Source organism: Streptomyces sp. NPDC088747 (assembly GCF_044751025.1).
GTDB lineage: Bacteria > Actinomycetota > Actinomycetes > Streptomycetales > Streptomycetaceae > Streptomyces.
Genome location: NZ_JBIVKZ010000013.1, coordinates 1 through 57,540 on the forward strand (window position 1 = coordinate 1; position 57,540 = coordinate 57,540).

Here is a 57,540-nt window from a genome sequence, read left to right on the forward strand (position 1 = left end):
ACACGTACGCGGCCGACAACCCACTCACCGGCAGCGACCCGAACGGGCTCATGCGGGTGTACGAGACGGGCGGCGGAGACGGCACCGCGTCGGCCAAGGCCCTGGACGGTACGGACTCGGACAACGGCAGCGGTACCCACCACAGTGGTGGAGGTGGCAACGGTGGAGGTGGCAACTCCCACCACGACTGTGGCTGGTCCTTCTCCTGCTACGGCTCCAAGGTCACGCACAAGGCGTACCACGTAGTTCAACAACACCCTGTCATCGCGGCCGTGGTGGCAACGGCCGTCGTTGTCGGCGTCGTCGCCTGCATCGCCGCGACCGCGGGCGGCTGCGGAGCGGTACTGGTGGCTGCCGCAGAGGGCTTCGCCGCAGGCGCAGAAATGGGGAGTCTCAGCGGGGCTGTAGTGGGTGCCTCGGTGGGTGCGATCGGCGAGGGCGGCGCCGTCGTCGCCGGAGCGGCGGGCATAGCCGGAGCAGGTGCGGGAGCTGTCGCGAAGGGAACAGAAACGGCCGCCGCGTCCAAGGCGGCCACCCGATCCGGGGCCAAAGCGGCAGACACCACAGCAGAGGGAACTGCCGCCGCCGGCGCGGCCAGAAGCGGCCAGCGCGCGGAGACAGCCGCACCCCGCAGCGGGGCGGCCAACTGCAACCACAGCTTCCTGCCCACGACCAAGGTCCTCATGGCCGACGGCCACGAGAAGCAGATCAAGGACGTCAAACAGGGTGACAAGGTCCTGGCAACCGACCCTGAGACGGGCAAGAGCCAATCCCGACCTGTCGACAAGCTGATCACTACCAAGGACGACAAGGACTTCGCCACTGTCACGATCCGCGACCGCGGAAAGACGTCGAAGATCATGGCGACGGTGACCCACCCGTTCTGGGTCGATTCCGCGCACGCATGGATCGACGCCGGTCACCTCGAAGCCGGCATGGCCCTGCACAAAGCCTCGGGTGCGACGGCCCTGATATCCGCCGTCCAGATCTGGCACCGCCCGCATCTGACCCACGATCTGACGGTCTCTGTCACACATACGTACTATGTGGTGGCAGGACAGACTCCGGTCCTGGTTCACAACTGCGGCCGCGGAGCTGCCGACCTAGGTCATCTGACCGATAGGGCCGACGACTTGCATTCTCTGATTCCGTCAGGCGGCCAGCGGTACAGGACTACCGGGGTGTTGCACGCCGATGGCGTTGGTGGAGGCATTGATCTGTCCGCTGTTGGCGCGAGGAGTAACCTCACCCTGGTTCAAAGAGCTGATTCTCTTGACGCTGGAGAATTGGCTATATCGATGAGTAGTGGTGTGCACGCTGAAGTGAAGCTAGTAACTGCAGCTCAGCACCTAGGCCTTAATCCTGGCGGGATTGCAACCAGTAGACCTTTCTGTCCTGCTTGTTCTCAGTTCCTGGCAAACCAGGGTGCGACACTTGTGAGCCCTAGGACCGCTCTCTGGCTTCCGTCCGGCGTAAGGTAACTCTCGATCGTGGCGGCATCGGAAGGGGTGCAAATGCTCACAAAGGAAGAGATTGGCCGGATTGAGGCAGCGTGTGGCGAGCTGGCCCTGGAGAGAGTCTTCGTGCTCTCTTTGGCTGCAGCCCACCGGACTCTCCCCGTCTATCAGGCGTACAGCGAGGCCCATGCCGGGCTGAAAGGATACGGATTGGTTCATGATGGCCTGGTAGGGGCGTGGCGAGTTCTGCGCGCCAGGCCGGGGGCTTCTGCCGTCGAACTTGCGCCCAGGCTTGAGGCTGCGATCAGGAGTGCAGAGTCAGACCTTGAGTCGATCAACATGATTGCCGAATTTGGCCTCGCGGAAGCTTTGGCTGTGGAGTCAATTTCTGCCGCGAATCTCGCGTTGCGCGCTTTCCTTGAAGAATCGCGAAGTAGCGCATTCAATGCCGTTGTTGGCGCTCTTGAGGTTGATTCGGTTTGGGCGGAAGGTGAGGCCGAACGTTCAGGCTCCGAAGGTGACGTTTCGTGGGACAGAGTGATGACCCACTATGGGCAGCAAGTGCGGGATATCGACCTCTTGTCTGGTGTTGACAATTCTGACCAGAATCGCCTGTTCGGTGATATTGCAATGTGTGCCGAACGGGAAGGTATGCCTTTCCTTGTCCAGATGAGGAAGCTCGTGTCAACCACGCTCCCTTAATCTCATAGAGGATCGTGAAAGGACTGTCAGCGGACGACGGCTGTGACGTCGGTAGTGTCGAAAATGGTCAGCAAGTGGGGCATATTTTCGAGATATTTCGAAAAAAGGAAACGCAAGTGAGCGGGCAGGCGTTGGTAAATCATGAGGGTGTGGAGGGGGTTCCCTCCATAGTTTCCAGGTCAATGGGGAGGGAGTGGTACCGGGACTATCTGGCCGGTATGGATCCGGTGAAAGGCGCCCGGCCCGAGGGGGCGTCGGTGGAGTACGTCGTGGAGGGGGATGTCGACGCGGCGCGTGCCGTCGCTGGTATCCCCGTGCTCGTGCTGGCCTCCAACGGGCGCAGGGTGGCGGCACGGCTGCTGGACACGTTGATCGCGTCGGTGTTTGCCTGCCTGGGGTTCGGTGCTGCGGTTGCCTCGAGTGATGGTGCCGCCTTGCTGGTCCTCGCGCCGGTGGGGTTGGCGGCCGGTGGGCTGTTGTACTTCCTTCCCCTTGTGCACTGGTGGGGCACGACCGTCGGGAAGCGTGTCTTCGGGCTGCGGGTGGTCCGGCTGTGGTCCGACGGGACCCTCCCTCCGTCATGGAAGGACACCTTCCTCAGGGAGTTCGACCGGGCGGCGTTCATGACGGTCCCCGGGCTGAACCTCCTGGTTGGCGGGATCCTGCTCGCTCAGATGGGTAAGGACCGGGGGACTTATCACCAGAGCAAGTACGACCGCGTGGCCCGGACAGTCGTGGTGCGGTGGTCGACTGGGCGGTAGACGCGGTGCCTATCGCCGTCGAAGACGGTGGAGCCCAGAGCCGAGCTCAGCGGGGCCCGTGGAAGCGGTGGGTGCCTCTGCTGGGGTGATCTGCGCAGTAGAGGTCACGCTCATTATGGGCTCGATAGGTATCGCGGGGTGCGGCAGGCGCCGCAGAAGGAACAATGAGCAAGCCCGAACGTTGTTCGCCCCGTTCGTTCTCTGCCTGCCGAGGCTGAGGTACCGTCATTCTGGTGCTGATTCAGGCACGGCTCGCTGTGGCGTGGGGGAGAACAAGGACGCGCCCGATGGCACCGCCGTCGTACCGCTATCTCACCACCGACGCGCTCACCGACAAGGTCCTGGCCTGGGATCTACCCCTGACCGGAGTCGAGTTCGGGCCCGCGCTGTCCGCGACCGGCAGCCTCACCGGCGCGGTTGAACCCCGTCTGGCTCACCTCGCCCGATTTCAACTCGACCCCGGCAACACCAAGATCTACGCTGAGCGCGAAGGGCGACTGCTGTGGGGCGGCGGCCTGATCTGGCGAGCCGACCCCGAGGGTCAGCAGCTGAACATAGAGGCATCCGGCTGGGGCTCTTACCCCTACCGGCGCTATGACCTCCACGGCCAGCTCAACGCACGCGGCCCCTACACCTACGCGGACCCGTGCAAGGTCATCCGCGACGTGTGGGCGTACTGCCAGGAGACGCCGGACGGCCAGCTCGGTATCCAGGTCGACGACACCACCACGCAGGTCACCGTCGGGATGCCGGAGGACCCTTACCGGATCGACTGGGGGGACACCCCCTCGCTCGGTGACGTCATCTCGGACATGGTCGCCGTCGAAGGCGGCCCCGAGTGGACCGAAGAAGCCACCTGGCACAGCGGCACGCCGCAGGGCCGCGTCCGCATCGGCTGGCCCCGCCTGGGACGGCGCCGCACGGACATCCACTTCGAGTCCGGCGTGAACGTCGTCAAGGCGGTCCCGGTCGAGTACGACGCCGACACCCCCGCCTGCGCGGGGACCAACCCGCATCGTTCGCCTCACTACCAACGACGTCATCGACGACGGGACCACGGTCGCCGTCCGGCTGGGAGACCCACCCTCCCCACTTCCAGGGCCCGTCGCTGACCTCATGCGGGCATACGTCCAGTCCTGCCAGCATCTGCCCTACGCCAGCAGCAGGAGCTCACAGTGGCTCTTCCCTGGACGCCAGCCCGGCCAGCCGATGAACCCGGTCAGCCTTCAAGTGCACTTGCGCGAGATCGGCGTCCCGCCACAGCGCGGCAGGACCTCCGCAATCCGACAGCTCGTCCTCCAAGCCGTGGCTCCCGTCATCGCGAAGGCCCTCGGTTACCACGACAAGACAGCCACCCGCCTGGTCACCGAAGCTGGAGGAACCTGGAGCCGATACGCTCCCGGCGACCACACACGGTGAGTTTCGCCTGAGCTCGGTTCGCCGCTCCAACGCTCGCGAGATCAGTCGTCTGGCGGAAACTCCTGGTCCAGAAGCTGTAGTACCTCCTGCTGCCGCCGATGAAATCCGGGCAGCAGGGGCTGCACGAGGGCGAGATGCTCCGTAATCGACAAGCCCCGGTGAGCGGGCGGCTGCGCCGGGTGATTCCGATCAAGGGCCTTGTTCATCGAAGCGCAGAACAGGTACGCCGTTCCCATAGCCTCCGAGTCGAAAACGATCTGTCCGGCCGCCACTGAATCGACCGGACCACATACGCCTTCGACCAAGGCGCCCAGCACATGAACGGCGACCGCCGGATCACCGTCCGGGTCCCACCGAGCATGCATGAGCGCAGTGCGCATGCCCTCAGCCAACTCCGAAGCTGACGGCTCCGCCAGATCGCTCGCCATCCCCGCATCGTCCCAGCCTGGCTCGCGGAAAACCATCCTGAACCAGCTACTTGCCGTGACCGAAGTCGTGGATACCCAGCGAATACACGACACCTCAACATGCGAGCCCACCAGTCAAGCGCCCCCCGGTCATGTCCCAGTCCGACTAGGTCCACAGGTCACGTCCCCAGGAAGACGAGGGAGCGGCGGCGGCCGGCTGAGCCCGCCTCCACCCTTGCACCGCGATGAAGCCAGTGCCGCAACAGGGCGCTGAGCGATACGGCAGCGTTGGGTGACTCCTGGGAGAGCTGCGCCTGGCCCGTGACTACGAAACACATCCCCACCGTTCCGAAGCCATAATCCACGTCGCGTGGATCGACCTCGTGAGCCGAAGACTCACCCGCGAATCCACCCACAACTGGCGCGACACCTGAACCTCGAACCAAATAACCTCGCCTGGATAAAACGCTCTTATAGTGCGGCGCGATCAGACGGGGGCAGGCGGCTGGGGCTATACGACCGGGGGGTGCGAATTCACGGCGCCGTCGTCGAGCGGCATTCGTTGAAAGTCACCCTTGGTTACTGTCTGGAATTGATCGTTGACGGAGTGATCATGACGTGATTGTCTGACGTCGAGACGGACGCGAAGTGTCCGTACGATCTGGGGGGAAATTTGCGAACTAAATCTAGAAGATCGCTGGCAGTGGTAACGGCAGCAATCCTTGCACTGCTCGCGCCCGTCACGGCCACTGCCGATGCAATACCTGCGGCTCGATCGCTAGTAGCAACGGCAGCCGAAGACCGAATGGCGAATACAGGATTAGTCCAGGAGATAGGCGACAAGCCGTCGAAATTCCACGCCCTCCCCGAGGAGAGCCAAGTATCACCGCAGTCCGACTGTACTGAGACAAAGCGCAATCTGAAAGTTCTCAGAGAGTCGGGACAGAAGCAGGTGGTTTGCTTCGAATGGCAGACTCGGGAAGAATTCGCCGAGACGCGGGGTTTGTCGTCCTCGTCGACCGTTGTATGGTGCGGAACTCAATCAGCTAATCAGGTCTGGGTGACTCGCGACTCCATTTGCTCAGTGCGCGGCGTTGTCATCGTGATAATGGACACGACCACGGGTGTCGTTTACGGGAAAGCCTACGGCGCCGTGGAACAGGAGATCGATACTCAGAACGCGATCCCCGAGTTCTTCGAGTACATGAAGTTCGATCTGTATACCGCTGACGTGGCGACTGAAGGGATGACGGTCGAGGTAAAGGCGACATGCTCGCTCGATACCAGCTGTCAGCAGAGTTCAGGTCCTTGGGACGCTCCTCGGCCAATCGTGGCTGGTGGGTCTATCGACGGCACCTTCACCCGCCTTTGGCCCTCGACTCCAGCGGGGAACAAGTCCTTCCTCATCAGCTATGTGATGACCGTCAACGTCAACGGGCTTTGGGGTAACACCAAGTGGGGAGGCAACGGGGACCCGGGCGATGGACAGTACCTGGTCCGCTGTGACTTCCAGGTCAGCGCTTACGCGGGCTGTGTCGTACCGGCGTTCACCCCCACTTTCGAGGTGAGCACGAAGTACCCGCAAGCCCGTGCCTTCGTTGGCATGGTCCAGGCGAGCATGTCAACTCATCCGGGCTGGGAGGGGCACGGCCAGCCTCTGCACCGCGAGTCGAGCGAGATTGCCGCCACTTTGAACCGCGCGGTCGTATGTGACAGCACCTTCACTCCCAACGCGAGCACGCCCCCGCCGGTTCAGTGCGACGAATGGCCGTTCGCTAAGTCGAAGGAGAGCGGAAGACAGTTTGGGGTCACCTCTGGTACGCAGTGCCAGCAGTACTCCGTCGTCTCCCAGACCATCGACGGCAAGGTGTACGTGTCTCTCACCTGGCCCGGAGCCAACCAGGGGAAGATGCCTCCCGCGAGCGCAAAGTGTGCCCGCGCCAGCATGCCCAAGGTGCAGAATGAGGGCGTGGGCGGCGACCTCGGGCGGAAGACAACGGAGTGGCGCCTCCTGGAAAACGACGCCTATTGGGTAGACGCTGGTCAACCCTAATACCTGCACAGACTGCGCGGTCCGGCCCACCGTTGTGCGGGCCGGACCGCGCAGTGGTGAGTCAACAAATTGAGGCAGCACTGTGAGTAACAGAACCTTCCCGAACATGAAACTGTACGGAACCGGGTATTGCGTCCTTTTTGTGCGCGGAATCGAGCCTGCTGAGCTTCTGGCTAAATTGGCAGGAACCCAGATCCAGTCGATTCATTTGACTCGAATGGAGGCAGAGGCCATCAGGGCATTCGGGGAAGAAATTGACGAAGAAGACATTCCTGATCTGGACTTGGAGGTACTGCGCAGTTACGGCATGCTCGACAATAGCGGCCCTCTGTTGCGTGCTGGCACCCAAGGCGGCTGGTCCTTCGTGATCGAATCTGAAGGACCATACCTTGCAAAAGAAGAGATCCTTAAAGCGACGTCGCACGGCACCGTAGCTCTCTCCGCCAGCCTGAGTGAGGCAATGTCCGCATGGATCTCATATGCGGAGAACGGTGAGATCCTTTCTTCCTTTGACCCGCTCTTCCCAGAGCACGATTATGGAAAGAACCCCTCAATCCTTGACGAACTCACCGGATACCGGCAAGCCATTGATAGCGGGGACCGCTCAGAAGCCTACGAAAACGCTCTTCGAAAGATTCAGCAAAAAATGGAGTGCGCCCCTCCTCAAGAGGCTGACGCTGCTCGCCTGCTTTCCGTGCGGATCGCTGGAGGTTACTGAGCGTTCTCACAGCGATCGCCGGTGGGATGACGATGGCGAGGACGAAACGCCCGAGGCACCCGTGCCGACGGAGGCGTTCGGAGTCTCAACTCATCAGCGCGGGTGCCTCGTTGGTCAGTTCGACCAGGCCGTGGACGCGTCGGGGGAGGGGCAGGCAGGCGGGCCGGAAGCGAGAAACGAGCCGGAAGCGCTGGGCTATGGGGCCGTGCGGGTCCATGAGGTCTCCCCAGGGGTGAACGGTGAGGAGCACCGTGTGGGGTGCCCGCCCGTCGGCGAGGAGCACCCCACGCTTATGCAACAAGCGAACCGCGCAAACGGTGGTAGAGGAACTGCTGGATCGAAACGTGATTATTCCGCGACCGTCATCAGGTGAGATCCGCAGAGTCATCAGCAGCGTCGCCACGGGCGGGCTGTCCAGTGTGGAAGAGATAGCGAGGGCTCTCCATGGATTCTGACCCCCATACCGAGATGCGCCTTCTCGGCGTGCTCGCTTCCCTGGGGCGCCGCGGGCTCGTCGCCATGGTGAAGGTAGACGGTGAGCGATGCGAGCCTGATGCCCGGAAATGGACATTCGTGGTAACTGGTAGCACCCTGACCGCTGCTCCGATTCGCGTTGACGCCGCGTCTCCAGAAGCCTGCATGGAGGAAGCTCTGAGGATACTGCGGGAACGAGGCATAGAACTCAGCTGATCTGTCCCGCTCCTGCGGAATGATGCAGGGCTCGCCCGGCGCTAGAGGGCGTCTGAAAAGCTGGTCAGCGGGCTGGTCTTGCGAGGCGTGGCGTAAGGAGCATGGCCAAGGTGAGGTAGATGGCGTTCTCCGAACTCAAGCAGGTACTCGTAGTCCTTCGACGGGCGGCGGCACCCTCCCAGCCAGGCGATCGCCCGTTCTACGCCCGACGTCGCGGGACCACCGTGAAGATGGACCCTGCCGAAGGCGGTGTTCCTGACCTCGGCCAAGTTGAGCGGAATCCGCTGTCGCGGCGCTGCATGCCCTGCACGCTTCGGAGGGTACTGAGCTGGGGCTGGGAGCTGATCATCCTTCCGGGAAGACTGTAGGGCCCCTCCAGTGTTGAAGCACGCGCGAAGGCTTGGGTGAGTGGCGGTGGCGTTCAGAATCTCGGGTGTCAACCAGGAACGACAGCACTTCGTAGAAGTCGACGAATACGTTCCCCTGACCGTCCAGTGGTCAGGCTACTCACGCCTGCGAACGGCGCCGCGATCCGTCGTCCTCGACCTTGGGGTTTCCTTGGTCGGAGTCAAAACTGATCGAGACAGCGGTGAAGTAGTAGAAGTTGTTCTTGTCGAAATCTCTCGGCCATTAACCTTCGATGTGCCGCGCGGCGCACCTGTAGAGGCCGAACCGGGCATTCCCCTGGTGTACTACGAAGAGAACCCCCTGGGGCCGCCGACTGGGGAAATCCGCCTTTACTCGGATGGGCTGCGGATCAGGCTTGCCGAAGGGTGTTCTGTGAGGCAAGTCGGTGACTCAGAAGCGGCCTTCGGGTTCTCGGAGGCCGGCTACTGGGTCGACATCAATGTACGGCTCGATCCCGAAAAGATGACCGGGCTGCGAGCGCTGTGTGGACCTCGATCGCTGTGATGGCTTCGCTTTCCCCTCTGTGGGTGATCCGCCTGCAGGGGGAAGACCACGAGGCGCCGAGCAGGCCTCTCCTCCTCCCGAGACGGCGAACCTCGTCAGCGAAGGCGCGCGGTCTACCGAGAACAACGGTCCTCCACACCGGTTCACGAGCTTCGCGGGACCCCCGGTCCAGGAACTAGGGAGTGTCTCTTCTGGAGGAGCTGACACGGTCGTACCGGATGGCGCGGACGGTTTGCGGTTGTTCTAGTCGTGGTGAGGGCAGCCGCAACGGCGGACGAGCCAGATGCCGGTGGAGTGGGCCTTGCACCGCCGCAGTCGGCCGTGACGTGCTCTGGGTGCCGGCGAGATTGACAGCCACCCAGGCCGGTGCCAGTGACCAGGAATTCCAGGAGATCGCGGCCGACGCACTCAAGGACGTGTACTTCCAGTACAACGGCCGCCGCGCCGGCTCCCTCGAGGAGGCCCGCTTTACGGACATCGAGCACCTGGAGTTCGAACTGTAGATCCCCGGCTGCATCGCCGAGGCCGAGCGCGAGGGCTGGCTCGGGGAGGTCGAAGGGCTCAGGGTCAGCCTGGCTGGCGCCGAAGACAAGCTTGCTCAGATGGACCGACGAGCTTCCGGCGGTACGGCGATCGACCTCGGCATGCCGCGCATAGCCGCAGCTCAATCCACCCAGGCGGGGGGAACGGCTTCGCTCACACAATCACTGGATGACCAGTAATGACATCCGGTTCGACTGCCAGCACCGTGGCGACGGCGGCCCGCTCGTGATCGTCCCCCGCATCGACGGAGCACCACTTACCGAGCTGATCGACGGGTTCGAGATCGCCGCCGGGATGCAGCCCGCAGGCGACGCCTACGGCGGTCTGATTCCGGAGTTCTTCCGGTTCGGCCCGATGCAGGATCACTTCCTCGGACGGTCCACCAACGCGATGGGGCCGAAGACACCCGTTCTCGGTTGTGAATGCGGCGAGTGGGGATGCTGGCCCCTCATGGCCCGCATCACCGCGACGACCGACTTCGTGACCTGGGACGCCTTTGAGCAACCGCACCGCAAGGCCCGCGACTATGTGGCATTCGGTCCGTTCAAGTTCGACCGTCACCAATACGATGGCGCCTTGCGGGCCCTAAGCGTGGTGATCGGCTCCGACGTCGACGACACGCGTGCATGAGCGCCACCAGGCGCGGCCTGTTGGGCTAAGGGATGGGGAAGCGGTTCATGGAAAGATTCGAGACGGAGAGTCTGGCGCTCATGCCTGGCCAGAAGGTGCAGGTCAGGGTCCTCGGCCATCACCCATGGGGTGTTCTCGTTGAGATCGTTGGTCACGAGAACGCTGGCCTGTCGGCCTCTATCGACATGATCCAGCAGTTCTCTCAGACCACGCGCAGCCACGACGAACTACTCTCGCTCTTTCCACCCGTCGGTTCACAGATCGATGCAGTGATCGAGCAAATCCACCGCTGGCATCCGCCGGTATCAGTGCGGCTCACCATCCGACCTGCCGACCTGGATTCGCTGGTCTGGAGCTGCGACTTCTGTGGTGAACCGATCACGTTGGGCCCAGGTGGAGACGCCCTCGTCCTGGACTCGCGCAGCAGCGACGGTCCAGGAAGCCACACCATCATCTCGCACCGGCACTGCCTGGCCGAGCGCATCCGCCCAGAGAACAGGGGAGAGCGGGCGCGAGCATTGAAGATCGGGAAGATGCGCTGAAGTCGTGAGGTTCGCGCCTACCGGTATGGATGAGCTCGACAGCTCATTTGGCGGGAACCAAGCGATAGTTCAGAGAAGCCTGCCTGCGATGCTCTATGCATTGGCCCGACCCGGCCCAACGAGCCCGGATCGTCGACATCCGCGACAACATCATCGCCCGCATCGCCGAGGCCGAGCGAGAGGGCTGGCTCGGCGAGGTTGAAGGGCTGCAGACCACCCTCGCGGGAGCGAACGACAAGCTCTCCCAGATCGACCGGCGGGCTCCGCGCACCGTTGACCTCCCCATGCCGACTCCCCACAACCAACCCCCGAAGTCGGATGTCAGGGGCAGGTGAGAGGGTGCGGCCATGAACATCGACGACTTCTGGACCGTCATCGAAACAGCACGCACCGACGCCGCTTCGGCCTCCGGGGACCCCGGCCAAGCGTTCGCATCGGCCCTGGTCGAGCGGCTTGCGGCGACCTCGAAGCAGACGATCCTCGAATACCAGCAGTGCTTCGATCAGTTGCACGGGGCGATCTACCGCTGGGACATATGGGCTGCTGGCTATCTGATCGGTGGAGGATGCTCCGACGACGCCTTCATGGACTTCCGCGCCGGACTGATCGCGCAGGGCCGACAGTGGTACGAGCGGGCCGCCACCGCACCCGATGTTCTCGCCCAGCATCCAGACGTCATCGCTGCGGCGGCCGAAGGCAGCGACGAGGCGCTGTTCAACGAAGTCGTCAACTACGCGGCCACCTACGCCTACGAGCGCATCAACGGCGACGAAGACGACTGCACCTTCTACGACGACTACGACCAGTTCTGCGGACCCCGCACCGACCAGGCGCCGGCCGATATGGGCGAGAGCTTCGATTTCGACGACGCCTCGGAAATGCAGGCACGTTTCCCCGGACTGGCCCGCCTCTTCCTTGAGCACAGCGAGGCCTGAGCTCACAGGACCCCTTCGCCGCCAAGTTCAGAGAACAGATCCCGGTTCGCACCAACCGCTACTCGGTCCCGATCCGGCTGATCGGCAAACGGGTGCGGGTCGTGCTGCACGCTTCTCATCTGGTGGTTTATGACCAGAATGTAGAAGTGGCCCGGCACGAGCGGCTGATCGCGAAGGGTGCCGTCCGTCTGGATCTGGATCACTACCTGGAAGTTCTGGTCCGCAAGCCTGGTGCCTTCCCCGGCTCCACAGCCCTCGAACAGGCCTGTTCGGCGGGCAGGTTCACCCCGGTCCACGACGTCTGGTGGGACCAGGCCCGTAAAATCCATGGTGAGCGGGACGGCACACGGGCCCTGATCGAGGTGCTCCTGCTGGGGCGGCACCTGCCTCACGAGCATGTCGTCGCCGGCTTGGCCGCGGCTCTGCGGGCCGGGGCCATGACCGCGGACGCGGTCGCTCTGGAGGCCCGCAAGGCCGCCCAGGCCGAGACCGAACCCATCCCTACGGTCGGCCAGCTGGGTTCCGGGAATCCGCCGGCGACGGTGACGTCCCTGCACGAATGGCGGCTCGCGCACCTTCCTGCGGACACCAGGCCGCTGCCCTCGGTGGCCCCCTATGACCAACTGCTCCGCCGCCGCCGCACCAGCGGCAGCGACCACCGTGAGGGAGAAGCCCAGTGACCCTGCCCCGCCAGCGAGGCTTGACCGAGCAGGCGGCCGACGCCGCCATCGACACCGCCTGCAGAATGCTGCGACTGCCCTCGATCCGCAACGAGTTCTCCGACATCGCCGACCGGGCGATGAAGGACCAGATGACCTACCGGGGCTTTCTTGCCGAACTGCTGATGACCGAGTGCGATGACCGGTCCCGCCGCCGCTCGGAACGACGTATCAAGGCGGCCGGCTTCCCACGGGAGAGATCCCTGAGAGCCTTCGACTTCGACGCGAACCCCAACATCGACGCGGCCACCATCCACACCCTTGCCAGCTGTGAATGGATCAAGAAGAGTCAGCCGCTCTGCCTGATCGGCGACTCCGGCACCGGCAAGTCCCACATGCTCATCGCCTTGGGCACCGAGGCCGCGATGAAGGGCTACCGCGTCCGCTACACGCTGGCCACGAAGCTGGTCAACGAGCTGGTGGAGGCCGCCGACGAGAAGCAGCTCAACAAGACCATCGCCCGCTACGGCCGCGTCGATCTCCTCTGCATCGACGAGCTCGGCTACATGGAACTCGACCGCCGCGGCGCCGAACTCCTCTTCCAGGTATTGACCGAACGCGAGGAGAAGAACAGCGTCGCCATCGCCTCGAACGAGTCCTTCGGCGGTTGGACCAAGACCTTCACCGACCCCCGCCTCTGCGCGGCCATCTTCGACCGCCTCACCTTCAACGGCACCATCATCGAGACCGGCACCGACTCCTACCGCCTCGCCAGCACACGAGCCCGAGCTGAAGAGCCCGCAAAGTCCGGCTGACCTCGTGGTCCCGCATCCGGGCCGCCACCCAGCGGGCGGCCCGGATGGGACACCGAGGCAGCAGTGATGAGACGGCTCATCACCGGTCGAGACCGCCGCTTTGCTCCAGATCATCCATGAACTGCTCGTGCACTCGAAGTTCGCGGCCCCTGCCAGGACTCGTCAAGACGATGGTCTTCGCCTCCCCGAGTGCCGTGGAGCCAGCCCCCAGTAGCTCGCGCGTGATCACCACCGCGTCGAGCACCTCGACCCGACGCTCACTCAGCAGCTCCTGCACGACAGCCATCCCACCAGCACTCGTCAGCAGCGGTCGGCACTCATCCACGAGCGCCTCAAGCCTGGCCGTCCTCTCCGGATGCAGCCCTCTGATCACCATCGCAGTGCCCCCTCGCCTCACAGATCCGCGGTCGTCCCCCGATCATGCCCCGAACGTCCTGAGCGCCGTCATTTCTCGTCCACATCTAGCCAGGCACCGCGTATCGTCTTGCCGTCCACGGCCAGCGAGCGGCGCTGGTCTGGTGTCCAGCGGTCCGAGTCCCGGGTGGCCAGCCAGGCGCCGATCGCGGTGTCAAGGGCGTCACCGTCGACGCGCTGGAGGACCCGGAGGATGGTGGCCTCGGCCGGATCGGTAGGCTCAGTCGGCTCGCGGACCCGGCCGCCGAGCGCGGTGAGGACCGCGGGCGGCGCATCGGCGGCCCACTCGGTGATCGCGGACAGCGACATCGCCCCGGCCAGCACCGCGCACGCGGCGAGCGCGAGGACGAAGGCGAGGGGATAACGGCGTCCCCTTGGCCCGGCGCGGATCGGGAACCGCCGCGAGACAGTCCAGCAGACCCAGGTGCTCCCCGGACTCAGCAGGCCGGACGGTGGCGAGCTGGCCCAGGCCAGCGGGGACAGGCGATGATGAACGGGCAGGCACGGTCTTCCGTCGCGGTGATCAGGGACTCGACACCTCATGATCACCTGGAAGTCGTGCCTGCCTTCGTCTCACCGGATTTCCAAACTGCGCAGCCACGCTGACGACCTGTGACCAGTTGGATGTCCCCACCTGCGCCCATCTGGCGAAGAGGCATGCGGCCATGAAAGCGGTCACTGTCAGTAACTGAGTTCAGACTGCTGATTCCCGATGCGGGCATCACGCAGGTGACTCGCCGTTTCCGGCGGCGGCCGGGCCGAGGCGGGGTGAGAGGTGGGCCACCGCCAAGGCGACAGCCTCGTCGGCTGTGGCAGCTTCGCCGAGGACACCCTCGTGAAGAAACCGCTGAACGCGGTAAGGGCGTCCGGCGCGGGACGGGACAATGGCCACCACCACAGGGGATCTGTGCCCGGTGTAGGCGCGTGAACCCGAGCGTCCAGTGGCTGGACATCGGGGACTCCGAGCATTGATGCACCCAGCACATCACAGGAACGCCGAAGTGCAGCCTGACCGGCGGACGTTCGGGAGTCCGCTGAAGACGAGTTGTACCACGACCGGCACAACCGACCCCTGCACCAGAACATAGCCTCATGAAGGCGCTGCTTGCATCCATCGATGGTGTATACAGCGCATCAACAGACGGGGCTCGGTGGAGCGCTTCGGGTACAGAGAGTGATGCATGGAAGGAGGGTTGGGACGATGCCACCGTCACTCCGAGGAAGTTGCGTCTGCGCCGCCGGGAGTCCCGATTCTCATGCCAGAGGTCCTCGCCTTCGTGAGCGCGTTACAGGGCTTTCCCAAGCGGCGGCCGGGATTCTTCCAAGACGCCATCAGCGCACGAATGTGGCTCGTGCGTCCGGCGTAGGCGATGGTCCCCAATACTCTCCGTGATAATGAGGGGCCTCTTGAATGCGCCCCGCAATCGGCAGCAGAGGGCGTACCCTGCTGGCGGTCATCGGCCCCGCAGACGAAGTTGGTGCAGGGTCGCCCACAGGCGTTCCATGTCGTCACGGGACGGTCGTCTCAGGCCCGTTGCCGGACCTGGTGCGGTGACGGTCAGCGCGGCGCCGAGGGCGGCGATCGCTTCGTCGAGGTCCGCGATGGCGGCTGCGCGGGCGTTGAGCGCGTCGGCCAGCCGGTACTGCATCTCCGGCACGGTCGGTGGGTTGGCTCCGGTCTGCATGAGCATTGCGTCCGGTCGGATCGTCTGGACGCAAGCGCGCAGGGCGTTGATCGCCTCGTCGAGGTCGGCGCGGTTGCCGAGGCTGGTGTGCCGCAGTCGCAGGCTGACGGCCAGCTCGGCGAGGTGACGCGGCCGGCGGGGATGCTCGATGGGCGCCTCGATCACCGACTGGCGTAATGCGTCCACGGACTCGTCGATGAGTGTGGCGGTGCCGACGTCTTCGAAGCGAATCCGGAGTGCTCGCCCGGCCGCTGCCAGCCGGAGCGGCCGATCCGGGTCGCCGACACGGCTCATCTGTGCGGCTTTTCGAAGCAGCTCGAGGTCGTCGTCGACGACGGTAACTGGCTGATCCGCCCGATCGAGCCAACGGGTGAACACCTCGGCGATGACAAACAGTCGCCGAGTGAGGTTGTCACCATCGTCATCGGGCGCCAGGAGGTCGAGACGTTGGCGGATGGTGTCGATGAGGTAGTCGGCGTCGTCGGCGACGCTCGTCCGGTCGTACCGGTCTTTCAGCACGATAGCCAGGGTGTCAAGGGCGGCGGCGTGGTTCGGAAGGTTGGGAAATGCCGCGGCATGCCGGGCGGCGTCGACCATCGGGTCGAGGAGATCCAGCGACCAGGTCTGGCGGAACTGGACACGATAGGCCATCGCCACCATGGCCCAGAGGTCTCGGTGCCGGGCGCGGGTGGCCGGTGTCTCCCGCAGGACCTCGATCGCCAAGGTGATCAGCGGCTGCAGGGTGTCGGGGTTCTTGGTGAGGGCTGCCTCGCGCAGGGCGGAGAGTACGGACTCGATCTTGGCGACACTGCCGTCGTCCTGGATGCCGAACTCTTTGAGCAGCGCCGTGGGCACCACTGAGGGGTCGTGGTCGGCCACGGTCCGGAAGAGTCGTTGCGCGGTTGTCAAGTCGTCGGCGCGGCGATCGTAGGGAAGGCTCAGATATCGGATCCAGTGCAGGGCGGCGACCGCGTGCAGCCCTTTCATTGACTGCTCGCCGTGTTCTCCGCTGGCCTGCAGGAGGGCTGTGGCCTCGGTGAGCGCGTCGGGTTCGTGGGCAGGGCCGGGGTCCCCGTCGTCGCGGTAGGCCCGGACGCGCCGCATGACGTTCTCTGTGAGCGCGTCAGTCTGCATGGTGCACCGTGGTGCGGCGCGAACGCGGCGTGGGCATGCCCTTCTGCAGGATATTGGTTATGACGGGGCCCTCGATTCTGGTGACGGTTCCGCTCGGTACGGCGACGCCGAGTGCCTCGGCCAGCCGGAGCGTGTGGGTGTCGACGGTCGCCTCGATGACGGTGGCGAGGACGGCGGAGTCCGTACGGGCGCGCATGTAGCTGTAGGTCATTGCGGCGGCGGCTACGGGGGCGATGGCCCAGCACCGGATCGTCCAGGGCAGCATCAGCAGACCCCATGCGCTGACGATCGCATCGGACTCGTAGCGGCGGGCGGCCGCTGATACGACAATGCGGACGTCGGTGCTGGCGAGGAGCCAGATTCGCGGCCATGCATCACTGAGGGAGAGCTCGTATTGTTTGGAGACGCGAGACCCGGTATTCCGGAATGTCTCCCCGATTGCCGTGGCCCGCCGTGCCGTTCCCGGCTCGGTGGCGTCTCGCCCCATCCGTCGGCGCGGAACCGATGCCGTCCACAGGGGCTGTACCACGTGGGACGCCGTGGCCCCCAGTGTGGAACCCGCGATGCTTGCTGCGGCGAGCAGAACGGCGACGACGGCGATGGTTGTGCCGGGGTGAGCGGTGTGTGCGGTCCACCTCTCGTTGAGACGGTTACCCAGGTCAGTGAGACCGAACGGGTTGTCGTGCCCGGCCAGCAGCGCCCAACCGGCCACCGCGACATAGGCGAGGCCGGGTGCGAGGACGGATTCCAGCCAGCGTTGGGCGACCTTCTGGCCGAGGGAGGCGAGAAGCTCGGTCACCGAGACTGCCCGGGAGTGAACCGCATGACGGTGCGGTGCAGTTCGCACACCGGCTCGTATCCGTTGTCGTCACGGCCCTCGCGCCGGCCGCAGGAGGACCGGGCTGGGCACCGGTAGTCGCCGGTGACGATCACCGGATCGACGCCGAGGGCATCGAGCGTGACCGGGTCACCGCGACCTTGAACTCCGGAAAACAGGGCGTCGATAGGCAGGTGCTGGCCGCGCAGGGCCTGCTCGGTGGATATGCCTGAGCGGACGTCCTCGACGGCCGCCGACAGGTCCTGACCCAGGTTCCACTCCTCGGCGAAGCGCTCGAGCTTTGGCAGCTCAGCGCACAGCCATGCGGTGAGATCGGAGTCACGGAGCGGTGGGTCGCTCATCCGCTTCCTTCCTGCCCGGATGCATCTACCCAGACTGATCTGCCCGCACGATCGGATCGACTTCGCACGACGGCGTTCATCGTATCGAAGATCCGGCTTAGAGTAGTCGCGCAGTCACAGAGTGGAGCAAGTTCGTTTCAGCGGAGGGTGGTTGCCGGTGGAGGTACCCGACCTCGTCGCGTCGCTGGAACATCGCGTGCAGGCCTACATCGCAAACGACGCCGGCCCGATCCTCGCCGCGGCCGCCCGCCAGGAGGCTGCGGCCTTACTCGACCAGTCGACTCGACCCAACGGCGGGATCGACGTCGAGATCGTGGAACTGCTGGCCAGGACGCATCTTGTCCGCTCCGGGGCGCTGCCGGAGGATCAGCGCGCCGTCGACCTCAATCGAGCGATGCGGCTGTACGGGATGCTGCTCACTGACCACCCCCATCTGGTGCCGGAGTCGCTGCGGCGAGCCCTTGCCGGGACTGCCGAACCGCCTGCCGAGGACGCCGACGATCTTGCCGGACGAGTCCTGGCCAATTCTCGCGGGGACGCCGGAGAGGCCGAAAAGGCGGTGGTGGCGCTCAACGCCCGACTCCTCGCGATGACCGACGACGACCCGGAACGGCCACGGGTGTCGATGAACCTCGGCGCCCTCCATCTGCACCGGTATCTCACCGCGGGGTCTCTTGCCGACCTGGAGCGGGCGGAGGATCTGAACACCTCCACCACGGCGTTGCTGGCACCCGGACACCCCCGATCCGCCGATGCGCAATCGAATCTGGGAATCGTGCTAGTCTACCGCTATTTACGCACCCACCGCCTTGAGCGTCTCGAGGCGGCCATCGCAGCCGGCCATGCCGCGGTCAACAGTTCTGGAGATGCCACGCACCTGCAGAACTTGGCCTGGACGCTGCTGGTCAGGGCGGACACCACCGGCGCGTTCGGCGACCTCGCCGAGTCGATCGACCTGAGCCGCCGCGCGCTCGCCGCGCTCGAAGTCGAGGGCCGGCCGGCCCCGCCCGGCGTACTCGCCAACCTCGGACAAGGCCTGGCGGGCCGCGCGGCCCGCCTCACCGCCGGGCCCGAGGTCACCAACGCCGCCCAGCGCACGCGGGCCGACGCCGATACCCGCGAGGCCATCGCCGCCTACCGTGCCGCGATCGACGCGAGCACACCTGACGACCCCGACCGCCCCGATTACGTCGCCGGGCTGGATCGTCTGTTACAGCCTCCCGCGCCGCAGCAGGCCCGCTCGGAGGCGATGCCGCCCGGCAACCCGCCGCTGGCTGCCCCGCCGGGTCGGGTAGCGGATCCGTGGGCGTTGCTGCTACACGCCACTCTCGTCGACGACCGAGCCGCTCTCGAGCAGGCGATCACACTGCTGCAGGCCGGTGTTGAACGCCCGCTGGCACCGTTCGACCGAGATACCTTCGCGAACGATCTCGGCCGGGCGCTGCGCATGCGGTCCGAGCGCACCGGATCGGTCGCCGACCTCGATGCCGCGGCGCAGATCGGAAACCAGTGCGTGCACGTCACCGCGGAACGGAACCCGCACGATCCGGCTCTCGCCGCGCGTTTGGGTGAGCTGGCCGCGACCCTGCTTTTGCGCTACCGGCATCTCGGCCAATCCGCTGACCTCGGCGCTGCCATCGACCACAGCGGTCGCGCCGTTGCGCTCAGCGGTACGCAGGCCACGCCACATTTACGACGGTTGGAATTTTTGTCAATCCATGCGGCGGCCCTCGGCCAGCGATACTTGCGGACCGGCGCGCACGATGACCTCACGGCGGCGTTGGACGCCCACCGGCAGTCGCTGGCTTCAACCCCGCCCCGGCACCCGCTGCGGCCGCTGCATCTCCACCGCTACGCGAGCGACCTGCTGAGCAGCGATGCCGCCGACGGCGATCGCGCCGTGGCCGCAGCCCGGGAAGCTGTCGCGCTCACCGCGCCCGGCCACCCGCACCGGGGCCCGTTTCTGTCCGGACTCAGCGAGGCTCTTCAGGCACGCGCGATAAACACCACGACGTCCGGCGACCGCCACGAGGCCGAGGCGGTCGCCCGGCAGGCCGTCGCCGTCACTCCGCCCGGTCACGCAGAACGCGCCACCGTGGCGATGTGCCATGCCTTGGCGCTCGTGCTCCGCCACGAGCAGACCGGCATCCTGGCCGACCTCAATGAGGCGGTCGCGGCTGCCCGCTTCGCGACCGGCAGTGCCGCCACCCCCATGTCTGCTGCCACCTGTCTGCGCCGGCTCGGCACCATCCTGCACCAGCACCACGAAAGCTTCCGGGACCGCGGCAGCCTCGACGAAGCGCTCCGTGCGGTCCGCCGCGCCATCGAGTTCATGCCGGATGACCACCCTGCCCAGATCTCGGCCCGGGGCGACCTCGGCGTCATCCTGCTCAGCAGCATCCGCAGCTACCGCCGCCCCGAGGACATCGACGAGGCGCTCGCCGCACTGCGTGAGGCGGCCGCCGCTCCGACGACCAGCGCGATGACCAGGCTCTCCTTCCTCGAGGCGCAGACGATCGCACTCATGTTGCGTTTCGACATCACCGGCGAGGTCACCTCGATCGACGAGGCGCTTGGCCTGATCGATGTCGTGCTGTCACACACCCCGCCTGACCATCCGGCCCGACCGTCCCGGCTGACCCGCCGGGCAGACCTGATGCGCCGACGTAGCGTCCGCTTCGGCGACCCCACCGACCTCGACACCGCCATCCGCGACAATCGTGCGGCTATGACGGCCGCGCCGGCCGGCAGTGCCGAACAACGGCGGCTGAGCCGACGTCTCGCCGTCACCCTCGTCGGCCGCTTCGACAGCTCCGGCGACCGCGCCGACCTCGATGAGGCCGTCGCGCTGGCCCGAGCGGCCGCCGACGCCCCCAACGAGGATCCCGAGCTGCGGTCCGCTGCTCGGATCACCCTGGCCGACGTCCTGCGCACCCTCGCCGGCAACGCCGATGAGCAGACCGCGGCGACCGCGCTGCGCAACGCGGAGGCAGCCGCCCGTCAGGCAACGGCCGGCACCGCCACGCCAACCGGCGGCGCATGGACGGCGTTGAGTCTGGTACTGCTCGACAAGGCGCGACGTTACGACGACCGAGCGGCCCTGCACGAGGCCGTGGACGCCGCCCGCCGCGCCGCCTCCGCCTCACCGACTCCCGACATGCACATGCGACTGGGTATCGCGCTACACCATCGGTATGACGTACTCAACGACAGCAACGACCTGCGTCAAGCCATCGACGCACTACGACAGGCCCGCCAGGGCGTTCCCGACGACTTCGGCGAACTGCACATCTACGAGTGCGCTCTGGCCCAAGCCCTGCTGGCAGCCGGCATCGCCACGACCGACCGGAGCATGCTCGACGAGGCGATCGACCTCTACCGGCGGACGGCCGCCGCCAGCGTCGGAAACCCCGAGCACGCCGAAGACCTCGCCAGTCTCGGCGACGCCCTGCATACGCGCTACGAGACCGGCAGCGCCCCGCAGAACGCGGACCTCGACGAGGCGATCAACACATGGCGGACGGCCGTGGCCATGGCCGACGCCGCCAGTCGAACGGCACTCAACTACCGCGTAGGGCTCGCCAACGCCTTGCTGACCCGAGATGACCACGTCGACGAACAACACGGCGACAGGCCGGATGACCTGGCCGAAGCGGTCACCCTCCTCGATGACGGAATCCGCGCCGCACCCAACACCGACGAGCATCTGCCCGGCGCCCGCCACACTCTGGGCAACGCTCTGCATCGGCGCTACCGGGCACGGGGACGGCATACCGACCTCGATGCTGCGGCGAGGGCCTGGCACGAGGCGTCCGCACCCGATGCGCCGCCACCGGTCCGTCGCATCGCCCGCATCCAACTGGCCAGAGCAACCGCCGAGTTGCATGGCCTCGCGGCCGCGGCCGACCTCTACACCGAGGCCGTCGAGGACCTGACCGGACAGGTCAGGCGTGGGACCCAGCTCGAGGACCACCAGCGGGCCACCCCCGTCGGCCTCACTACCGTCGGGCGGGAGGCTGCTTCGTGCGCGATCAGCGCTGGCCGTCCGGAACAGGCGGTCGACCTGCTCGAACGCAGCCGCAGCATGTTTTGGCAACACGTCCTCGACACCCGTACCGACCTGAGCGCATTGACCAAAGCCGCACCAAGTATGGCCGCCGACCTGGTGCGGCTACGGTCCGCCCTCGACAGCAGCGACGCGGACGCACGCATGCACGCTGCCCGACGCTTCGATGAGCTCATAACCGAGGTCCGCGCTCTACCGCCAACCGACAACTTCCCGGACCCGGGCTCCTTTCTGCAACGAGAGAGCTTCAAGCGGCTACACGGGGCGCTGGGCGACCGCACAGTCGTCATCATCAACATGAGTCGGTGGCGCTGCGACGCCCTGATCGTCACCACTGGCGGTGTACGCGTCGTAGAGCTGACCGATCTCAGCCAAGACGAGGTCCATGCCTTGTGCCTCAGGTACCTGGCAGTTCTCCTACACGACGACAAATTCAAGGCCGAACTCGCGATCATTGGAACCCTGCGCTGGCTATGGGACCACATCACCGAGCCGATCCTCACCGCGCTCGCGCCCGCCCCTGATCGACCCCGAGTGTGGTGGTCACCGACCGGAATGCTCGGACTGCTTCCCCTGCACGCCGCAGGCCACCACCATGAGCCAGGCCGGTCCGTTCTGGATCGCGTGCGCTCCTCATACACACCCACCCTGCGGATCCTCGCCGAAGGGGCCCTAGCGCCCACACCAACCGTGGACGACCTGCTCATGGTGGAAATGGCCGAAACACCCGACTGGTCTCCCCTGCCGCAGGCTCGCATCGAGCGGCAATACATCGAGACACTGGAACTCGACGGTCAACGGACCGTTCTCGCAGGGCCAGCCGCGGGCCGCGTCGCCATCCTGACCAATCTGGCCAGCGCCCGATGGCTGCACGCCGCCTGCCACGGCACCCAGAATTTGGCTGAGCCCGCCTCCGGCGGGCTCGTGCCCTACGACTGGCAGAACGAGGGGCTCGTCACTGTCTCCGATGTGAGCCGCGCGTGGCTCCCCAGCGCCGCCCACGCTGGGGAGTTCGCCTTCCTCGGCGCGTGCAAGACCGCAGTGGGAGGGATCGCGTCCGCCGACGAGGCCATCACCGTCGCTGCCGCACTCCAGGCCTCTGGCTGGCGCCATGTCATAGCCACGCTGTGGACCGCCTACGACGAGTCTGCCGCAGAGATTACGAAGGACGTGTACGGCAGACTCGTTCACGACGGGAAGCTACATCCCGACCGCGCGGGCGAGGTCCTCGACGAGGCGGTCATCGCCTTACGCCGGAAGAACCTGGATGTGCCCAGCAAGTGGGCGCCCTTCATCCACTCCGGCCCCTGACATCCGAGCGCAAACCGTCAGCGGGTATGAGGTAGGGAAGTTCCTGCCTCACGGAAATGGAGGCACCGGGGCGAGCGTGTCTCCGCGCCGCGCCGATGAGGCGTGACCCAGGTTTCGCAGCGTTGTGGTCCGGGTGCAGCAATTCCGCAGCTTCCCCGCTTCTGCAGTGACTTCATCTACGTCGCGGTGATCTTCCCGGTGCCAGAAACTGCGGTCTCCCTGAACTGCCGGTCGTACCTTGCGCCTTGCGCTCTTCGGTGTTGTTCGTACATCTTTGATGCACAGGCAGCATCGTCGAGTGTCTTTGGAGGTGTCGATGTCACGGACGACGGATGGGTCTGGCGGGCGGGTCGGCTCGCGTGTGCCGGGCGTGGCCTCGTTGTCCGTGGTGCCCGAGGTGAGGCTGCTGCGGCCGTGCGAGACGGTGCTCGAGAAGATGATCGAGGGGTTCGTCGAGTGCCAGCAGGCCCGTGCGCTGCAGCCGGACACGATTGCCGGCCGGGTGCGGACGGTGCGTCAGCTGCAGGCGTTTGCCGATGCGTTCCCGTGGGAGTGGAATGCCTCGGTGTTCGACCGGTGGTCGGCGGCCGTGGCCGCCGCGGTGGCGCACTCGACGCTCGGACAGAAACAGCTGCAACTGAGTGCATTCCTGTCCTACCTGGTCAATCCGGCTTACGGGTGGGCGTTGGTGTGCCGGGAGATGTTCGGCGCGTTTCCCGCCATGGTGCTGGCCGAGCTCAACAGCGTGCGGCATTCCCAGGGGTATGTCGGGCGGCCCAGCCGCAACCGGCCGCTGACTCGCCCGGAGGTGCGGGCGTTCTTCGGGCAGATGGATCCGGAGATCACCAGGCTGTGTGCCGCTGGACACAAGGGTGCGCTGACGGCGGCTCGTGACCTCGCGATGTTCACCACGATGTACGGCTGGGGGCTGCGGCGCCGCGAGGCCGCACGGCTGGAGATCCATGACTGGCCGGCGGCAGGCCAGGCTGGCGGAGTTCGGGGACTTTGCGGGGCTGGCGGTGCGGTGGGGCAAAGCCCTGCCGGGGCAGCCGCCGCGCCGGCGGATGGTGATCTCCGTGTGGCCCTGGGCGGTAGCGACCGTGCGGTACTACGTCGAGCGCATCCGGCCGCTGTTCTACCGTGACGGGCTCGATGACGGGGTGATGTTTCCCACCGAGCGCGGCGGGGAGATCTCCGTCCGCTCGGTGAATGACCGCTTCGCTCATTGGCGTGTCTTGACGGGGCTGCCGGACTACCTGTGCCCGCACTGCCTTCGCCACACGTACGTCACCCGGCTTATCGAGGCCGGTTACGACGCCTCGTTCGTCACCGAGCAGGTCGGTCACTCCCATGCCGCGACCACGGCGATCTATACCGCCCTCTCCAGTGACTACAAGAACTCCAAGGTGCGTGAGTTCCTTGACGCCGCGGAGGAGGAAGCCCTGCGCAGCGCCTTCGCCCGGGCGGAGGCCGAGGCCGACATGGACGACGAGTTCGACACCTTCGACACCGCGAACGGCGAGGGCGCCCCGGTGACCGGCGGCCACAGGGGACCACGATGAAGGCCGTGCCCGGAGGCCAGGCAGAGGACCGCAGGCCGTCCGGACCGGAGGCGCCGCAGCCCCGGTGCGTGTGGCGGCTGCGCGAGTTGATGGCGGTGCGCCGCAGCTGGTTCAACACCACCAAACTGGTTCCCGAACTGCGCCGCTACGGCTTCGACTTCGACCGCAGCACCGTCTACCGCCTGGTGTCCGCGGAGCAGCCCCCGAAGATTCCCCTGGAACTCGTGGTGGCACTGTGCAAGATCCTCGACTGCCGGTTCGAGGACCTGGTGACCGAGGTCGAGCCCGAGGACGGTGAGCGTCCACCCCCACACGGAGCGGGTCCGGTCATGCCGGACGGGCCGGTGCTCTCCGGCGATTTCTTCGACGCCGAGAGCTGATGGGCCCGCTGCGATGGCTACGATGCGCGGGCGGTGCGATGGCTGCGGCCGCGAGCGCTCCCTCAGTTTGAGGAGCAAGAGTCGCCGGTTGTGCAAGACGTGCTATGACGCGTCGCGGCCGAAGGAAGTCTGCTGCCGGTGCGGCGAATTATGCGCGCCGTGTGCGCGTACCGGGGCCGGGCCGGTGTGTGCCCGCTGTCACCGCGCTGCCAGCGCCGAGCCCTGTACGGACTGCGGCCGGCTGCGCCCGGTGACCGCGCGGCCCGGCGGTCAGCCGGTGTGCGGCTCGTGCTGGCGGCGCCACAGCGCCGCCGCCTGTATCTCCTGCGGCCGGACCCGGCCAGCCCGCTCCAGGACCTCCGACGGCCCGGTGTGTGCCGCCTGCTTCGCCCGCGCCGCCCCGCCAGGCCGCTGCTCCGGATGCGGACGGCACGGGCCGATCAAGCTGAAGAAACGCAACCTGTGCAGCACCTGCGCGGGATCGACCTCTACGGCCCCCCTGTAGATGAAGCATCACGGAGGGCCTATGAAAGCGCCGCCTACGGCATCGAGGAACAATTCGTAAACTACTTCAACGGAAAGCTGAAGTGATGGGTGATCGACAGGCTTGGCTCAATTCGCTAGTCGCTGCTCGCGAGTCCGGTGAGGCCAGCCACGTCCCATGTCCGAACTGTGGTCGATCCGAGCTGAAAATTCGTTACATCGTCAACAGTGAGAGTCGAATCGGTTACGTCCTGTTCTGGTGCGAGGCGTGTCTGCACGGTGTCTCAGTGTCGCGCGTCCGCGCTCCAGAAGGAATTCTTACGTACGCCCTCGACGATCCGACGTCGACCGAAGGTGTACCAGAATTCATCCATCTGGAGTGAGGGCCTTACGGATTTCAGTGAAATCGCCCGCACAGCGTGATCCTGCTGCACCGTGAGACGCACACTGCATTGCTCGCAACGCCCCCGGCGCCCACCGTTTCGGGCTTCGGGGGCGTTTGTGTTAGGGACGCCTCGGGGCCACTGAAGTACGAACGCGCGGGCGTTGATGTCGCCTTCGCCCCAGCCGAGGGTTGAAGCCGTAGCCGACGTGCTTGGTGTTTCGATGCCCTATTGGGCGAGGTTCCCACAATGCGGGGCGCGGCTTCCCTTGAACGTCTTGCCTTCGTTCTCGGCTTCCTCGGCCTTCCGCTCTTGTTCCCTTTGCTTCTTGCTGCCTTTGCTGTGAGCGGCCACGTCAACGCTGCCGGCCAGGGTGCTCTTGGAGTTGCTACCGTAACCGGCTGTAACAGCCGCTTCAGTACCTCGGCTGCACTCGGCGTGGTTTCCCTGGGGCCCCCTCCGCTGACACGGCTTCCACACATCAGGGTTGGGGGGAACCCGGGGTCGCCATATGGCAACCGAACATTGGCCAGCATTATCCGACCGCAATACCTTTTACGGAGCTGAGGGCGATGCCGTTCGGAGGCTCCACCTCCGCACCGCTGGTCGAGGGCGAAGCTGAACGCGGCTGTCGGGACGCTCTCGGGCGCGCCAAAAATGAGCGTGGATTTTTCTTGTGCAGGGTGAGGCGTGGAAGCTGTCAGCGGCTTACCGGCTCTACGGTGAGGCGGTTGGCTGCGGTCCTATGGACGACCCAAACACCGACACCCACGCTGAGGGGCCGGGCGTGCATGAGGGTGCGCAGATCTGATGGCCACAGGGTGGCTGCTGTCCAGCGGGCTCCGGAAACGTACAGGAGGTCATGGCTGCTGGCTTCCCATGGACCGGAGTCGATGTCCGTGAACACGGCGCCACTGAGATCAGCCTCCTCGAACCTTGCTTTCCAAAGGAGTGCGCCGGCGAAGTTAGCGTCCCGGAGATCTGCCCCGGCAAGGTTGGCACATCGGAGATCGGCCCCTCTCAGGTCGCAGCCCCGCATCTTGCCTTGAGTGAGGCGGTGGCGACGAAGGTCTGTGCCTCTGAGGTCGGCCCCGTCGAGGTTCACCGCGTGAAGGGCCGTCCGCAGGCATGCATTTCTTAGGTCGGCGCCCTGGAGGTCGGCGTTCCGCAGATTGGCGCCCTGCAAGTCGGCTGAGTGCAGGGTCGTGTCCGAGAGCACCGCTTCGCGCAGGTCGGCACCGCCAAGGTTGGCGTGGGCAAGAGATGCTCCCGGAAGGCGCGCGTTGCGCAGATCGGCGCCTGTCAGATCCGCCTGCCGCAGGTCACATCCATTCAAGTGGGCGTCCCGTAGATCGGCCGTGCGCAGGTCAGCGCCTTCCAGGCTGGCCGAGGTGAGATTGGCTACCTGAAGATTCGTGCCGCGGAGATCGGCGTCGCGGAGGTCCGCGTCGCGCAGGTCCGCGCCGCGCAGGTTCGCCTCTGCCAGTACGGCTCCGCGCAGACTGGCATTGGGCAGGCCTACGTTGGCCAGCTGGGCTCGTGGTGCACCAGCCCCGCTGCCCGGGCGTTTCAGGTGCTTCATCGGCTGGCGGGCGGGGAGACGGTTTGGTGTACCGGGGCTGGGTGCCGATCGAAACGCCGGCGCACGGTGCGACAGCACGGAGACGATGCGGCCAGCAAGGCTGTCTGCACGCACAGCAGTCACTCTCCCTCGGAGATGGCAGGTGTCTGCCCTACAGATGCCTCGGACGAAGCGCGCAGGCTTCCGGGCCGCTCCTCATGCCGCATCGCTCTGCCGCCCACCTGCTGCAGCGGGGCGCTCTTGTCGCCGTGGATGAGCAGCGGGACAAGCACCGTCACCTTCTCAAGGATCAACGGCGCGGTAGCACCGGTCAGTACAGCAATCCACGCTGAGGCAGCCTGGGCGACGTACTCACCACGGTCGCCGACATGCCCCCTCCGACCGCGATGCGCAGAGTGCCGGCGATGCTGTAGGCCAGCAAGCCCGGTGCGGCCAGTTCAACGGGGGGCTGAAAACCATGGCGACTTGGAGCCACCGTGCGATCGGGTGTGAGCGTGCTTGCGCCCACACGCCACGGCAGTCTGTGCCACCGGCGAACCGCGATGATGTAGTCGAGCGCTTCCATGGCGAATCTGCCAAAGGCGCCCCACACCATGCCTTCCCAGAGATCCATGCGGGCGAGGATAGGAGTCCGTCCAGAGGGCGGTGATCGATGGCGGAAAGCAAGAAGCATGTGAGTCAATCTGTCTCACCCTCGGCGTGATTGAGGCCGAGAGGTGGCGCATCGTGACCGATCGCGTTTCGCGCAGCGTCCGACGGTCCCCGCTTCCAGCGTCGGGCGTCCTCAGCTACCCCTCCCGGCGACGGAGGTATCGAAGGACTCGTCACCGAACTCCTCGGCACCTCACCACGATTCGCCGAAATGTGGGCGACCCACGACGTCGAGGTACGGCGCCGGGTCATCAGGAAGATCGACTCCGCCACCTTCGGGCCGCTGGACTACGAGTGCCCGGTACGTTACTCAAGTGAGTGCACCCCGGGCTCACCAGGAGTCGGGATCGTCCGCACCCCTCCCGTTCGTCCTCCGTTCCTTCCGGCCACGGTGTCCCGTCTACTCTTCTTCAGTCCGCTTCCAGCCGCATAACGACATCTCGGATGACGATCGGTGCGGATGCCCGCTCGGACAGGATGTCCAGCAGGTCGGGGCGAATCACGACGGCGCAGCCGGTCGTCCGCGGCCACGGCAGGCGGTAGGCGCCCCGCTCGTACTCGGTGCGCCAGCAGATGAGCCGCAGGGCCGGACCGCGGCCATCCTCCAGTGTCAGCAGGGCTCCGGGTGTCAGGCGCAGCGCGGCAGGCAGCCACGTGGCGGGTGTCAGTGCGAAGCCGGGCAGACCCAGGCCCTGGTCGGCGTCTGCGGCAGCGGTCATGGAGCGGTCGAGGCCGAGGAGCGAGATCCCCGGCGGGACGTCAACGGCAGGGTGCTGCGCCGGCAGTCGGGTCCACTCCTTGATGTCGCCGTCCGAGAAGGGGGGAGCGTCGCTGTCCTGATTCCCGTAATCCGTCACTCCCGGGCCTGAGAAGCTCACGACGGTCAGGCCGGTCTTCCGGGTGTGCGGTGACAGGAACTTGCGTTCCTCCACGGAAGCGAGGATGCGCCAGCCCGGGAGGGTCTGTCCGGTGAGGGCGACAGCTTGCGTCAGTGACCGTGTGGAGATGATCTCGGTGGTTGTTCCGGTACGCGGAGTGTCCTGGCTGGCCGGGTCGTCCGGACCGGGTGGCAGAGGAAGGCCGGGGCGCGGCCAGCGTGCCTTTTCGAAGGCGAGCGGAATGCGGGGGTCGTCTGTCAGCACGGTGGCCAGCTGGTCCTCCCAAGCTGCCGGATCGCTCACGCCCAGGCCTTGCGAGAGCCTGTACGCGCGGCTACCCGCTGCCACCGTTTGGATCGCCTCTTCGATGGTCTCCTCGATGGCGAGGCAGGCATCCGGCAGCTCGCCCTCGTCGGCGCTGAGGTTGGCGCGGGACTGGGCCTTGTTCCTCTCGATGGTGCGCTCCGTGTCAACCTCGCGGCGAACTCTGGCGAGGACCGCTTGGATCAGCCCGGGCTGCAGTTGCTCGGCTGCGGGCGTCGCCCCGGTGCCTCGCGATTCCGGGAAGATCAGCGGCAATCCTCGGCGCCCTCAGCGATACAACCGGCGTCTCCAACGGGTCTTCTACACCTCGGCGTTGTTCAGCATCCGCCACTGCGACGAGTCGCGCCGGTTCTACGAACGCAAACGAGCCGAGGGCAAGCGTCACACCCAGGCCGTGCTCGCCCTCGCACGTCGCCGCGTGAACGTCCTGTGGGCCCTCCTTCGCGACAGGCGATGCTACGAGCTCTCACCGCCCAACGCGCTCGCGGCTTGACAGACGGCATTAGGAAATCAAGACGCGAGGACTCTAGACGGATGCACTGACATCGCCGCTGCCTGGGCTTCCGCATCCCACAGGAGCTTGGAGGAGGGGGCGAAGGCGTGTTGTTCGTCGAAGAACTGCCGGGCCTTGAGGCAGTGGTGGAGCTGGCCGAGGGCTTCCTGGTCCGGTACAACGCACCCGGGGCGGATGCCGAAGTGGACTTCGGGGGGAGGTATGGGTCGATCTGGCCGAGCAGCCGGTGAGGTGCTTCCTGTTCGCCTTCCATCTGGCCTATTCGGGCCGGGCGGTGTACCGCCCCGTTGACGGACGAGGCGACCTACCGCGCGAACCTGGAGACCCTGGTGGCGGGCGTTCGCGCGCACGGCGGCCGGCCGGTCCTCGTCACTCCGATCGTCCGCCGCTGGTTCAACGCGGACGGCACCCTCGACAACGACACCGCGCTGCTGGTGAACGGCCTCGGCGTCGACCATCCCGCCGTCACCCGCTCCGTCGCCGCCGCCGGGAACGTCCCGCTCATCGACCTCACCGCCAAGACCAAGGCCCTCGTCGAATCCCTCGGAGTCGAGGGCTCCAAGGCGCTCTACCTCTACAACGAGAAGCGCGACAACACGCACACCTCCGCGTACGGCGCGACGCTCTACGCGGGCCTGGTCCGTGACGAACTCGTCGCCCAACATCTGGTGCCGGAAGGGCTGGTGAGGGTGGGATGAGTGCCGGGGGCGCCCCGCCCGCAACGTCCATGCCCCCGGCCTTGTCGACAGGGAGATCCGTCCGATGCCTCCTGAGGAACCTGAGGACCGTGACCTCAGCCCGTACACCGGCTACACACGCGCCCATTGGGAGGCGGCCGCCGATGCGCTCCTCGCGGCGGTCGAGCCGTACGCCATCGAGGGCGGCGCCCTCTACCAGCTCCCCGGAGGCCGCGCGAGCTCGTCGGGCGGACTCTCCGACGGCCTGGAGGGCTACGCCCGCACGCTGCTCCTCGCCGCCTTCCGCCGGGACGAGGGAACCCTGGAGCGGTACGCCGAGGGCCTCGCCGCCGGAACAGCCGGAATCTGGCCCCGAGTCGAGGACCACGGGCAGCCCCTCGTCGAGGCCGCGTCCATCGCCCTCGCGCTGCGCCTGACCCGCCCCCTCCTCTGGGACCGCCTCGACGACGGGGTCCGACAGCGGGCCGCCGACTGGCTGGGCGACGCCCTGACGGCCGAACCCTGGCCCTGCAACTGGGAGTTGTTCCCGGTCACGGTCGGCGGCTTCCTCCAGGAGATCGGCCACGAACCGGAGGCGTCCCGGGCCGCGATCGACCGGGGCCTTGAGCGCATCGAGGAGTGGTACGTCGGCGACGGCTGGTACACCGACGGCGAGATCCGCGCCTTCGACTACTACAACGGCTGGGCGATGCACCTGTATCCGGTGCTCCACGCGTGGCTGGCCGGGGACACCCGGCTGCTCGACCTGTACGCGGGCCGGCTGTCCCGCCATCTGGAGGACTACGCGCGGCTGTTCGGGTCCGACGGCGCCCCGATGCACCAGGGCCGCTCGCTCACCTACCGCTTCGCCACCGCCGCGCCGCTGTGGCTGGGCGCGCTCACCGGCCGTACGCCCCTGTCGCCGGGCGAGACGCGACGCCTGGCCTCCGGCGCCCTGCGGTACTTCCTCGACCGGGGCGCCGTGGACGAACGCGGCCTGCTCACCCTCGGCTGGCACGGACCCGACGAGGCTCTCCTGCAGGTCTATTCGGGCCCCGCCTCCCCGTACTGGGCGAGCAAGGGCTTCCTCGGCCTCCTCCTCCCACCCGATCACGAGGTCTGGACGGCCCCGGAACAACCCGGCCCCACTGACCGCACCGACGCGGTCACCCCCGTCGCCCCACCCAACTGGCTCCTCCAGTCGACCACTTCCGACGGCCTGGTCCGCCTCCACAACCACGGCAGCGAGGACGCCCGTTACGACCCGTACTACACCCGGCTCGCCTACTCCACCGCGACGGAGCCCTCGGCGACGTACGACAACAGCGTGATCGTGGGCGGCGATCCGAGCCGTACGGGCATCGAACCGCTGGGGGTGGGGGAGGGCTGGGCGGCTTCCCGGCACACGGCGGGCGCCGGCGCGAAGGTGACCAGCGTGGTGCTCGCACGCGGAGCCGTGGAGGTACGGGCCCACCTCGTGACCGGAGCGCCGCCGGGCACGTCCGTCCGCCTCACCGGCTGGTCACCGAAGCCCGACACCCGAGCCGAACTCCTCCCGGTCCTGGCCCTGACCGACGACCTCACCGGCACCACGGCCGAAACCCCCACCCTCTTCGTCGCCCTGGCCCGCCTCACGCGTGAACCGGACCCGCTGCCTCTGTGGGAAACGGTGACCGTAGAGGCCTACCCCGAAGGCGAGTTGAGGCTCCGCTGGAGTGCGGGAGGACCCGAGGTACGGGTACGACTCGACGCCTCCGGCGTGGAGGTCGACGTACACCGAGGGGCGGGCGCTGGGCGGGACGGGTGAGTCGGGTACCCGACCGGAGCGGGCACAGGTTGTCGGGTCCGGCAGGGTGGGTCCTTCCTAACGTGGGTGATGAAAGGGAAGGAGTCCGGGGTGCTGGAGCGGCTGAACCAGGCCATGGAGCACATCGAGCGTCACCTCGACCAGCCGATCGAGGTGGGTGAGCTGGCGCGGATCGCGGTGACTTCGGAGTACCACTTCCGGCGGATGTTCTCCGCGCTGGCGGGGGTCGGCCTGGCGGAGTACATCCGGCGCAGGCGGCTCACCGTCGCGGGCGCCGAGGTGCTGGCGGGGGAGCGGACGCTGCTGGAGATCGCGGTGCGCTACGGCTACACGTCCGGCGAGGCGTTCGCCCGCGCGTTCCGTGGCATGCACGGTGTCGGCCCCGGCGAGGCCAGGCGGGCCGGCGCGAGTCTGCGGTCCCAGCCCCGGATGTCCTTCCGCCTCATCGTCGAAGGGAGTAGCAGCATGCGGTACAGGGTCGTGGACAAGGACGAGTTCCGGATCGTCGGCAGGAAGGCACGGGTCCCGCTCGTGCACGAGGGGATGAACCCGGGAATCGTCGCCTTCATCCGAGGGCTCGGCCAGGAGACGCTGCGGCGCATCGAGAGCCTGTCCGACCAGGAGCCGAAGGGAATCATCTCGGTGAGTGACGACCTCGACGAGAGCCGGGCCGAGGGGACCGAACTCGACTACTACCACGGGGTGGTGACCGGGGCCGCGGTACCCGACGACATGGACGCGCTCGCCGTCCCCGCCGGGACCTGGGCCGTCTTCGAGAGCTCCGGACCGTTTCCGCTGACGCTCCAGCACCTGTGGCGGGACGTGTTCACCCAGTGGTTCCCGTCGAACCCCTACCGGAGCAGGCCGGGGCCCGAGATCCTCCGGACCCGGCTGTCCCAGGACGGCACCGAGGCGGACGCCGAACTGTGGATCCCCGTGGAGCGCACGGCGGTCTGACCGACGGCGCGGGGCCACCTCACAGAAGCCCCGCGCCGTCGGCGTCGGTTCGTCAAGGGCCGCTCAGGTGCTGATCAGAGGCAGTGCCGGGAACACGTGGTCCTGCCAGAGCAGGCGGGACTCGTCCTCCGGGTAGGGGGCGGTCGTCGGTTGGGCGTCCAGGAGTCGTACGAGGCGACGGCCGGGGTCGTACGCGGGCCAGCCGGGGTCGCCGTGGGCGGCGAAGGCGGTCCACGCGGCGCGGATGTACGCGGAGAGCGCCTCGGCCTCCGGGCCGGGGTTCTCGCCGATCAGCGCCGAGGCCTCGGTACCGCTCAGGTTGCCGAAGACGAGCGGCACGTCGAGGCCGTGGCAGGCACCCAGGGCGCCGCCCATGCCCGGGGCGGGCCAGGTCAGCTCGAAGACGTGCGCACGCCCGCCGCCCGCGACCTGCGCCTCGGCGAGATGGAGGCTCGGCATGCGGAACAGCCAGTCGGAGTGGACCAGTTCGTAGAGCGACTCGGGACCGGCGGAAGGGAAGGCGGCCCGGTAGCGGTCGACGCCGTCGGGACCCGGGGCGAAAAGCCGCAGGGCCTCCGCCGCCTGATCCTCCGTCACCTGTCCGAGCAGGCCCCCGATGGCGGTGAACAGCCGCTGTTCCTCCCGGGTGTGCCCGACGATCAGGTCGATGCCCCGGCCCGCGCCTTCCGCCAGCGCCTGCCACGGGGTGACCGGCAGGACCTCGCCGTCGACGACGGGTGCGAACGGGATCGACCTGTGGGCGATCCGGCCCCAGCGGTCCGTCCACTGGCCGAGCTTCGCGCTCACCGCGTCACCCGCGGCGGCCAGTTGGGCCGGTGTCACCGTCGACAGGTCGGCCACCGTGGGCCGCAGGCCCAGCTCGGTGGCGCAGGCGGCGGCGATGTCGGCGGCAAGTTCCGGGGAGAAGAAGGTGCCCGGGACGCTCTGGGCGATGGCCCGGCGGAAGAGCCCGACAGCGCTCGGCATCGCCAGCACGGCCGCGACCGAGCCCGCTCCGGCCGACTCACCGAAGAGGGTGACCCGGTCCGGATCTCCCCCGAACGCCCGGATGTTGTCGCGCACCCACCGCAGCGCGGCGACCTGGTCGAGCAGGCCCCGGTTGTCCGGCGCCCCCTCGATCCGGGCGAACCCCTCTGTCCCCAGGCGGTAGTTGAACGTCACGACCACCACACCGCCCTCGCGGGCGAGCCGGGCGCCGTGGTACTCCGGGATACCGGACGTCCCGATGACGTAGGCGCCGCCGTGGAACCACACCATCACCGGAAGCGCGGTGTCCGGGGCCGGTTCGGGCGACCAGACGTTGACCGTGAGCCAGTCGTCGTCCGCGCCCTGCGGCGACAGGGCGTCCATGCCGAACACCCCGGCCTGCGGGGGCGGCGGCCCGTACGCGACCGCAGGCCGCACGCCGTCCCAGCTCCGTACGGGCTGCGGCGCGGCGAAGCGGTGCGCGCCCACCGGGGGTGCGGCGAACGGGATGCCGCGGAACACCGCGACTCCCGCCTCACGGGTGCCGCGCACGGCGCCGGCTGTCGTGCGTACCTCTGGGGACTCTGGCGGCGGGGACGCGGACGACGAGGACTCGTACGGCTGGGACTCGGGCGACGGGGACACGGCCGCGGGCACCTCGGTTTCCTGTGGGACGGGCCAGTGGCGGAAGAACGCCTGCGGCGGATCCTCCCCCTGCGCGCGGCCTCGGGCCACTCATTTTCCGGGCGTGCCCGGCGTCAGCCCTACCGGCGTTCCCGGTGTCAGCCGCCCGCAGTGACGTTGGCGGTGAGCAGCCGGAGGAGCTGCTTGGCCATGAGGTCCTGCTCGGGGGTCAGGCCCATGGCGGCGCCGATGTCGAGGGGGACGGTGCCCGCCCGCTCCTGTAGCCGGACGCCGGCCTCCGTGAGGTGCAGGGCGACGGAACGCTCGTCCTCGGCGCGGCGCTCGCGGCGGATCAGCCCGTTCGCCTCCAGCCGCTTGAGCAGCGGCGAGAGGGTGCTCGACTCCAGCTGGAGGGCGTTGCCCAGGGAGCGGACGGAGATCGAGTCCTGCTCCCACAGCACCAGCATCACCAGGTACTGCGGATAGGTGAGGCCCAGCTCGTCGAGGAGCGGTCTGTAGCGCGCGGTCACCGCCCGTGAGGCGGCGTAGAGGGCGAAGCAGAGCTGGTCGTCCAGGAGGAGGGAGCCTGCCTGGGGCGTCGGGGCTTCGGTTGGGTTCACGGTGCGGCTCCTGGTTTCCGTCCCCTGCGCGGCATTCCCGTCCTGAACACGTACAGCGGTCCCGTGGCGTACACGTTCTCTCCACCCTAGCGTTCACGCGCTCGATCATGTCGAGGGCCAATAAGTCGAGGACCAATAAGTCGAGAGCCAATAAGTTGTGCACGACTTAATCGAGCGCTACTGTCATGGGTGTGCCGCCGCTCCACGGCAAGACCACCGGTGGAGCCTGCCCGCGGCACCCGATCCGAGGAGATCGTCATGACCGAGAGCACCGCCCCCCGCCCTGTCCTGGAGCCCGCCGCCGCGGCCTTCGCCGAGGCGACCGCGAACCCGCCGTACCTCTTCGACCTGGCGCCCGCCGAGGGTCGCAAGGCCGTCGACGAGGTGCAGTCCGGCGACATCGCCAAGCCCGCCGTCGACGAGGAGTGGGTGACCGTGCCGGGCGGCCCCACCGGGCACGTGCGGGTGCGCCTCGTCCGCCCCGCCGGCGTCACCGGCACGCTCCCGGTGATCATCTACATCCACGGCGCGGGCTGGGTCTTCGGCAATGCCCACACCCACGACCGACTCGTCCGCGAACTGGCGGTCGGCGCGAACGCCGCGGTCGTCTTCCCCGAGTACGACCTCTCGCCCGAGGCGCGCTATCCCGTCGCCATCGAGCAGAACTACACCGTGGCCCAGTGGGTCGTCACCGAGGGCGCGTCCCACGGCCTGGACGCCTCGCGCATCGCCGTGGCCGGTGACTCGGTCGGCGGCAACATGTCCGCCGCGCTGACCCTGATGGCCAAGGAGCGCGGCGATGTCCCGCTCGTCCAGCAGGTGCTGTTCTACCCGGTCACCGACGCCGCGTTCGACACGGCGTCCTACCACCAGTTCGCCACCGGCTACTTCCTGCGCCGCGACGGCATGCAGTGGTTCTGGGACCAGTACACGACCGACGAGGCCCAGCGCGCCGAGATCACCGCGTCGCCGCTCCGCGCCACCACCGAGCAGCTCACCGGCCTGCCCCCGGCCCTCGTCATCACCGGCGAGGCCGACGTCCTGCGCGACGAGGGCGAGGCCTACGCCGCCAAGCTCCGCGAGGCGGGCGTCCCCGTCACCGCCGTCCGGTACCAGGGCGTCATCCACGACTTCGTCATGCTGAACGCCCTGCGGGAGACCCACGCGGCGGGGGCCGCGATCGCCCAGGCGATCAGCGTCCTGCGTACGGCACTTGGTACGGCCTGATCCCTACGGTCCGTGAGCCCCGGGTCGCCTCGGCCCGGGGCTCACCGGTGCGCCGCGAACTCCACGAAGTCCGTCCAGGCGCTGGGGGAGAGGGCGAGTTGGGGGCCCCGGGTGTTCTTGGAGTCGCGGATGTGGATGGTGGCGGGGCAGGTGGCGACCTCGACGCAGTCGCCGTCTCCGCCACTGCTGTAGCTGCTCTTGAACCAACGCAGTTCGTTGCCGCTCATAGTGCTCCTCGCATCCGCTCCAGCAGGCTCCGGGTGTCCTCCGGAGGCAGCGCCTGTGAGCGCAGTTTCGCATAGCGCATGTGGAGCACGCTGATCGTCTTCGGGTCGGTGAAGAGCTGACCGTTCCGCTGGCCTTCGCAGTAGCCGCACCACTCGTTCTCGGTGGTCTCCAGCAACTGGATCGGTCCGTCGAGTCCGGCGTGGCCCTGCCGGGTCATGGGCAGCAACTGCAGTTCCACGTTGCGCAGTTCCGTAACCGCCAGGAGATGGTCGACCAGGCCGCGCGTCGCGCCCGTGCCGCCGGTACCTCTCCGGATGACGTACTCCTCGACGATGAAGCTGAACGCCGTGTTGGGACGATCCGTCAACAGTCGCTGACGGTCGACGCGTGCTGCGAGCTGGGCATCGATCTGGGCGTCGGTGAGGACGGGCACCTGCTCTCCGAACAGGGCGCGTGAGTAGTCCTCCGTCTGAATCAGCCCCGGCACCAGCCGGTTCTCGTACGTGTACAGGCTGACCGCCCGCTCCTCCAGATCCGCCCACTCCCGGAACCAGGATGCCAACCCCGGCTGCCGGGTTGCGTACTTGGCCGCTGCCCGCAGCACCCCGAACGCGTCGAGCACCTCCTCCGCCCGCTCGATGTACACCCGTGGCGGAAGCCGCCTGCCCTGCTCGATCGACGCCACCGTCGACGGCTGATACCGCACCAGCGGTGCGAACTCCTCCTGTGTCAGACCCGCCCGCTTGCGGAATGCCTTGTGAACCGCCCCGAACGTCTTCAGGCTGTCGGACGGCTCCGGCTCAGTGGTGGTGCTGTCGGTCATGCCGGGTACTCCCGAGTGTGCTGTGGTGCCAACCCCGCCAAGTCACCTATGGTCACGGACGGTTACCCTTACTGTCCATAGGGTGATCTCGTACGCCCCGCAGCGTACGAGTGGCGGAGCTGGTCACCCCCCACCACCCCCGCCACCGTTGACCCATGTCAGCAAAACCCCCCACCCAAGTCCCCGTCACCCTCGGTACGTTCACGCAGCTCTACAGCTCGACCCCTCGCGGCGCGCGGCTCGCGCGGCGGCTGGTGGCCAACCGGATGGACGTCTGGGGGTTCGGCTACGACGGTGAGGTCAGTGAGGCGGTGACGCTGGTCGTCGCCGAGCTCGCGGCGAACGCCGTGCGGCACGGGCGGGTAAGTGGGAGGGACTTCCGGGTACGGCTGGTGCTGCGCGAGGACGTCGTACGCGTGGAGGTCGCCGACGGCAGGGCCGACCGGCTGCCCGAGCTCAAGGAGCCCTCGGAGCTCTCGGAGCCTTCGGAGGAAGGCGGACGCGGGCTGCTGATCGTCGTCGCGCTGGCCGAGCGATGGGGCGTCGAGGCGCGGGAGGACGGGACGTACAAGACGGTGTGGGCGGAGGTCGCCGTACCGAACGGGCGGAGGGTCGGCGGTTCGTGAACGGGACTCCAACGGCCCTGACATGCGGGGAAGTTGGGCCCGGCCGAGGCGGCTGGTTCAGACCGCCGTACCTGGGTCGCCGGGCGATCACCCGGTGGACCTCCAACGTTCATGTTTCACATCGAGTCTCCAACACGCGTGCCGCATGCGCGGCGCCGAACTCAGGAGGCAGACATGAGTCACGGACACGCTCACGGACCCGGCCATCACCACCATCACGAGCACACCCACGATCACACCGCGGCCGGCGAGGGCGCGGCTCTGCCCGCCGCCCTCGACACCTCCGTGCCCGACGAGGCGCTGAGCCCCGAGCAGCAGTCGCGCCGTACGATGCTGCGCCGCACGGGTCTGCTGGGCGCGGGTCTCGCGGCGAGCAGCGTCCTGGCGACGGGTGCCGCGACGGCCCCGGCGTTCGCCTCCGAGAACCGCCGGAGATCGGGTGGCTTCCTCTGGCTGGCCGGTGACCACCACATCCACACGCAGTACAGCAGCGACGGCAAGTACCGCGTCTCCGACCAGGTCCGCCAGGGCGCCAAGCACGGCATGGACTGGCTGGTCATCACCGACCACGGCAGCGAGACGCACGCCAAGATCGGTGTCGACAAGGTCAACCCGGACATCAAGGAGGCGCGGGAGGCGTACGACGACACCCTCGTCTTCCAGGGCCTGGAGTGGAACATCCCGGGCGCCGAGCACGGCACCGTCTTCGTCCACCCGGGCAAGAACGAGGTCTCCGTCCTCAAGCAGTTCGAGACCGACTACGACGGCAGCGTGAAGGGCGCGTCCGGCTCCTCGCCGGCGAACGAGGCGCTGGCGATCGCCGGTCTCGCCTTCCTCTCCGAGCAGGTGCAGCGGCGCAAGATCAAGGACGCCCTGATGCTCGCCAACCACCCGGCGCGGCGCGGCGTTGACTCCCCGCACGAGATCCGCGGCTGGCGCGACGCGACGCCCGGCGGCAAGCAGATCGCCATCGGCTTCGAGGGCGCGCCGGGCCACCAGGCCGCCGGCCTCCCCGCCCCGACCGGCGCGGGCCGCGCCCGAGGCATCTACGACAACAACCCGAGCGCCGACTCCTTCGCCGGTTACCCGCTGGAGAGTTACCGCACCTGGGGCGGCTTCGACTGGATGACCGCCACCGTCGGCGGCCTGTGGGACAGCCTCCTCGCCGAGGGCAAGCCCTGGTGGATCACCGCCAACTCCGACTCCCACCAGGTGTACGCCGACACCGCCAAGCGCGGCGGCCCGGACACCGACTTCAACCTCAACGGCAGGCACACCGACCCGGTGTACGCCGGCAAGGTCGACCTCACGCAGGGCGACTACTGGCCCGGTCAGTACAGCCGTACGCACGTCGGTTCCGACGGCTTCTCCTACGCCGCCGTCATGGACGGCATCCGCGCCGGCCGTGTCTGGGTCGACCACGGGCAGCTCATCAGCGGCCTCGACGCGCGGCTCTCGGGGAACGGCCGGTGGGCGACGCTCGGCGGCGCGCTGCACGTCAAGAAGGGCACGAAGGTGACCCTGACGGTCGACATCGCGCTCGCCGACGGCCCCAACTGGGCGGGCTTCGTGCCGAAGTTGGCCCGCGTCGACGTCATCCAGGGCGACGTCACCGGACCGGCCGCGGACAAGGACACCATCAGCGCGCCGACGGCGAAGGTCGTCCAGTCGTACGAGGTGAACAAGACGACCGGCACGGTGCGGGTGACGTACTCGCTCGGCAAGGTGGACCGTCCGCTCTACGTCCGGCTGCGCGGTTCGGACGGCAACCGCTCGGCGACCGGCATCAACGGCGCGGCCGTGGACCCGAAGGGTCCCGCCCTCGACGTCGTCGGCGACGCCGACCCGTGGGTGGACCTGTGGTTCTACTCCAACCCGGTGTGGGTCCTGCCGTCGTGAACCAGCCGTACGTGATCGGGGTCGACACCCAGGTGTCGGCCCTGCTCGAAGCCGATCACCTGCTCCAGACGCTGGCCGCAGAACTCGCTCTCCCCGAGGGCTCGTTCGGCTGCACGCACCTGGTACGCGGTGACCGGCCGCGGGTCGCGCTCTCCTTCACGGTCCCCTCGGGGGCGGCGCTGGAGGCGGTACGCGAACGGCTGGCGGCCAAGGGGTACGAGGTGACGCCCGAGGCCCCGGACGCGGTGGGCCGCGCGGTGCTGTACCCGGGAGTCGCCGAGCTCACCGGCACGGTGACGGTCGCGGAGCTGCTGTCCGGCTCCGCGATCGACCGCGTCGCCGTGCTCGGCTCGGCCGAACCGCCCGCGCCGGAACTGGCGTTGGTCACCCGCGATCACGTACGCCCCCAGTGGTGTGACGGAGAGCTGGTGCTCACGGCGATGTCGGCGAGGGGCGGGACCCTGGTCCCGTTCGAGGTGCCCGACCCGACGCCCTGCTGCGCGGACCACTGAACCGTCCGCCGAAGTCCGCCGACGGGGAAACGGCTGTCCCCCGCACCCTGGACAAGGGTGCGGGGGACAGCCCCGGCGTGAAGGGCGGCCGGCTAGCCGCCCGTTGCCCTGCGGCGGCGCATCCACCACGTCAGGGCGCCGCCCGCGGCGGCGAGCGCCGCCGCGGCGAGGGCGATCAGGCCCACGGGGGTGTCGCTGCCGGTGTCGGCGAGGTCGCCCTGCGGGTCCTTCCCCGGCGGAGTCGTCGCGTCACCGCCGGACCCGGACGGGTCGGGTGCCGGTGCCGACGAACCGCCGGTCGGCTTCGGGTCGTCCGGAGCGGTCGGCGTCGGCGTCGGCGTCGGGTTCTCCGGGGTGGTGGGCTGGTCCGCGGCGGAACCGCCGAGGTAGGCGGTCTCGCTGCCCTGGTAGGTCACCTCGGCCTGGACGGACGTCCTGGTGGTGCTGTCCAGGCCGCCGTACTGGGAGTTGAACTGGGTGCGGCCGATGTCCCGCTTCGGTGCCTTGGAGAAGTCGACCCCGCCCATGGACAGGATCCACACCTTGCCGTCGTAGACGCGCTCGAACTCGTAGTCACCGTTCCTGAACGAGTCTACGTACTTGTCGTAGACGGTCTTCTTGTCCCAGTCCTTGTTCTCGCCCTTGAGCGGCCACCGCTTGACGTCGTTGCTGTTGATGATCCCGCGGAAGTCGGTCGGCTCGACCGCGTCCTGACGGCGTACGTACTCGGCGGCCACCCGCGAGGAGTAGACGCGGCGCAGGTCGGCGTAGGACGCCTCGTCGTTCACGCGGCGCTCCAGCTCGGGCTGGATCATCGTGCGGATCAGGGTCTCGGCCTGATCGGTCTGCGCCTCGGTGAGCTCGCAGCTGTTCGCCGGCACGTCGGGTCCGGTGGGAACCTCCATGTTGACCTTCAGCGGCGCGTCCAGGATGTAGATGCCGCCGTCCTGCTCGCGGACCTTCGCGGGCTGCGGAGTGATCCACTGGCGGATGATCGGCAGGCAGGGCATGCCTTCTGGAGTGCGCGGGACCTGGCGCCAGAACTGTTCCCCGCGCTCGTACTTGTCGGGGTTCATGGAGTCCGCGTAGTCGTGCTTGAGGGTCAGGTCGGCCTCCAGCAGGACGCGCCCGGCGTCCGTCTTCGCGAACTGCGGGTCCATGATCACGTCGGGCCGGATCGGGTTGAGGTTGACCCAGAACTTGTCCGGCGTCAGGGCGAGCCAGGTGAAGAAGGCGTCCGAGGCGAGCTGGAGTTTGGCGTCACCGCCGTAACCGGGGTTCTCGTCCGGGTTCTTGACGTAGTCGGCCTTCATCGAATAGTCGAGGCCCTTGCCCTTGACGGGCGTCCCCACGTAGTTGATCTCCAGGGTGGAGAAGTCGATGCCGCCGGGACCGCGGTTGAAGTAGCCGCCGCTGTTGTTCTGGTTGTAGATCGCCTGGAGCCGGCGAGCTTCCTCGATCGTCTTCCCGGACCGCAGGGCCTGGTCGATGATGGGCCCCCGGCCGCCCTTGGCCGGATCGGGGTTGAAGCGCTTGTCGAAGTTCGTGTAGCTGGTCGGCTTCTGGGTGCGCTCGATGGCGTTCGACCGGCGTTCGTTGACCCCGGCCTGGGTGCGGGCGGTGCCCCGGTCCCGCTTGAGGTCGTCGTCGAACTGCTTGATCTTGTCCTTCGTCGACTGCTCGGTGTTGGCGCCGGTCAGATACCGGAACGTCGACTTCGGCTTCTCCTTGGCGATCTGCCGGTCGGCCTTGAGCTGGTCGTCCTCGATCTTGCCGTTGGACTTGATCTCGACCTTGCGCTCGCTGGGCCGGTGGTGCGCGTCCACCACGCGGTAGCGCTTCTCGCCCGTCTCGGGATCGGTGTACTCGATCACGTCCTGGCACCACCAGTCGGGACCGACCATGTTGTACTTCTTGACCATGCGGGCCTCGAACGCCTCACCCCGGTACGGGTTCCCGTACGCGCCGATGTAGCGCACGTCGAGGAAGCGCTTGAAGTCCTTGTAGCCCGACGCGTACTGCTTGTTGTAGCGGGCGTAGATCTCCATGACCTTGTCGGCCGGGTTCTTCGTCCTGTTGTACTTGCGCTGCCAGGCGCGGTAGTCCGTTCCCGCGGCGGCGCGCTGGGCGTCGGTCGGCGGCAGCACCCCGTCGTAGGCCTTGGCGGGGTTGTCGTACGTGTAGTTCTCGTCGTTCGGCCACGCGTCGTACGGAAGGCCGTCCGGCGGACCGGAGTCGGCAGGGGTGGCAGGGACCTTCCGGCCGAGGAACTTCTCGTCGCAGCGGATCGGTTTGACGTTGGGCGGCTTCGCGGCCTCGGCCTCCTGAAGGCCCGGAAGACCGGTCAGGGTCATGACGGCCGCGGCGGTCAGGGCGAGCGTCACGCGCGCCCAGACGCGCCGGCGGCGCGCAGGCTGGTGTAACTGAGTACTCACTGGTTTCTCCCCGTGGGAACCCTGGTGGTGCGAGCGGATGCTGACGGCGCGGTGGGTTCCGAAGTCATCTGGTCAGGGTGCGCCGGTGGGCCACGGTAGGGGGTGAACCGGAAACGGCTCATGGGTTGGCTCGGCATGTCCCCGCCAACTTCACATGTGTTTTCGGATTGTTACGGTCAGAAATCCTCGAACTCGTCGAGATCGCCGATCCAGGTGTCCGCCAGGTCGCCGGTGGTCACCTCGGTGTGCCGGACACGGAACACCGACAGTTCGCGGCCCGTGCGGAGCAGTGGTCCGACGCTGCGGAGGGCGAGCCGCGTGAGGCCCTCCCAGTAGAAGGACCCCGGCCCGGCGTCCAGTTGGACGCCCTTCAGCGCCAGGTCGCCGGGGCCGATACCGAAGGCCTCGACGACCTCCCGCGGGGTTCCTTCGAGGTCCCAGTCGCCTTCCCCGCTCCACCCGGCGGCGAACAGGCGTGTCCCGTCCGGGTGGTGGATGACATGGATGCCGTACGTCGTGCCGTGGTCGATCGTCGCCGAGCCGATGACGACCGCTTCCGGGAAACGCCCGGCCAGTTGGTCCGCCTGCTCCACCAGGGGGAAGGTGCCTCCGGTGAACACCAGGGCGGGATCGTTGATCTCGGTCACCGTTCCCCAGCATCCGACGGCCACCAGGTCGAGGTCCGCGCGGGTCGCGAAGGGCGGCCGCTCGGTCGCCTCGATCCGGCCGACCTCCTCCATCACCGCGTCGACGGTCCCGAAGGCGGCGGCGAACTCCCGCGCCCGCGCCGGGTCATGGGCGGGCAGCGCGCCGTCACCGGCGGGGAAGGGCCGCTCGACGAGGGTGAGCCGGAACTCCCCGTGACGCGCGATGGCCTGCTCCGGCGGACAGTCCCAGAAGCCGTAGTCGGTCATCGGAATTACCTCCGTGGATATCAGGAAGGGACACGGCACGAGCCGTGCAAACCCCCGCCCCGGGGAAGGGGAGCCTCAACGGCGCCACGGTAGCGAGACCGCCGGACGGAGCGTCGCGGCGGGTGAACGCGCCCGCGGCCGGTCGGGCGAGGAGCCGACCGGCCGCGGGCGTGATGACGGTGTCAGTGCTGGATCTCCGAGAAGACGAACGAGAACTCCGCGGGCTCGACTCGCAGTTGGTACTGCGGCTGCGTGGCCGGCCCGCACGACTGCGAGCCGATGCCCTGCTGGCCGTGGTCGAGGTTGACCCAGACCGTGTCGCCCGCCTCCAGGTCGGTGAGATGCGCGGCGGCGTCGAGCTGCTCGGTCGTCCAGCGCCGGGCCGTGAACCAGAAGGACGGATCCCCTTCCACGCGCAGCCCGCCGATCTCCGCCCAGCGGACGTCGGACCGCGCGCCGTTCTCCTGCGGACGGACGTACGGCGTCTGCATCGCGTCCACCGACGACTCCCAGCGCCCCACGACCGAGGCCGTGCCGGTGTCGGGGTAGCTCTCTCCGGGCCCGCCGCCGAACCACCGCACACGGTCGGCGGACGCGGGCAGCCCGAGCCGGATCCCGAGCCGCGGCAACGGCACCTTCCAGTCGCCCTCGGGCGCGACGGACACGGTCAGCCGCAGCCGGGTCCCGTCCGACGTCCACCGGTACACCGTGCGCAGGCCCACCTCCCTGGCCGCGGGCGCCACCCGGGACCGTACGGTCAAGGCGTCGTCCGTCAACTCGACGGCGTCCAGCCGGTGTTGCATGCGGTGCAGCCCGAGCCTGCGCCAGAGCAGGCCGAAGCGGGCGTCCGGCTGCCAGGCCGCGCCCTCGTCGTTGTCGGTCGGGGCCCGCCACACGTCGAGGCGCGGGCCGGTGACGTCGACCCCGCCGATCGTGGTGAGCGCGCCGGTGCGGGCGTCGAACACGGCCGGGCCGAGGGTGATCTGCCGGACACCGAGGACGGGCTTCGCGGACTGGACGCCGGGGCCCGGCGCCTTCGCGGAGACGGGGAGTTGAGCCCAGGCGACCTGGTGGCCACGGGGAGCCCACGCGGAATCCGAGGCGAGTACCGCCGACACCGTCCACCCCGTCTCCGCGCCGCGCCCGTCCGCGGGCGGAGCCGGCAGCTTCAGGTCGGCCGACTCGCCGGGCAGCAGCGGCGGCACGGACAGCGCGCCGGCCTCCACGGTCTCCCCGTCGACCTGGTAGGACCACTCGAAGGCGAGCGCCGAGAGGTCCGTGAAGTCGTGGGCGTTCGTGACGCGCACCGTGCCGTCCGCCCCGTCGCCCTCGATGCGGACCGGCTCGATCACCTTCTTGTACTCGACGAGCCCCGGCGACGGGGTCCGGTCCGGGAACACCAGCCCGTCGCAGACGAAGTTCCCGTCGTGCAGCTCCTCCCCGAAGTCGCCGCCGTAGGCGAACCCGTACCGCTCGTCCTCGATGCCGTGGTCGATCCACTCCCAGATGAAGCCGCCCTGGACGCGGTCGTGGGCCTCGAAGAGCCGCTGGTAGTCGGCGAGTCCACCGGGGCCGTTGCCCATGGCGTGCCCGTACTCGCAGAGGATGAAGGGAAGTCGGCGTCGCCTGCGCCCGCCGCCGTCCAGGCCGAGCCCGATCCGCTCGACCTCCAGGTGCTTGAGATACATCCGCGAGTACATGTCGGTGTCACGGCAGTTGAAGTCACCCTCGTAGTGGATGAGCCGGTCGCCGTCCCGGTCGCGGATCCACTCGGACATGGCGGTGAGCCCGCGCCCGGTGCCCGCTTCGTTGCCGAGGGACCAGATGACGACGGACGGGTGGTTCTTGTCGCGTTCCACCATCCGCGCGGCCCGGTCGAGCAGGGCCGGGGTCCAGCGCTCGTCGTCCACCGGGTTGTCGCGCCAGCCCTGCTCGGTGAAGCCGTGGGTCTCCAGGTCGCACTCGTCGATCACCCAGAGGCCGTACTCGTCGCACAGGTCGAGGAAGGCGGGGTGCGGAGGGTAGTGCGAGGTGCGGACGGCGTTGATGTTGTGCCGCTTCATGAGCAGCACGTCCTGCCGCATGGTCTCCAGGTCCAGCGCGCGGCCCTTCGTGGGGTGCCACTCGTGCCGGTTGACGCCCTTGAAGAGGACCGCCGTGCCGTTGACCTTGATCAGGCCGTCCTCGAGCACGACCGTGCGGAAGCCGATCCGCAGCGGAACCCGCTCGCCCTCCGTGGTGAGCACCCCGTCGTAGAGGCGCGGTGTCTCGGCCGTCCAGGGCAGGACAGGCACGGTCACGGACTCGCCGGTGGCGACGTCGATGTCCAGCGCGGGGACGGTGACCCGGCCGTCGACGTCGGACTCGACGCGCAGCGAGCCCTCGCCCGAGCGGTGGTCGTAGGAGGCGTGCACGAAGAAGTCGAGCACGCCGCCCGCCGGACGGTGCAGCAGCGTGACGTCCCGGAAGATGCCCGGCAGCCACCACTGGTCCTGGTCCTCCAGGTACGAGCCCGCCGACCACTGGTGCACCCGGACCGCCAGCACGTTGCCGCGCGGCTTCAGCAGCTGCCCGACGGCGAACTCGTGCGGCAGCCGGGAGCCCTTGAACTCGCCGATGTCCGTGCCGTTCAGCCACACCCGGGCGCAGGACTCCACCCCGTCGAAACGGAGCACGGACCCGCCGCCGCCGGGCCAGCCGTCGGGAAGGTCGAAGACCCGCAGGTGGTCGCCGGTCGGATTCCCGGTCGGCACCCGCGGCGGGTCGACCGGGAACGGATAGAGATGGTTGGTGTAGATCGGCGCGCCGAACTCACCGTCGCCCTGGAGGACCCAGTGGCCGGGGACCGACACCTGCGCCCAGTCCCCGGCGTCGTACCCCTCCGCGGCGAAGGAGTCGTCCTCGGTGTCGGCTGTCGGGGAGAGACGGAAGCGCCAACTGCCGTTGAGGGAGAGGGAATCGGCGTCCGACGTCGCGTACCAGGCGCGTGCCGGGAGCGCTCCGGTACCGGGTGAGACGTCTTCTACGTAGTCGACGGAGGCAGTGGTGCGGAAGGACATCGGTCTCCAGATCCTGATCGAGAGGTGTCAGCCCTTGATGCCGGTCTGCGCGATCCCCTGCACCAGCCAGCGCTGGAGGAAGAGGAACACGAACACCAGGGGCAGGATGGAAATTGCGGTCGCCATGAAGATCAGATGGAAGTTGACGGTCTGGTTGGTCATGTACGAGGAGAGCGCGACCTGGACGGTCCAGGCCTCCTGGTCCTGGCCGATGACCAGCGGCCACAGGAAGGCGTTCCAGCCGCTGACGAAGGTGATGGTGGCGATCGCGGCGAAGAAGTTCAGCGAGTTGGGCACGACGATGCGCCAGTACGCGCCCCAGTAGCCGAGCCCGTCCACGCGCGCCGCCTCCTCCAGCTCCTTCGGGAACCCCAGGAAGTACTGCCGGAACAGGAAGCAGGTGAAACCACTGAAAAGCCCCGGAACGACGAGACCCTGCAGACTCGACACCCACCCGAGTGACGAGACGAGCACGAAGCTCGGCACGAAGGTGACGGCGGTGGGGACCATCAGGGTGACGAGGACGACGTAGAAGATCCTGTCGGCGTGCCGGTAGGGGATGCGGGCCAGGCCGTAGCCGGCCAGGGAGCACACCAGCAGGGTGCCGAGGGTGTGCAGGACGCCGACGACCGTCGAGTTCCACAGCGACTGGGCGAAGGGGACGGTCGGGTCGTCGAACAGTTCGGTGAGGTTGCCCCACCGGAGGTCGGCCGGGAACCACTGCCAGTTCTCGCCGGTGATCTCCGCGTCCGTGGACAGTGCGTTGCGGACGATCAGATAGAAGGGGACGAGGAACAGCGCGGCGCCCACGCCGGCCGCGAAGTAGAGCCCGGCGCCGCCGATGACGCCGCCCGGCCGCCTCGCGGGACGCGCCCGTCCGGCCCGGGGTGCGGTGCTGGTCACTTGGCCTCCTCACCCCTTCCGAAGCCCATGAACCTGCCCTGTGCCAGGGTCACGGCGCAGATCAGCACGGTGAGGATCATCGCGCCCGCGCTGCCCGCGCCGTAGTCCTGGCTCTCGCCGAGTGCCGTGTAGTACAGCTCGACCAACGGCGGACGGCCCCAGGTGGTTTTGGCGAGGAGGTTGAAGAACTCGTCGAAGGCCTGGAAGGCGGCGACGAGCAGCAGCAGGACCACCGCGGTCGAGGTGGCCCGCAGCTGCGGGAGCGTGATGTGCCAGAAGGTCTGCCGGCCCGGCTTCGCGCCGTCGATCGCGGCGGCCTCGTACAGCTCCGGCGGGATGTTCTGGAGGGCCGCCAGGAAGAGGATCATGTAGAAGCCCGCCTGGAGCCACAGCCGCACACTGACGATGACCAGCCAGTACCAGGGCGGATCGGGGTTGGCGAGCCAGGCGATGTTCTCGATCCCGAACCAGCCGAGGACCGTGTTCATCAGGCCGAAGCGGACCCCGCTGAAGACGGACATCTTCCAGATCAGCGAGGCGGCCACGAAGCTCACCGCGGTCGGCAGGAAGAACACCGACCGGAAGAACGCCCGCATGAACCGCAGCCGGTTCACCAGCAGCGCCAGCCCCAGCGAGAATGCCCAGGTGACGGGCACGATGAAGGCGGCGAAGACGGTGAAGGTGACCAGCGACTCGGTGAACCTGTCGTTCGTCAGCATGTACGAGTAGTTGTCGAAGCCGACGAACGTGCTGGGGGTGACCGTGTAGCGCGCCTCGAAGAAGGAGAGGTACGCGCTCCAGCCGATCGGGATGTAGACGAAGACGGTGAGCCCGGCGAGGAACGGGCCGGTGAAGAGCCAGAAGCTCAGGGTGCGGCCGCGGACGCCGCGCCGCCTGTGGGCCTTGGTGGGGGCCTCGGCGGCGGATTCCGCGGCGACTCCGCTCGTGGTGGTGGTCGTCATGTCCTGGTCCCCGCCGGCCTATCCGAACAGCTTCTTGAGCTCGCGCTCGACCGTCTTGTCGGCCTTGTCGAGCGCTGCCCGCGGGTCCCCGCCCTTGCGGACGGTGTCGGCGACGACACCCTCAAGTGCGACGATCATGGCCTGTGTCCAGGCCGGGTTGTCGAAGTGCCCGTACTCCTCGAAGAGCTTCACGCCCTCGGCCGGCAGACCCGACTTGAGCTTGTCGGCGGACGCGGCGAGCGAGGTGCGCGGCGGAATGTGGAAGCCGTAGGAGAGGGCCCAGTCCTCCTGGTACTCCTTCTGGTCGAGCCAGAGCCACTTCACGTACTCCTTCGCCGCGTCGACGTTCTTCGACCTGGCGTTCACGAACATCGACCAGCCGCCGTTGGTGACCGCCGGCTTGCCGGCGTCGGCCGACCGCGGGAAGGGGAAGATGCCGACGTCGTCGCCGAGCGCCTGCTGGATCACCGGCATCGCCCACATCCCACACCACTGGATCGCCACCAGACCCTGGGTGAGGGCGGAGGGGTCCCACCAGTCGGCGGGCGCGTCGAGCAGCAGATGGCCGTCCTCGAACATCGTGCGGAGCTGCTTCAGCCCCGCCGCGACCTCGTCCGTGTGGTACGCGATCCGGTTGTCGTCGGTGAGGGTGTCGCCCCCGGTCGACCAGATCAGCGGGTTCATGACAGGCGTGATCGTGTTCCCGAGGAAGACGCCCCTGACCTTGTCCGTGGTGAGCTTCGCCGCGGCCTCGACCAGCTCGTCGAGCGTGGCGGGCGGCTCGATGCCCGCGTCCGCCAGGAGTGACCTGCGGTAGAAGAAGAACTGGGGATCGTCGATCATGCGGATGCCCCAGATCTTCCCGTCGATCGTGTGGGACGCGATGTCGGCCTGGTTGAAGTCGTCCTTCATCGGGGCGATGAGATCGGTCAGATCCGCTACCTGGCCGCTCCTGACGAGCTGGATCTGCGGGTGGAACTCGAACACGTCCGGCGCGTTGTCGGTGAGCAGTGCCGAGAACAGCTTGCTCTCGAACTTGTCGCCCGTGATCCACTGCGTGGTCACGTTCGCCCCGTCATAGGCCTTCGCGTACCTCTTGATGGCCTGCTCGGTACCCGTCTCGCCGTACGCGTGGAAGTACTGCGTCAGGTTCTTGCCCGAACTCCCGCCCCCGGAGCGCCCGTTGTTGCTTCCGCAGGCGGCCAGCGGGCCCAGTGCGGCGAGACCCGCGGCGGCTCGCAGTACGGATCGGCGGTTCCAGGTGCTGTTGCGCATTGCCGACATGGTGACGTCCTTGTCCTCAGTTACGGCTACGGCTCAATTCCCTGTGCGGTGCCGGACGTTAACCTTCGGGTAATCCTTCGGCAAGGGGTCGGACGAAGTCGGCGCGAAGCGTTGCGGGGGGTTCGGGATACCGGACGTGGCGGGGGTGGCGGCAGCCGGGAACTACTGCTTGAACGCGGACTGGAGCGCCCCTTCCAGGGCGAACGTGGCCGCTCCGAGGCAGACCGGATCCGAGGGGATGGGGGAGAGGACGATCGAGGTCGCCGCGAAGGGCCGCCGCAGCGCGTGCCGGGCGACGGCCTCGCGGACCTCTCCGAGCAGCGGTTCGCCGAGCGCCGCCGCGACCCAGCTGCTGAGCACGACCACCTCGGGGTTGAGCAGGTTCACCAGGTCGGATATCCCGGCGCCGAGGTAACAGGCGGTGTCGCGCACGACCTTGACCGCCACCGGGTCACGCTCGGCGACGCCGCGGGCCAGCGCGTCGATCGTGGCGGTCTGGTCCCCGGGGTGCAGCAGCGCGCTTCCCGGGCTCAACTCCCGCAGGTTCACCATGATTCCGGGCGCCCCGACATACGTCTCCACGCAGCCGTGGTTCCCGCAGTGGCACAGCCGCCCGTCCATGACCAGCGTCGTGTGGCCCCATTCGCCGGCGCTGTTGCTGACCCCGCGGTGCAGCCCGCCGCCGAGCACGAGACCGGCGCCGACCCCGGTGCCGAGGTTGACGACCACGGCGTCCCCGTGTCCGCGGGCCGCGCCGAACCACAGCTCGGCGACCGCGCAGGCGCGCAGCGGATTGTCCAGGTGCAACGGGTACGCGATGTGCTCGGCGAGCAGGTCGAGCAGCGGCACCTCGTGCCAGTCCCAGTTCGGCGCGTACTCCGAGACCCCGCTCTCGCGGTCGACCTGGCCCGGCACGCTCACGCCGACCCCCAGGACCCGCGAGTCCTCGATCCCGGCCTGCGCGACCACCGAGCCGACGGCCGCCGCGACATGCCCGACGACCTGCTCGGGACGGCTCTCGCCGGGGCGCATGTCCTCCGCGGCACGGGCGAGCACGTTCAGCCCGAGGTCGAACAGCTCCACCCGTACGTACGTCTCCGCGATGTCGACGCCGATCAGCGCGCCGCCCGGGGCGTCGACGGCCACGAGGCCCCGCGGGCGGCCACCCGCGGAGTCCTCGAAGCCGACCTCGGTGAGCATGCCCAGTTCGAGCAGCTCACCGACGAGGGTGGCGACGGTGGCCAGGCTGAGCCCGGTGGTCGCCGTCAACTCCTGCCGTGAGGTGGGGGACCGGGCGATAATCTGGCGCAGTACCTCATAGCGGTTCGCGGTCCGGATGTCCCGTGATGTGCGCCTCACCGATCGTGCCCCCTCGGTCCTTCCGGGCCTCTCGGGTCCGGGCCGGGGCAGGGCCGCCACGGCGCGACGCCAAGGCTATGGCCTGGTCCGGAATTTCGACAAGGGGTTAGGAAAGGGGCTGGAGAAAGTCCCTCACGAAGGCGTTGGTGAACTTGCCCACGGGGTCGAGCGACCCGGCCAGCGCGCCGAACTCGCCCAGCCGCGGATACCGTTCACGCAGCACCGCCGACGGCACGGTGAACACCTTGCCCCAGTGCGGACGTGCGCCGAAGGCGTCGAGCGCCGCCTCGACCCGGCCCACCACCGGCAGGACCGCCGCCGTGTCCGGGACCCAGGTGAAGTGCAGGGCGACGGTGTCCCGCCCGTAGGCCGGGCTCAGCCACTGGCGGTCGGCGGCCACCGTCCGGACCTCGCAGACCTGGAGCACAGGGGAGATCGCCCCGCGGATCGCGTCGAGCGCGTGCAGCGCGGCCAGGGCGTCCGACCGGGGCAGCAGGTACTCGGACTGGAGCTCGGCCCCGCTGCTCGGCGTGAACTCCGCCCGGAAGTGCGGGAGTCGCTCGTGCCAGGGCCCGGGGACGCCGAACTGCTGGGTGCAGTTCCGTGCGGGCATGCCGGGCACCGGGTGTGCCGCCTCCGTGGCGGGCCCCGCCCAGGGGAAGTCGAGACCGGCGGGCGACGACGGCCGGTCCGTACGCTGCTTGACCCACACCTGCCGAAAGCCCGGCCGCCCCCAGTCGGTGAACAGGCTCACGCTGTACGCCGCAGCGGCGAGGGCCTCGAAGTCCAGCCCGTCCAGCGGGAGTTCGTTGAACACGTGCTGGCTCACCTCGAAGTCGGGCTCCAGGTCGAGGGTGAGCGCGGTGACGACACCGAGCGCGCCCAGCGAGGTCACCGCACCGTCGAAACGTGCGTCACCCCGGCCGATCGTCACCGTCGAACCGTCCGCGGTGACCAGCTCGACCTCGCGCACGGCCGCGGCCAGCGAACCGTTCGTGACCCCGGAGCCGTGCGTGCCGGTCGCCACGGAACCCGCCACCGAGATGTGCGGAAGGGAGGCCATGTTGTGCAGCGCGAGCCCGCTCCCGTGCACCTCGCGGGCGAGCTCGGCGTAACGGACGCCGCCCCCGACCCGTACCGTACGGGCCGCCGTGTCGACGTCCACCGTCGGAGGCATCGCGGCCAGCGACAGCAGCACACCGCCGTCGCCCGGCTCGGCGATCAGGTTGAAGGAGTGCCCGCTCCCCAGGACACGCACCCTCGCGCTCCCGGCCACCAGCTTCGCGAGCGCGTCGGGCGTGTGCGGCCGGTGCAGCTCCTCGGCGGTGTACGTGATGTTGCCGGCCCAGTTGGTCAGGGTCTCTGTCATCCCTGTCGTCCCTCCCCGGGAAGTCGCCGTCCGCGGCCGGTGGGCCCGCTCCGAGGAAACTACCCCGCGACGTCCGCGCACCTCACGGCCCGCCCCCCCCATGACCTGCCCCCTGACCTGCCGCCGAACCCGCCCGCCGGTCCATTGCCGGGTCCGCTCCGCGACGCCTACGGTGAGAGCGCTTGCCGTCCCTGAAGCCGCCGAGCCGGAAGGCCGCCGCCTTGACCGAACGTCCGTTGGCCCTGTTCGCCATGACCGCCGAGAACGTGCCGCGGATCTTCCCTCCCCAGACGATGGCGCGGCTGCGTGAATCCGTGGAGATCGATCCCGCGCTCGTCGCCGAGGACTTCACCGCCGCCCGGGTGCGCGAGGCCCTCGCCGGGGCCGAGATCCTGATCACCGGCTGGGGCTGCCCGCCGCTGGACAAGGACACCCTGAACGCCGCCCCGAAACTGCGCGCCGTCCTGCACGCGGCGGGCTCGGTCAAGGGCTTCGCCACGCCCTCGGTCTGGGAACGCGGCCTCGCCGTGTCGTCGGCGGCCGACGCCAACGCGCTGCCCGTCGCCGAGTACACCCTCGCCATGATCCTGCTCGCCGGCAAGGACCTCTTCGCGCACCGGGACCGGCTCCGTACCGAACGAGCCTTCCCCTACTACGAGATCCTGCCCGGCATCGGGAACTTCGGCCGCCGCGTGGGCGTCGTCGGGGCCTCGCGCATCGGCCGGCGGCTCATCCAGCTGCTGCGCCCCTTCGACCTCTCGGTGAGCCTGGCCGATCCCTACGTCGACGAGGCCGGGGCCGCCGCGCTGGGCGTGCCGCTGCTCCCGCTCGACGACCTGCTGCGCACCAGCGACATCGTCACCGTCCACGCCCCCGGAACTCCCGGGACCCGGCACCTGATCGGCGCCCGCGAGCTCGCCCTGATGCCCGCCGGAGCCGCCCTGATCAACACCGCGCGCGGATCGCTCCTCGACCACGACGCCCTGGCCGGCGAACTGCGCACCGGCCGCCTCTCCGCGATCCTCGACGTCACCGACCCCGAACCGCTCCCCGCCGACTCCCCGCTCTGGGACCTCCCGAACGCCTTCATCACCCCGCACCTCGCGGGCTCCCAGGGCAACGAGGTCGCCCGGCTCGGGCTCACGGTCGTGGAGGAGACCGAGCGGCTGGTCGCGGGGCGGGATCTCGCCTTCCGTGTCGACGGGGAGGCACTGGAACGGTTCGCGTGACCGCGCGTGAGACCGACCTCACCCGCCACCGACGGCTGCGGGAACAGGGCAGCCTCGACCGTGCCGACCTGGACGCGGGGTTCGTCTGTCACCCCGAGGAGAAGCTCGACGGCCTGCGGAGCCTCACCGAGCACGCCACGCCGGGTCAGTGGGAGTACGCCCGCAGGCCCAGCCGCAGGGAACGGCGGCGACCACGCTGCTCGCGCTGTCCCTCGAAGAGGCCTCGGTGAAGATCCGCACCGGCGCCCCCGACGACGGCGACGGACCCGACGCCCGGCTCGGCCTGTGGGCCGGTGTCCCGCCGCTGACCTCGGTCTGGGGCAGGCCCGAGGCCGACCCGCTGTTGCCGCCCGACATCGCCGCCCCGGCCCACATCGCGCGGCGCGAGGGGACCCGGCACTCCTGACGCGCAGGCAGGGGCATACCGTGAGGAGTCGAGCACGGAGCTCGGACACGGGGCTCGGTGCACCACCTGACGCGAGCCGGGAGCGAGGAGATCGGAATGGGCGGCAGCCGTACCGCGCTGGTCGAGGATCTGATGGAACGGTTCCCGCACGTGCCGAGGGAAGCCGTCTTCAAGGAGGACCTGCTCCGGGGAGGACTGGCCTTCGACCCCTCGGCGCTCTCCGACAACGAGGGCGGTGACGTCAAGCCGAAGTCGTACTTCATCTTCTCCTTCGACCACGGCACCCTGCCCGAACTCGGCGAGGCCGCGCTCCGGCGCCCGCCAGAGGAGATCATCCTCACCGGCGGCCCCTACGACCTGCGCCGCACCGTCGTCTCCGTACGCGTGAACCCGTCCTCGCCCTACCGCGTCGCCGCCGACGACGAGGGCGTGCTCGGGCTCTACCTCGACGGGAAGCGGATCGCCGACGTCGGTGTGCCGCCGATGCCCGAGTACTACAAGCACACCCTCGCCAGCGGGAAGTCCGTGATGGAGGTGGCCCCGACCATCCAGTGGGGCTACCTGATCTACCTCACCGTCTTCCGCGTCTGCCAGTACTTCGGCGCCAAGGAGGAGTGCCAGTACTGCGACATCAACCACAACTGGCGCCAGCACAAGGCCGCCGGGCGCCCGTACACCGGTGTGAAGGACGTCGACGAGGTCCTCGAAGCGCTGGAGATCATCGACCGGTACGACACCGCCAAGGCGTCCACCGCCTACACGCTGACCGGCGGCGCGATCACATCGAAGCTCCAGGGCCGTGACGAGGCCGACTTCTACGGCATGTACGCCAAGGCCATCGAGGAACACTTCCCGGGCCGCTGGATCGGCAAGGTCGTCGCACAGGCGCTGCCGAAGGACGACGTACAGCGCTTCAAGGACTACGGCGTACAGATCTACCACCCCAACTACGAGGTGTGGGACGAGTACCTCTTCAAGATGTACTGCCCGGGCAAGGAGCGTTACGTCGGCCGCGACGAGTGGCACAAGCGCATCCTCGACTCGGCGGACGTCTTCGGCGCGCGCAACGTCATCCCCAACTTCGTGGCGGGCGTGGAGATGGCCGAGCCCTTCGGCTTCAAGACCGTCGACGAGGCCATCGCGTCGACGACGGAGGGGCTGCGCTTCTTCATGTCGAACGGCATCACCCCCCGCTTCACCACCTGGTGCCCGGAGCCGACCACCCCGCTGGGCAAGGCCAACCCGCACGGCGCGCCGCTGGAGTACCACATCCGGCTGCTGGAGGCATACCGCGCCACCATGGACGACTTCGGCCTCTCCTCGCCGCCCGGATACGGCCCGCCCGGTCCGGGCAACGCCGTCTTCTCGGTGAGTTCCTTCATGGACAGCCTGCCCGCCCGGGAGCCCGTGACGGAGCCGTCGGGGCGGTAGCGCGACCTTCCGGCCGACGCGCGGTCGGCCGACAACCGCCGGACCGCGGCCGGGTGTTCCCGGCCGCGGTCCGTGCGCGTGCGCCCCATGTGAATAGGCGGCTTGTCAGTTGTGCGCAAATCGTGAAAGGCTCGGGCCCCGTCGTGCAGACGGACCCCAACTCCTGCGTTGGACAGGCGAGTTGGCGTTGCATTGTCTGACTTCACAGATGGACGCAGTTGATGCAGGAGCCCCCCATGCCTGACCTGCCGACCCCCCAGGACGCCGCCGAGGCCGCCATGTTCTCGGAGTGCTGGGACGTGGTCCTCTCGTACGCCGATCTGTGCACGTCCGGTTCCTCCGCCGCCACCCAGCTGGCGACCGAGGCGTTCACCCACGGCATCCATGAGTCGCGCGCCGCCGCGTCCGGAACGAAGGGTACCGGGCGCAGAACCCCCCAACTGCCCCGGATCCCCCTGCTGCTGACGTCGGTTCGGACCACCGCCGCCGCCTGGGAGGCGCACGGACAGGGCCACCGGCTCGACCCCGACCTCAGACTCTGGCTCAACTCCGAGAAGGCGGCCCGCTACACGGGCCCGCCACTGCACCGCCCACTGGCGTTGCGCGGCCTGCGTGACATGCAGGAACCGGACGCCGCGCTGCTGTGGCTGGCCGAGGTCGAGTCCATTCCGCTGCCGGCCGTGGCCCGTCGGCTCGGCCTCGACCCGGCCGCCGCGGCCGAGGAACTCACCCAGGTGCGGGCGCTGTTCAGGGACCGCTGCCACCGCAACCACATCGACACCCCGATGGACGCGAACTGCCGGAGCTACGCCCGGCTGCTCGACGCGGTGACCCGAGCGCCCGGTTCCGAGACACCCGAGGACCTCTCGCGGCACCTCTCGCGCTGTGTGGAGTGCGCCGAGGCGGCGGCCTGTCTGCGGCTGCACGGCGGCGGCCTGCCCTCCGCGCTCGCCGGCGGGGTGATCGGCTGGGGCGGCCTCGCGTACCTGGAACGCCGGCGCCGGGCGGCGGACGCGGGACTGCTGGGCGGACGCCGGGACGCGGCCGTCGACACGGGCTTCCTCGAAGGCCGGCTGGTCGTGCCGCGGATCGGCCGGACCGCGATGCTGGTCACGGCCGTCGTCGTGTCCGCGCTGGCGCTCACGGTCTCGCTGATGCCCTTCGGCGACGCCGCTGGAGGAGGCGCCCCGGCGGACGGCGACCCGGCGAACCGGCAGCCCGTGGCGGCCCCCGGCACCGCGCTCCCATCGGCCACCACCCGCCCGCCGGGCTCGCTGGTGTCACCCGACCCGTCGGAGCCGGATCCCCGCTCCGAAGTGACCGCGAACCCCGACACCGAGCCCCAGGGCAAGTCCTCGTCCCCCGCCGGGGTGACGGGCGAGGAGACCTCCACCCGCGGCGCGGCACCGGAGT

Annotated in this window: 52 protein-coding genes and 5 pseudogenes (1 of these 57 only partly in view); 33 read left to right on the plus strand and 24 right to left on the minus strand. The window is 68.2% G+C overall.

The window, feature by feature from the left end; translation table 11 throughout:
• The 4 genes from ACIP79_RS27370 to ACIP79_RS27385 form a co-directional block, all read left to right on the plus strand.
• Positions 1-1,481 (plus strand): polymorphic toxin-type HINT domain-containing protein (locus ACIP79_RS27370; RefSeq protein ID WP_401227368.1); only part of this gene is annotated, 1,481 nt, incomplete at its 5' end.
• A gap of 9 nt (positions 1,482-1,490) precedes the next feature.
• Positions 1,491-2,159 (plus strand): hypothetical protein, encoded by a 669-nt coding sequence (locus ACIP79_RS27375; protein ID WP_401227370.1) that lies wholly within the window; start codon positions 1,491-1,493, stop codon positions 2,157-2,159.
• Positions 2,160-2,275: 116 nt separating this feature from the next.
• Positions 2,276-2,920, plus strand: coding sequence for an RDD family protein (locus tag ACIP79_RS27380; RefSeq protein WP_401227372.1), 645 nt, complete (start codon positions 2,276-2,278; stop codon positions 2,918-2,920).
• A 287-nt stretch (positions 2,921-3,207) separates the two neighbouring features.
• Entirely contained in the window at positions 3,208-4,032 is an 825-nt protein-coding gene (locus ACIP79_RS27385) for a hypothetical protein (RefSeq protein WP_401227374.1), read from the plus strand.
• 348 nt (positions 4,033-4,380) lie between these two features.
• Here the strand turns inward: ACIP79_RS27385 and ACIP79_RS27390 are convergent, their stop codons facing one another.
• Positions 4,381-4,767 (minus strand): hypothetical protein, encoded by a 387-nt coding sequence (locus ACIP79_RS27390; RefSeq protein ID WP_401227376.1) that lies wholly within the window; start codon positions 4,765-4,767, stop codon positions 4,381-4,383.
• 275 nt (positions 4,768-5,042) lie between these two features.
• On the opposite strand from ACIP79_RS27390, the pseudogene ACIP79_RS27395 reads away from it, so the two are divergent.
• The 3 genes and pseudogenes from ACIP79_RS27395 to ACIP79_RS27405 form a co-directional block, all read left to right on the plus strand.
• Positions 5,043-5,180, plus strand: a pseudogene (locus ACIP79_RS27395) (IS5/IS1182 family transposase); the annotation flags it as partial.
• Positions 5,181-5,368: 188 nt separating this feature from the next.
• Positions 5,369-6,799, plus strand: a complete 1,431-nt coding sequence (locus ACIP79_RS27400; RefSeq protein ID WP_401227378.1) for a hypothetical protein — start codon at positions 5,369-5,371, stop codon at positions 6,797-6,799.
• A 106-nt stretch (positions 6,800-6,905) separates the two neighbouring features.
• The gene (locus tag ACIP79_RS27405; RefSeq protein ID WP_401227380.1) at positions 6,906-7,517 is read left to right on the plus strand and encodes a DUF6461 domain-containing protein; all 612 of its coding nucleotides are present in this window, start codon (positions 6,906-6,908) and stop codon (positions 7,515-7,517) included.
• A gap of 85 nt (positions 7,518-7,602) precedes the next feature.
• On the opposite strand, the gene ACIP79_RS27410 is transcribed toward ACIP79_RS27405, so the two are convergent.
• Complete coding sequence (locus ACIP79_RS27410) at positions 7,603-7,815, minus strand: hypothetical protein (RefSeq protein ID WP_401227382.1); 213 nt, start codon at positions 7,813-7,815, stop codon at positions 7,603-7,605.
• Between the two features lie 800 nt (positions 7,816-8,615).
• On the opposite strand from ACIP79_RS27410, the gene ACIP79_RS27415 reads away from it, so the two are divergent.
• From ACIP79_RS27415 to istB, 8 genes and pseudogenes are all read left to right on the plus strand, one after another.
• Positions 8,616-9,119 (plus strand): hypothetical protein, encoded by a 504-nt coding sequence (locus ACIP79_RS27415; protein WP_401227384.1) that lies wholly within the window; start codon positions 8,616-8,618, stop codon positions 9,117-9,119.
• 353 nt (positions 9,120-9,472) lie between these two features.
• Positions 9,473-9,622 (plus strand): annotated as a pseudogene (locus ACIP79_RS27420) (XRE family transcriptional regulator); the annotation flags it as partial.
• A 208-nt stretch (positions 9,623-9,830) separates the two neighbouring features.
• Positions 9,831-10,292, plus strand: a complete 462-nt coding sequence (locus tag ACIP79_RS27425) for a hypothetical protein (RefSeq protein WP_401227386.1) — start codon at positions 9,831-9,833, stop codon at positions 10,290-10,292.
• 47 nt (positions 10,293-10,339) lie between these two features.
• Positions 10,340-10,834 carry a hypothetical protein gene (locus tag ACIP79_RS27430; protein WP_401227388.1) on the plus strand — a complete coding sequence of 165 codons (495 nt, stop codon included), beginning with the start codon at positions 10,340-10,342 and terminating at the stop codon, positions 10,832-10,834.
• A 95-nt stretch (positions 10,835-10,929) separates the two neighbouring features.
• Positions 10,930-11,169, plus strand: a complete 240-nt coding sequence (locus tag ACIP79_RS27435; protein WP_401227389.1) for a hypothetical protein — start codon at positions 10,930-10,932, stop codon at positions 11,167-11,169.
• A 12-nt stretch (positions 11,170-11,181) separates the two neighbouring features.
• On the plus strand, positions 11,182-11,769 hold the full coding sequence (locus ACIP79_RS27440; protein ID WP_401227391.1) for a DUF4240 domain-containing protein: 588 nt from the start codon (positions 11,182-11,184) through the stop codon (positions 11,767-11,769).
• Positions 11,770-11,807: 38 nt separating this feature from the next.
• Positions 11,808-12,449: a Mu transposase domain-containing protein gene (locus ACIP79_RS27445; protein ID WP_401227688.1), complete on the plus strand. Its 642-nt coding sequence runs from the start codon at positions 11,808-11,810 to the stop codon at positions 12,447-12,449.
• Positions 12,446-13,243 carry an IS21-like element helper ATPase IstB gene (istB, locus tag ACIP79_RS27450; protein ID WP_401227393.1) on the plus strand — a complete coding sequence of 266 codons (798 nt, stop codon included), beginning with the start codon at positions 12,446-12,448 and terminating at the stop codon, positions 13,241-13,243. Before ACIP79_RS27445 ends, istB begins: the two co-directional genes overlap by 4 nt.
• Before the next feature lie 79 nt (positions 13,244-13,322).
• Here the strand turns inward: istB and ACIP79_RS27455 are convergent, their stop codons facing one another.
• The 6 genes from ACIP79_RS27455 to ACIP79_RS27480 all read right to left on the minus strand — a co-directional run bounded on the left by ACIP79_RS27455 (position 13,323) and on the right by ACIP79_RS27480 (position 17,655).
• Positions 13,323-13,619, minus strand: coding sequence for a hypothetical protein (locus ACIP79_RS27455; RefSeq protein ID WP_401227395.1), 297 nt, complete (start codon positions 13,617-13,619; stop codon positions 13,323-13,325).
• A gap of 68 nt (positions 13,620-13,687) precedes the next feature.
• A complete protein-coding gene (locus ACIP79_RS27460) occupies positions 13,688-14,200 on the minus strand; it encodes a transposase family protein (protein ID WP_401227396.1) in 513 nt (170 codons plus the stop codon).
• 178 nt (positions 14,201-14,378) lie between these two features.
• Positions 14,379-14,630, minus strand: a complete 252-nt coding sequence (locus ACIP79_RS27465; protein ID WP_401227689.1) for a DUF6193 family natural product biosynthesis protein — start codon at positions 14,628-14,630, stop codon at positions 14,379-14,381.
• Positions 14,631-15,111: 481 nt separating this feature from the next.
• The gene (locus tag ACIP79_RS27470; protein ID WP_401227397.1) at positions 15,112-16,476 is read right to left on the minus strand and encodes a hypothetical protein; all 1,365 of its coding nucleotides are present in this window, start codon (positions 16,474-16,476) and stop codon (positions 15,112-15,114) included.
• Positions 16,466-17,275, minus strand: coding sequence for a hypothetical protein (locus ACIP79_RS27475; RefSeq protein WP_401227398.1), 810 nt, complete (start codon positions 17,273-17,275; stop codon positions 16,466-16,468). Before ACIP79_RS27475 ends, ACIP79_RS27470 begins: the two co-directional genes overlap by 11 nt.
• The gene (locus tag ACIP79_RS27480; RefSeq protein WP_401227400.1) at positions 17,272-17,655 is read right to left on the minus strand and encodes a hypothetical protein; all 384 of its coding nucleotides are present in this window, start codon (positions 17,653-17,655) and stop codon (positions 17,272-17,274) included. The genes ACIP79_RS27475 and ACIP79_RS27480 overlap by 4 nt, the downstream gene beginning before the upstream one ends.
• 121 nt (positions 17,656-17,776) lie before the next feature.
• On the opposite strand from ACIP79_RS27480, the gene ACIP79_RS27485 reads away from it, so the two are divergent.
• The 4 genes from ACIP79_RS27485 (at position 17,777) to ACIP79_RS27500 (ending at position 24,974) form a co-directional block, all read left to right on the plus strand.
• Entirely contained in the window at positions 17,777-23,032 is a 5,256-nt protein-coding gene (locus tag ACIP79_RS27485) for a CHAT domain-containing protein (RefSeq protein ID WP_401227401.1), read from the plus strand.
• 298 nt (positions 23,033-23,330) lie between these two features.
• Positions 23,331-24,176, plus strand: coding sequence for a hypothetical protein (locus ACIP79_RS27490; protein WP_401227402.1), 846 nt, complete (start codon positions 23,331-23,333; stop codon positions 24,174-24,176).
• On the plus strand, positions 24,133-24,594 hold the full coding sequence (xerC, locus tag ACIP79_RS27495; RefSeq protein WP_401227403.1) for a tyrosine recombinase XerC: 462 nt from the start codon (positions 24,133-24,135) through the stop codon (positions 24,592-24,594). Before ACIP79_RS27490 ends, xerC begins: the two co-directional genes overlap by 44 nt.
• A gap of 5 nt (positions 24,595-24,599) precedes the next feature.
• Complete coding sequence (locus ACIP79_RS27500; protein WP_401227404.1) at positions 24,600-24,974, plus strand: helix-turn-helix domain-containing protein; 375 nt, start codon at positions 24,600-24,602, stop codon at positions 24,972-24,974.
• Positions 24,975-26,540: 1,566 nt separating this feature from the next.
• Here ACIP79_RS27500 and ACIP79_RS27505 read toward each other — a convergent pair.
• From ACIP79_RS27505 to ACIP79_RS27515, 3 genes are read right to left on the minus strand one after another with little or no spacing between them, the layout of a single operon-like run.
• The gene (locus ACIP79_RS27505; protein WP_401227405.1) at positions 26,541-27,536 is read right to left on the minus strand and encodes a pentapeptide repeat-containing protein; all 996 of its coding nucleotides are present in this window, start codon (positions 27,534-27,536) and stop codon (positions 26,541-26,543) included.
• A 5-nt stretch (positions 27,537-27,541) separates the two neighbouring features.
• The gene (locus ACIP79_RS27510; RefSeq protein WP_401227407.1) at positions 27,542-27,700 is read right to left on the minus strand and encodes a hypothetical protein; all 159 of its coding nucleotides are present in this window, start codon (positions 27,698-27,700) and stop codon (positions 27,542-27,544) included.
• 32 nt (positions 27,701-27,732) lie between these two features.
• Entirely contained in the window at positions 27,733-28,035 is a 303-nt protein-coding gene (locus ACIP79_RS27515) for a hypothetical protein (RefSeq protein ID WP_401227408.1), read from the minus strand.
• A gap of 120 nt (positions 28,036-28,155) precedes the next feature.
• On the opposite strand from ACIP79_RS27515, the gene ACIP79_RS27520 reads away from it, so the two are divergent.
• The gene (locus tag ACIP79_RS27520; RefSeq protein WP_401227690.1) at positions 28,156-28,506 is read left to right on the plus strand and encodes a hypothetical protein; all 351 of its coding nucleotides are present in this window, start codon (positions 28,156-28,158) and stop codon (positions 28,504-28,506) included.
• On the opposite strand, the gene ACIP79_RS27525 is transcribed toward ACIP79_RS27520, so the two are convergent.
• Positions 28,484-29,530, minus strand: coding sequence for a hypothetical protein (locus ACIP79_RS27525; RefSeq protein ID WP_401227720.1), 1,047 nt, complete (start codon positions 29,528-29,530; stop codon positions 28,484-28,486). The two genes, ACIP79_RS27520 and ACIP79_RS27525, sit on opposite strands and share 23 nt — an antisense overlap.
• On the opposite strand from ACIP79_RS27525, the pseudogene ACIP79_RS27530 reads away from it, so the two are divergent.
• The 5 genes and pseudogenes from ACIP79_RS27530 to ACIP79_RS27550 all read left to right on the plus strand — a co-directional run.
• Positions 29,451-29,768: pseudogene (locus ACIP79_RS27530) on the plus strand (transposase); the annotation flags it as partial. The gene ACIP79_RS27525 and the pseudogene ACIP79_RS27530 sit on opposite strands and share 80 nt — an antisense overlap.
• 107 nt (positions 29,769-29,875) lie before the next feature.
• Positions 29,876-30,019, plus strand: coding sequence for a hypothetical protein (locus tag ACIP79_RS27535; protein ID WP_401227409.1), 144 nt, complete (start codon positions 29,876-29,878; stop codon positions 30,017-30,019).
• Positions 30,020-30,079: 60 nt separating this feature from the next.
• Positions 30,080-30,487, plus strand: a pseudogene (locus tag ACIP79_RS27540) (carbohydrate esterase); the annotation flags it as partial.
• 64 nt (positions 30,488-30,551) lie between these two features.
• Positions 30,552-32,273, plus strand: coding sequence for a DUF2264 domain-containing protein (locus ACIP79_RS27545; protein WP_401227410.1), 1,722 nt, complete (start codon positions 30,552-30,554; stop codon positions 32,271-32,273).
• 90 nt (positions 32,274-32,363) lie between these two features.
• Complete coding sequence (locus tag ACIP79_RS27550) at positions 32,364-33,230, plus strand: GyrI-like domain-containing protein (RefSeq protein WP_401227411.1); 867 nt, start codon at positions 32,364-32,366, stop codon at positions 33,228-33,230.
• A gap of 63 nt (positions 33,231-33,293) precedes the next feature.
• Here the strand turns inward: ACIP79_RS27550 and ACIP79_RS27555 are convergent, their stop codons facing one another.
• Positions 33,294-34,862 carry a carboxylesterase/lipase family protein gene (locus tag ACIP79_RS27555; protein WP_401227413.1) on the minus strand — a complete coding sequence of 523 codons (1,569 nt, stop codon included), beginning with the start codon at positions 34,860-34,862 and terminating at the stop codon, positions 33,294-33,296.
• Positions 34,863-34,999: 137 nt separating this feature from the next.
• A complete protein-coding gene (locus ACIP79_RS27560) occupies positions 35,000-35,461 on the minus strand; it encodes a MarR family winged helix-turn-helix transcriptional regulator (protein ID WP_401227414.1) in 462 nt (153 codons plus the stop codon).
• 258 nt (positions 35,462-35,719) lie between these two features.
• On the opposite strand from ACIP79_RS27560, the gene ACIP79_RS27565 reads away from it, so the two are divergent.
• Positions 35,720-36,688 (plus strand): alpha/beta hydrolase, encoded by a 969-nt coding sequence (locus tag ACIP79_RS27565; protein ID WP_401227416.1) that lies wholly within the window; start codon positions 35,720-35,722, stop codon positions 36,686-36,688.
• Positions 36,689-36,729: 41 nt separating this feature from the next.
• Here ACIP79_RS27565 and ACIP79_RS27570 read toward each other — a convergent pair whose 3' ends face one another.
• Positions 36,730-36,915: a DUF397 domain-containing protein gene (locus ACIP79_RS27570; RefSeq protein WP_401227418.1), complete on the minus strand. Its 186-nt coding sequence runs from the start codon at positions 36,913-36,915 to the stop codon at positions 36,730-36,732.
• On the minus strand, positions 36,912-37,739 hold the full coding sequence (locus tag ACIP79_RS27575; protein WP_401227420.1) for a Scr1 family TA system antitoxin-like transcriptional regulator: 828 nt from the start codon (positions 37,737-37,739) through the stop codon (positions 36,912-36,914). Before ACIP79_RS27575 ends, ACIP79_RS27570 begins: the two co-directional genes overlap by 4 nt.
• Before the next feature lie 155 nt (positions 37,740-37,894).
• Between ACIP79_RS27575 and ACIP79_RS27580 the strand changes: the two genes are divergently transcribed.
• The 3 genes from ACIP79_RS27580 to ACIP79_RS27590 all read left to right on the plus strand — a co-directional run bounded on the left by ACIP79_RS27580 (position 37,895) and on the right by ACIP79_RS27590 (position 40,776).
• A complete protein-coding gene (locus tag ACIP79_RS27580; RefSeq protein WP_401227421.1) occupies positions 37,895-38,365 on the plus strand; it encodes an ATP-binding protein in 471 nt (156 codons plus the stop codon).
• 174 nt (positions 38,366-38,539) lie between these two features.
• On the plus strand, positions 38,540-40,264 hold the full coding sequence (locus ACIP79_RS27585; RefSeq protein WP_401227423.1) for a PHP domain-containing protein: 1,725 nt from the start codon (positions 38,540-38,542) through the stop codon (positions 40,262-40,264).
• Positions 40,261-40,776, plus strand: a complete 516-nt coding sequence (locus tag ACIP79_RS27590) for a hypothetical protein (protein WP_401227424.1) — start codon at positions 40,261-40,263, stop codon at positions 40,774-40,776. Before ACIP79_RS27585 ends, ACIP79_RS27590 begins: the two co-directional genes overlap by 4 nt.
• A 92-nt stretch (positions 40,777-40,868) precedes the next feature.
• Here the strand turns inward: ACIP79_RS27590 and ACIP79_RS27595 are convergent, their stop codons facing one another.
• The 8 genes from ACIP79_RS27595 to ACIP79_RS27630 form a co-directional block, all read right to left on the minus strand.
• Positions 40,869-43,211, minus strand: coding sequence for a hypothetical protein (locus ACIP79_RS27595; protein ID WP_401227426.1), 2,343 nt, complete (start codon positions 43,209-43,211; stop codon positions 40,869-40,871).
• A 176-nt stretch (positions 43,212-43,387) separates the two neighbouring features.
• Entirely contained in the window at positions 43,388-44,125 is a 738-nt protein-coding gene (locus tag ACIP79_RS27600) for a DUF6333 family protein (RefSeq protein ID WP_401227428.1), read from the minus strand.
• A 182-nt stretch (positions 44,126-44,307) separates the two neighbouring features.
• A complete protein-coding gene (locus ACIP79_RS27605) occupies positions 44,308-47,184 on the minus strand; it encodes a glycoside hydrolase family 2 TIM barrel-domain containing protein (protein ID WP_401227430.1) in 2,877 nt (958 codons plus the stop codon).
• A gap of 27 nt (positions 47,185-47,211) precedes the next feature.
• Positions 47,212-48,087, minus strand: a complete 876-nt coding sequence (locus ACIP79_RS27610; RefSeq protein ID WP_401227431.1) for a carbohydrate ABC transporter permease — start codon at positions 48,085-48,087, stop codon at positions 47,212-47,214.
• On the minus strand, positions 48,084-49,049 hold the full coding sequence (locus tag ACIP79_RS27615; protein ID WP_401227433.1) for a carbohydrate ABC transporter permease: 966 nt from the start codon (positions 49,047-49,049) through the stop codon (positions 48,084-48,086). The genes ACIP79_RS27610 and ACIP79_RS27615 overlap by 4 nt, the downstream gene beginning before the upstream one ends.
• 18 nt (positions 49,050-49,067) lie before the next feature.
• On the minus strand, positions 49,068-50,333 hold the full coding sequence (locus tag ACIP79_RS27620; RefSeq protein WP_401227434.1) for an ABC transporter substrate-binding protein: 1,266 nt from the start codon (positions 50,331-50,333) through the stop codon (positions 49,068-49,070).
• Between the two features lie 162 nt (positions 50,334-50,495).
• The gene (locus ACIP79_RS27625; RefSeq protein ID WP_383688428.1) at positions 50,496-51,692 is read right to left on the minus strand and encodes an ROK family protein; all 1,197 of its coding nucleotides are present in this window, start codon (positions 51,690-51,692) and stop codon (positions 50,496-50,498) included.
• Between the two features lie 106 nt (positions 51,693-51,798).
• Complete coding sequence (locus tag ACIP79_RS27630; protein WP_401227436.1) at positions 51,799-53,061, minus strand: FAD-binding protein; 1,263 nt, start codon at positions 53,059-53,061, stop codon at positions 51,799-51,801.
• A 221-nt stretch (positions 53,062-53,282) separates the two neighbouring features.
• Here ACIP79_RS27630 and ACIP79_RS27635 point away from each other — a divergent pair, with 221 nt between their 5' ends.
• From ACIP79_RS27635 to ACIP79_RS27650, 4 genes and pseudogenes are all read left to right on the plus strand, one after another.
• Positions 53,283-54,290 (plus strand): hydroxyacid dehydrogenase, encoded by a 1,008-nt coding sequence (locus ACIP79_RS27635; protein ID WP_401227438.1) that lies wholly within the window; start codon positions 53,283-53,285, stop codon positions 54,288-54,290.
• Positions 54,287-54,696: pseudogene (locus tag ACIP79_RS27640) on the plus strand (pyridoxamine 5'-phosphate oxidase family protein). The gene ACIP79_RS27635 and the pseudogene ACIP79_RS27640 overlap by 4 nt, the downstream one beginning before the upstream one ends.
• Before the next feature lie 96 nt (positions 54,697-54,792).
• Positions 54,793-56,127 (plus strand): radical SAM protein, encoded by a 1,335-nt coding sequence (locus tag ACIP79_RS27645; protein WP_401227440.1) that lies wholly within the window; start codon positions 54,793-54,795, stop codon positions 56,125-56,127.
• Positions 56,128-56,363: 236 nt separating this feature from the next.
• Positions 56,364-57,540: the 5' portion of a cellulose binding domain-containing protein gene (locus ACIP79_RS27650; protein ID WP_401227441.1), read on the plus strand. 311 nt of this gene lie beyond the right edge of the window; the window shows 1,177 of its 1,488 coding nt (coding positions 1-1,177); the start codon lies at positions 56,364-56,366; the stop codon falls past the right edge of the window.

Bases quoted from the DNA above. Each gene is read 5' to 3' on its own strand.
- ACIP79_RS27385 (WP_401227374.1), top strand. From the start codon at position 3,208: ATGGCACCGCCGTCGTACCGCTATCTCACCACCGACGCGCTCACCGAC.
- ACIP79_RS27390 (WP_401227376.1), bottom strand. From the start codon at position 4,767: ATGGCGAGCGATCTGGCGGAGCCGTCAGCTTCGGAGTTGGCTGAGGGC.
- ACIP79_RS27405 (WP_401227380.1), top strand. From the start codon at position 6,906: ATGAAACTGTACGGAACCGGGTATTGCGTCCTTTTTGTGCGCGGAATC.
- ACIP79_RS27425 (WP_401227386.1), top strand. From the start codon at position 9,831: ATGACCAGTAATGACATCCGGTTCGACTGCCAGCACCGTGGCGACGGC.
- ACIP79_RS27430 (WP_401227388.1), top strand. From the start codon at position 10,340: ATGGAAAGATTCGAGACGGAGAGTCTGGCGCTCATGCCTGGCCAGAAG.
- ACIP79_RS27435 (WP_401227389.1), top strand. From the start codon at position 10,930: ATGCATTGGCCCGACCCGGCCCAACGAGCCCGGATCGTCGACATCCGC.
- ACIP79_RS27440 (WP_401227391.1), top strand. From the start codon at position 11,182: ATGAACATCGACGACTTCTGGACCGTCATCGAAACAGCACGCACCGAC.
- ACIP79_RS27455 (WP_401227395.1), bottom strand. From the start codon at position 13,619: ATGGTGATCAGAGGGCTGCATCCGGAGAGGACGGCCAGGCTTGAGGCG.
- ACIP79_RS27460 (WP_401227396.1), bottom strand. From the start codon at position 14,200: ATGAGGTGTCGAGTCCCTGATCACCGCGACGGAAGACCGTGCCTGCCC.
- ACIP79_RS27470 (WP_401227397.1), bottom strand. From the start codon at position 16,476: ATGCAGACTGACGCGCTCACAGAGAACGTCATGCGGCGCGTCCGGGCC.
- ACIP79_RS27480 (WP_401227400.1), bottom strand. From the start codon at position 17,655: ATGAGCGACCCACCGCTCCGTGACTCCGATCTCACCGCATGGCTGTGC.
- ACIP79_RS27515 (WP_401227408.1), bottom strand. From the start codon at position 28,035: ATGGATCTCTGGGAAGGCATGGTGTGGGGCGCCTTTGGCAGATTCGCC.
- ACIP79_RS27545 (WP_401227410.1), top strand. From the start codon at position 30,552: ATGCCTCCTGAGGAACCTGAGGACCGTGACCTCAGCCCGTACACCGGC.
- ACIP79_RS27565 (WP_401227416.1), top strand. From the start codon at position 35,720: ATGACCGAGAGCACCGCCCCCCGCCCTGTCCTGGAGCCCGCCGCCGCG.
- ACIP79_RS27570 (WP_401227418.1), bottom strand. From the start codon at position 36,915: ATGAGCGGCAACGAACTGCGTTGGTTCAAGAGCAGCTACAGCAGTGGC.
- ACIP79_RS27575 (WP_401227420.1), bottom strand. From the start codon at position 37,739: ATGACCGACAGCACCACCACTGAGCCGGAGCCGTCCGACAGCCTGAAG.
- ACIP79_RS27580 (WP_401227421.1), top strand. From the start codon at position 37,895: ATGTCAGCAAAACCCCCCACCCAAGTCCCCGTCACCCTCGGTACGTTC.
- ACIP79_RS27585 (WP_401227423.1), top strand. From the start codon at position 38,540: ATGAGTCACGGACACGCTCACGGACCCGGCCATCACCACCATCACGAG.
- ACIP79_RS27600 (WP_401227428.1), bottom strand. From the start codon at position 44,125: ATGACCGACTACGGCTTCTGGGACTGTCCGCCGGAGCAGGCCATCGCG.
- ACIP79_RS27605 (WP_401227430.1), bottom strand. From the start codon at position 47,184: ATGTCCTTCCGCACCACTGCCTCCGTCGACTACGTAGAAGACGTCTCA.
- ACIP79_RS27615 (WP_401227433.1), bottom strand. From the start codon at position 49,049: ATGACGACCACCACCACGAGCGGAGTCGCCGCGGAATCCGCCGCCGAG.
- ACIP79_RS27620 (WP_401227434.1), bottom strand. From the start codon at position 50,333: ATGTCGGCAATGCGCAACAGCACCTGGAACCGCCGATCCGTACTGCGA.
- ACIP79_RS27630 (WP_401227436.1), bottom strand. From the start codon at position 53,061: ATGACAGAGACCCTGACCAACTGGGCCGGCAACATCACGTACACCGCC.
- ACIP79_RS27645 (WP_401227440.1), top strand. From the start codon at position 54,793: ATGGGCGGCAGCCGTACCGCGCTGGTCGAGGATCTGATGGAACGGTTC.